Annotated in this window: 37 protein-coding genes, 1 tRNA gene, 2 rRNA genes and 1 pseudogene (1 of these 41 running past the window's edge); 20 read left to right on the forward strand and 21 right to left on the reverse strand. The window is 65.8% G+C overall.

The window, feature by feature from the left end; all coding sequences use genetic code 11:
* Both BCHO_RS09395 and BCHO_RS01090 read right to left on the reverse strand, forming a co-directional pair.
* Positions 1-1,500: ribosomal RNA gene (locus BCHO_RS09395) — 23S ribosomal RNA — on the reverse strand; the annotation flags it as partial.
* 551 nt (positions 1,501-2,051) lie between these two features.
* Positions 2,052-3,594, reverse strand: a 16S ribosomal RNA gene (locus BCHO_RS01090).
* 756 nt (positions 3,595-4,350) lie between these two features.
* Here BCHO_RS01090 and BCHO_RS01095 point away from each other — a divergent pair.
* Positions 4,351-5,850 carry a DHA2 family efflux MFS transporter permease subunit gene (locus tag BCHO_RS01095; protein ID WP_051354817.1) on the forward strand — a complete coding sequence of 500 codons (1,500 nt, stop codon included), beginning with the start codon at positions 4,351-4,353 and terminating at the stop codon, positions 5,848-5,850.
* Between the two features lie 200 nt (positions 5,851-6,050).
* A complete protein-coding gene (locus BCHO_RS01105; RefSeq protein WP_024540206.1) occupies positions 6,051-6,812 on the forward strand; it encodes an SIR2 family NAD-dependent protein deacylase in 762 nt (253 codons plus the stop codon).
* An 89-nt stretch (positions 6,813-6,901) separates the two neighbouring features.
* Here the strand turns inward: BCHO_RS01105 and BCHO_RS01110 are convergent, their stop codons facing one another.
* From BCHO_RS01110 to BCHO_RS01145, 8 genes are all read right to left on the reverse strand, one after another.
* Positions 6,902-7,378, reverse strand: coding sequence for a DUF3021 domain-containing protein (locus BCHO_RS01110; RefSeq protein ID WP_024540205.1), 477 nt, complete (start codon positions 7,376-7,378; stop codon positions 6,902-6,904).
* Positions 7,379-7,446: 68 nt separating this feature from the next.
* Positions 7,447-7,920, reverse strand: a complete 474-nt coding sequence (locus BCHO_RS08690) for a LytTR family DNA-binding domain-containing protein (protein ID WP_024540204.1) — start codon at positions 7,918-7,920, stop codon at positions 7,447-7,449.
* 267 nt (positions 7,921-8,187) lie between these two features.
* A complete protein-coding gene (ilvA, locus tag BCHO_RS01120; RefSeq protein ID WP_024540203.1) occupies positions 8,188-9,453 on the reverse strand; it encodes a threonine ammonia-lyase in 1,266 nt (421 codons plus the stop codon).
* 400 nt (positions 9,454-9,853) lie between these two features.
* On the reverse strand, positions 9,854-11,707 hold the full coding sequence (locus BCHO_RS01125) for a glycoside hydrolase family 13 protein (RefSeq protein WP_024540202.1): 1,854 nt from the start codon (positions 11,705-11,707) through the stop codon (positions 9,854-9,856).
* 66 nt (positions 11,708-11,773) lie between these two features.
* The gene (locus tag BCHO_RS01130) at positions 11,774-13,600 is read right to left on the reverse strand and encodes a Sip1-related alpha-galactosidase (protein WP_160271596.1); all 1,827 of its coding nucleotides are present in this window, start codon (positions 13,598-13,600) and stop codon (positions 11,774-11,776) included.
* A gap of 375 nt (positions 13,601-13,975) precedes the next feature.
* The gene (locus BCHO_RS01135) at positions 13,976-14,863 is read right to left on the reverse strand and encodes a carbohydrate ABC transporter permease (RefSeq protein WP_024540200.1); all 888 of its coding nucleotides are present in this window, start codon (positions 14,861-14,863) and stop codon (positions 13,976-13,978) included.
* Between the two features lie 4 nt (positions 14,864-14,867).
* On the reverse strand, positions 14,868-15,821 hold the full coding sequence (locus BCHO_RS01140; RefSeq protein WP_051354818.1) for a carbohydrate ABC transporter permease: 954 nt from the start codon (positions 15,819-15,821) through the stop codon (positions 14,868-14,870).
* A 73-nt stretch (positions 15,822-15,894) separates the two neighbouring features.
* Positions 15,895-17,190 carry an ABC transporter substrate-binding protein gene (locus BCHO_RS01145; RefSeq protein WP_033491502.1) on the reverse strand — a complete coding sequence of 432 codons (1,296 nt, stop codon included), beginning with the start codon at positions 17,188-17,190 and terminating at the stop codon, positions 15,895-15,897.
* 155 nt (positions 17,191-17,345) lie between these two features.
* Here BCHO_RS01145 and BCHO_RS01150 point away from each other — a divergent pair, with 155 nt between their 5' ends.
* Positions 17,346-18,548, forward strand: coding sequence for an ROK family protein (locus BCHO_RS01150; protein WP_024540197.1), 1,203 nt, complete (start codon positions 17,346-17,348; stop codon positions 18,546-18,548).
* Here the strand turns inward: BCHO_RS01150 and BCHO_RS01155 are convergent, their stop codons facing one another.
* Both BCHO_RS01155 and tadA read right to left on the reverse strand, forming a co-directional pair.
* The gene (locus tag BCHO_RS01155; RefSeq protein ID WP_024540196.1) at positions 18,549-20,789 is read right to left on the reverse strand and encodes an alpha-galactosidase; all 2,241 of its coding nucleotides are present in this window, start codon (positions 20,787-20,789) and stop codon (positions 18,549-18,551) included.
* 157 nt (positions 20,790-20,946) lie between these two features.
* Positions 20,947-21,423, reverse strand: a complete 477-nt coding sequence (gene tadA / locus BCHO_RS01160) for a tRNA adenosine(34) deaminase TadA (RefSeq protein ID WP_237743002.1) — start codon at positions 21,421-21,423, stop codon at positions 20,947-20,949.
* Between the two features lie 189 nt (positions 21,424-21,612).
* Here tadA and BCHO_RS01165 point away from each other — a divergent pair, with 189 nt between their 5' ends.
* On the forward strand, positions 21,613-23,685 hold the full coding sequence (locus tag BCHO_RS01165; protein ID WP_024540194.1) for a Na+/H+ antiporter: 2,073 nt from the start codon (positions 21,613-21,615) through the stop codon (positions 23,683-23,685).
* 101 nt (positions 23,686-23,786) lie between these two features.
* On the opposite strand, the gene BCHO_RS01170 is transcribed toward BCHO_RS01165, so the two are convergent.
* The gene (locus tag BCHO_RS01170) at positions 23,787-25,508 is read right to left on the reverse strand and encodes a hypothetical protein (protein ID WP_024540193.1); all 1,722 of its coding nucleotides are present in this window, start codon (positions 25,506-25,508) and stop codon (positions 23,787-23,789) included.
* Positions 25,509-25,612: 104 nt separating this feature from the next.
* Positions 25,613-26,194, reverse strand: a complete 582-nt coding sequence (dcd, locus tag BCHO_RS01175) for a dCTP deaminase (RefSeq protein WP_024540192.1) — start codon at positions 26,192-26,194, stop codon at positions 25,613-25,615.
* Positions 26,195-26,373: 179 nt separating this feature from the next.
* Between dcd and BCHO_RS01180 the strand changes: the two genes are divergently transcribed.
* Positions 26,374-27,126, forward strand: a complete 753-nt coding sequence (locus BCHO_RS01180; protein ID WP_024540191.1) for an alpha/beta hydrolase — start codon at positions 26,374-26,376, stop codon at positions 27,124-27,126.
* Positions 27,127-27,270: 144 nt separating this feature from the next.
* Here BCHO_RS01180 and BCHO_RS01185 read toward each other — a convergent pair whose 3' ends face one another.
* Positions 27,271-30,261, reverse strand: coding sequence for a cation-translocating P-type ATPase (locus BCHO_RS01185; protein ID WP_024540190.1), 2,991 nt, complete (start codon positions 30,259-30,261; stop codon positions 27,271-27,273).
* Positions 30,262-30,531: 270 nt separating this feature from the next.
* On the opposite strand from BCHO_RS01185, the gene rlmB reads away from it, so the two are divergent.
* On the forward strand, positions 30,532-31,521 hold the full coding sequence (gene rlmB / locus BCHO_RS01190; protein ID WP_024540189.1) for a 23S rRNA (guanosine(2251)-2'-O)-methyltransferase RlmB: 990 nt from the start codon (positions 30,532-30,534) through the stop codon (positions 31,519-31,521).
* Between the two features lie 117 nt (positions 31,522-31,638).
* Here rlmB and BCHO_RS01195 read toward each other — a convergent pair whose 3' ends face one another.
* A complete protein-coding gene (locus BCHO_RS01195) occupies positions 31,639-33,066 on the reverse strand; it encodes a DUF4032 domain-containing protein (protein WP_024540188.1) in 1,428 nt (475 codons plus the stop codon).
* Positions 33,067-33,194: 128 nt separating this feature from the next.
* Positions 33,195-34,331: an ABC transporter ATP-binding protein gene (locus BCHO_RS01200; RefSeq protein ID WP_024540187.1), complete on the reverse strand. Its 1,137-nt coding sequence runs from the start codon at positions 34,329-34,331 to the stop codon at positions 33,195-33,197.
* A gap of 343 nt (positions 34,332-34,674) precedes the next feature.
* Here BCHO_RS01200 and BCHO_RS01205 point away from each other — a divergent pair, with 343 nt between their 5' ends.
* From BCHO_RS01205 to BCHO_RS01245, 9 genes and pseudogenes are all read left to right on the forward strand, one after another.
* Positions 34,675-35,712, forward strand: a complete 1,038-nt coding sequence (locus BCHO_RS01205; RefSeq protein WP_024540186.1) for a potassium channel family protein — start codon at positions 34,675-34,677, stop codon at positions 35,710-35,712.
* 38 nt (positions 35,713-35,750) lie between these two features.
* A pseudogene (locus BCHO_RS09460) lies at positions 35,751-36,591 on the forward strand (serine/threonine-protein kinase); the annotation flags it as partial.
* Between the two features lie 271 nt (positions 36,592-36,862).
* Complete coding sequence (locus BCHO_RS09465) at positions 36,863-37,882, forward strand: hypothetical protein (RefSeq protein WP_237743004.1); 1,020 nt, start codon at positions 36,863-36,865, stop codon at positions 37,880-37,882.
* 104 nt (positions 37,883-37,986) lie between these two features.
* The gene (locus tag BCHO_RS01220) at positions 37,987-38,949 is read left to right on the forward strand and encodes a DsbA family protein (RefSeq protein ID WP_024540184.1); all 963 of its coding nucleotides are present in this window, start codon (positions 37,987-37,989) and stop codon (positions 38,947-38,949) included.
* Positions 38,950-39,083: 134 nt separating this feature from the next.
* Positions 39,084-39,157, forward strand: a tRNA-Thr gene (locus tag BCHO_RS01225).
* Between the two features lie 554 nt (positions 39,158-39,711).
* Positions 39,712-41,262, forward strand: coding sequence for an aggregation-promoting factor C-terminal-like domain-containing protein (locus BCHO_RS01230; RefSeq protein ID WP_024540183.1), 1,551 nt, complete (start codon positions 39,712-39,714; stop codon positions 41,260-41,262).
* 133 nt (positions 41,263-41,395) lie between these two features.
* Positions 41,396-42,400 (forward strand): 16S rRNA (adenine(1518)-N(6)/adenine(1519)-N(6))-dimethyltransferase RsmA, encoded by a 1,005-nt coding sequence (rsmA, locus tag BCHO_RS01235; RefSeq protein ID WP_024540182.1) that lies wholly within the window; start codon positions 41,396-41,398, stop codon positions 42,398-42,400.
* A complete protein-coding gene (locus tag BCHO_RS01240) occupies positions 42,397-43,290 on the forward strand; it encodes a 4-(cytidine 5'-diphospho)-2-C-methyl-D-erythritol kinase (RefSeq protein ID WP_024540181.1) in 894 nt (297 codons plus the stop codon). The genes rsmA and BCHO_RS01240 overlap by 4 nt, the downstream gene beginning before the upstream one ends.
* Before the next feature lie 106 nt (positions 43,291-43,396).
* Complete coding sequence (locus BCHO_RS01245) at positions 43,397-44,023, forward strand: LytR C-terminal domain-containing protein (RefSeq protein ID WP_024540180.1); 627 nt, start codon at positions 43,397-43,399, stop codon at positions 44,021-44,023.
* A gap of 177 nt (positions 44,024-44,200) precedes the next feature.
* On the opposite strand, the gene BCHO_RS01250 is transcribed toward BCHO_RS01245, so the two are convergent.
* Complete coding sequence (locus BCHO_RS01250) at positions 44,201-45,625, reverse strand: CCA tRNA nucleotidyltransferase (protein ID WP_024540179.1); 1,425 nt, start codon at positions 45,623-45,625, stop codon at positions 44,201-44,203.
* Between the two features lie 126 nt (positions 45,626-45,751).
* On the opposite strand from BCHO_RS01250, the gene BCHO_RS01255 reads away from it, so the two are divergent.
* From BCHO_RS01255 to trxB, 4 genes are all read left to right on the forward strand, one after another.
* Positions 45,752-46,417, forward strand: coding sequence for an NUDIX hydrolase (locus BCHO_RS01255; protein WP_024540178.1), 666 nt, complete (start codon positions 45,752-45,754; stop codon positions 46,415-46,417).
* Position 46,418: 1 nt separating this feature from the next.
* Positions 46,419-48,668 carry a DUF6049 family protein gene (locus BCHO_RS01260; protein ID WP_024540177.1) on the forward strand — a complete coding sequence of 750 codons (2,250 nt, stop codon included), beginning with the start codon at positions 46,419-46,421 and terminating at the stop codon, positions 48,666-48,668.
* Complete coding sequence (locus BCHO_RS01265) at positions 48,665-52,600, forward strand: murein biosynthesis integral membrane protein MurJ (protein ID WP_024540176.1); 3,936 nt, start codon at positions 48,665-48,667, stop codon at positions 52,598-52,600. The genes BCHO_RS01260 and BCHO_RS01265 overlap by 4 nt, the downstream gene beginning before the upstream one ends.
* 133 nt (positions 52,601-52,733) lie before the next feature.
* Positions 52,734-53,684, forward strand: coding sequence for a thioredoxin-disulfide reductase (trxB, locus tag BCHO_RS01270; protein WP_024540175.1), 951 nt, complete (start codon positions 52,734-52,736; stop codon positions 53,682-53,684).
* Between the two features lie 127 nt (positions 53,685-53,811).
* Here trxB and BCHO_RS01275 read toward each other — a convergent pair whose 3' ends face one another.
* The 3 genes from BCHO_RS01275 to rsmG all read right to left on the reverse strand — a co-directional run bounded on the left by BCHO_RS01275 (position 53,812) and on the right by rsmG (position 57,152).
* Positions 53,812-55,173, reverse strand: a complete 1,362-nt coding sequence (locus BCHO_RS01275; RefSeq protein ID WP_029675195.1) for a ParB/RepB/Spo0J family partition protein — start codon at positions 55,171-55,173, stop codon at positions 53,812-53,814.
* Position 55,174: 1 nt separating this feature from the next.
* The gene (locus BCHO_RS01280; protein ID WP_029675194.1) at positions 55,175-56,119 is read right to left on the reverse strand and encodes a ParA family protein; all 945 of its coding nucleotides are present in this window, start codon (positions 56,117-56,119) and stop codon (positions 55,175-55,177) included.
* A 259-nt stretch (positions 56,120-56,378) separates the two neighbouring features.
* Positions 56,379-57,152: a 16S rRNA (guanine(527)-N(7))-methyltransferase RsmG gene (rsmG, locus tag BCHO_RS01285; RefSeq protein WP_029675192.1), complete on the reverse strand. Its 774-nt coding sequence runs from the start codon at positions 57,150-57,152 to the stop codon at positions 56,379-56,381.
* Positions 57,153-57,577: 425 nt separating this feature from the next.
* On the opposite strand from rsmG, the gene BCHO_RS01290 reads away from it, so the two are divergent.
* Positions 57,578-57,671 carry the start of a hypothetical protein gene (locus BCHO_RS01290; RefSeq protein WP_024540172.1) on the forward strand. Its footprint extends 293 nt past the window's final position, so only the first 94 of its 387 coding nucleotides appear in the window; the start codon lies at positions 57,578-57,580; its stop codon lies beyond the right edge, outside the window.

The following is a 57,671-nucleotide window of genomic DNA, read 5'->3' on the forward strand; positions in this document are numbered from 1 at the left end:
GGACCGCTGATCGGTCATGCGGCCGGTACGGGAATATCGACCCGTTCATCCATTCGACTACGCCTGTCGGCCTCGCCTTAGGACCCGACTCACCCAGGGACGACGAACGTGGCCCTGGAACCCTTGGTCATCCAGCGGCAGGGATCCTCACCCTGCTCTCGCTACTCATGTCTGCATTCTCACTCCCCTGAAGTCCACCACACGGTTCCCCGGCGGCTTCGACCCTCAAGGGACGCTCTCCTACCACGCCAGACAAGCTGGCGTCCGCGTCTTCGGTGGCGTGCTTGAGCCCCGCTACATTGTCGGCGCGGAACCACTAGACCAGTGAGCTGTTACGCACTCTTTCAAGGATGGCTGCTTCTGAGCCAACCTCCTGGCTGTCTATGCGACTCCACATCCTTTCCCACTTAGCACGCGCTTGGGGACCTTAGACGACGGTCTGGGCTGTCTCCCTCTCGACGACGGAGCTTATCCCCCGCCGACTCACCGCCGGCATACACGCGACAGGTATTCGGAGTTTGGTTGCTGTTGGTACCCGGTACGGGCCCGCAAGCATCCAGTAGCTCTACCCCCTGCGCGCAATCAACCGACGCTGCACCTAAATGCATTTCGGAGAGAACCAGCTATCACGGAATTTGATTGGCCTTTCACCCCTAACCCCAGGTCATCCCCTCAGTTTTCAACCTAAGTGGGTGCGGTCCTCCACGCGGTCTTACCCACGCTTCAACCTGCCCAGGGCTAGATCATCCCGCTTCGGGTCCAGGACACGCGACTGAAAAAACGCCTTTTCAGACTCGCTTTCGCTACGCATACGCCACACGGCTTATGCTCGCCACATGCCACTGACTCGCAGACTCATTTTTCGATAGGCACGCCGTCACCCGGACGAATCCAGGCTCCGACGGTTCGTAGGCGCACGGTTTCAGGAACTCTTTCACTCCCCTCCCGGGGTGCTTTTCACCTTTCCCTCACGGTACTCGTCCACTATCGGTCAGACAGCTATACTCAGGCTTACCCAACGGTCTGGGCGGATTCACACGGGATTCCACGAGGCCCGCGCTACTCGGGAGACGCGATCGCCAGACCATGCGCGTTCGGCTACGGGGCCATCACCCTCTACGGCCCGGTATCCAACCCGGTTCGCCTCACACACGGTTTTATCACTGACGCCCGGCACGTCGGCACCGGGACACACGCTCCCACGACACCGAAGCCGCAACCCCCGACGGGTATCACACGACCACGGTTTAGCCATCATCCGCTTTCGCTCGCCACTACTCACGGAGTATCCTCTCCTGCAGGTACTGAGATGTTTCACTTCCCTGCGTACCCCCCGCACAACATGCGGTGCCAGCCCATGACGGCTGGCGGGTTGCCCCATTCGGAAACCCTCGGATCAAAGCCATGTCGGCGGCTCCCCGAGGACTATCGCGGCCCCACGCGTCCTTCATCGGTACTGTCTGCCAAGGCATCCACCACTGCGCCCTTCACAACAACCCGACCACCAGCCCCAACAGGGACCCATGGGCGGCCATCGCGAACACACAACGAAAAACACAAAACTGTGTCCAACTGGAACACTCGACTATCAGATCATCACACACATCAACCACACCCCACAACAGGGCATGGCCGACACGAAACAAACGAACGAACACACACACCCCACAACAGGGATGCGTCCAGGCCGCACCAGCCACAACGGACCGATGCGCCTCGGTTCATTCACAGTACGAACACCAACCACACCCAAACGGATGCGGCCGTTGCTCGCGTCCACTCTCCAGTTCTCAAACCACCACCACACCACAAGCCCGCACGACACGACGAACACGCCGCACCGGACCCATGGGCGCGGAACACCCACCCCACACAAGGGGCGTGGCGGTCCGGGGACCCAACAGCATGCACCGCACCACCACCGACCCACAGGGCCGGCAACAGATCCTTGATCTCTTCCACACCAGCAGGGACGACCCCCACCCCCACAAGGGCGGGAAACACATCGTCCCGAAACGGACGCCACACGGGCGCCCCACAGAACTCCGTAGAAAGGAGGTGATCCAGCCGCACCTTCCGGTACGGCTACCTTGTTACGACTTAGTCCCAATCACGAGCCTCACCTTAGACGGCTCCCCCCGCGAAAAACGGTTGGGCCACCGGCTTCGGGTGCTGCCCACTTTCATGACTTGACGGGCGGTGTGTACAAGGCCCGGGAACGCATTCACCGCGGCGTTGCTGATCCGCGATTACTAGCGACTCCGCCTTCACGCAGTCGAGTTGCAGACTGCGATCCGAACTGAGACCGGTTTTCAGCGATCCGCCCCATGTCACCATGTCGCATCGCGTTGTACCGGCCATTGTAGCATGCGTGAAGCCCTGGACGTAAGGGGCATGATGATCTGACGTCATCCCCACCTTCCTCCGAGTTGACCCCGGCGGTCCCGCATGAGTTCCCGGCATAACCCGCTGGCAACATGCGGCGAGGGTTGCGCTCGTTGCGGGACTTAACCCAACATCTCACGACACGAGCTGACGACGACCATGCACCACCTGTGAACCCGCCCCGAAGGGAAACCCCGTTTCCGGGATCGTCAGGCACATGTCAAGCCCAGGTAAGGTTCTTCGCGTTGCATCGAATTAATCCGCATGCTCCGCCGCTTGTGCGGGCCCCCGTCAATTTCTTTGAGTTTTAGCCTTGCGGCCGTACTCCCCAGGCGGGATGCTTAACGCGTTAGCTCCGACACGGAACCCGTGGAAAGGGCCCCACATCCAGCATCCACCGTTTACGGCGTGGACTACCAGGGTATCTAATCCTGTTCGCTCCCCACGCTTTCGCTCCTCAGCGTCAGTAACGGCCCAGAGACCTGCCTTCGCCATTGGTGTTCTTCCCGATATCTACACATTCCACCGTTACACCGGGAATTCCAGTCTCCCCTACCGCACTCAAGCCCGCCCGTACCCGGCGCGGATCCACCGTTAAGCGATGGACTTTCACACCGGACGCGACGAACCGCCTACGAGCCCTTTACGCCCAATAAATCCGGATAACGCTTGCACCCTACGTATTACCGCGGCTGCTGGCACGTAGTTAGCCGGTGCTTATTCGAACAATCCACTCAACGGGCCCGAAGACCCGCCTTGCCCTTGAACAAAAGCGGTTTACAACCCGAAGGCCTCCATCCCGCACGCGGCGTCGCTGCATCAGGCTTGCGCCCATTGTGCAATATTCCCCACTGCTGCCTCCCGTAGGAGTCTGGGCCGTATCTCAGTCCCAATGTGGCCGGTCACCCTCTCAGGCCGGCTACCCGTCAACGCCTTGGTGGGCCGTCACCCCGCCAACAAGCTGATAGGACGCGACCCCATCCCATGCCGCAAAAGCATTTCCCACACCCCCATGCGAAGGTGCGGAGCATCCGGCATTACCACCCGTTTCCAGGAGCTATTCCGGTGCATGGGGCAGGTTGGTCACGCATTACTCACCCGTTCGCCACTCTCACCAGCCAAGCAAAGCCCGGCCGGATCCCGTTCGACTTGCATGTGTTAAGCACGCCGCCAGCGTTCATCCTGAGCCAGAATCGAACCCTCCACAAAAAACCTTCATGAAGAGCCAAACGGCCCCAAAAGAAAAAGACGGACCATCCAATAAGGAAGGACGGTCACACAAAAACCCCGACACCCATCAAACCCCCTCGGGTACCACACGGGCGGGCATCGGACTGGCAATCAAAGACCACCACACAACCAACAAAGGCCATGTGATGAAGTAGTACAGTACACACTATTGAGTTCTCAAACCACCACACACGGCCGACGAACCCCTCCGGACCCAGTCCAGAAGCTCACCAACCGGCAGCAAGATGAATAACTTACACGAACCCCAACCAAAACGCAAACCCACCCCACACCAACCACCCCAAAACCCTTGCAAACACACACAACCAACGGCGTGTCGAAAACACCCCAAAACCACCCCACACCACACCCAACCACACCCACAACACCACCACCAACCAACCAAAAACACCCACCACCCGGCGTGTCGAAAACACCAACCACCGATAAATGACCTCCATCGATCAGCATCGCCATGACGACCCGGCATCAATGCGCTGCCGGCCGCATATACGCGCATCACCTATCCGTGCGGATTTTGTGACGAAGACACACGAATGATCGATGCCATGCAGCCGTCGATTATCATTGTCCGCTGGTGCGTTTCCGCCGCTGTTCATGCAGGCGGACGCCCAACGCCATCTCCGGCGAGACGGGGGACGGCTGTTCGCATTGTCCGGTGCATCGCACTGTAGTCAGGCCGCAGCTTCGCGATGCCTGTACGAAAAGAGATGCATGTCCACCTCGAAATCCACGGCCTGCCAGTCCATGCGCGACGATCAGACCGACATCAACGCCAACGCTGCCGCCGTCACGGTGACGCCGCGGCGACGCATGCTCATCCTCATCAACATCATCCTGTGCTGCATCGCATCGTCGCTGCTGTCGACGGCGCTGAGCACGGCGCTGCCGCCGATTATCAGCGAATTCGGCATCGCGGTGGGCACCGGCCAATGGATCACGAGCATCTACTCACTCGTCATGGCCGTCATGATCCCGATGACCGCGTTCCTCGCGAAGCGCGTCCCGACGAAACCGTTCTACATCGGCGTCATCGGCGTCTTCCTGTTCGGCACGACGCTGTGCATGTGCGCGCCGAACATCCAGACGCTGCTGCTCGGCCGCGCGCTGCAGGCCATCGGCGGCGGCGCGATCACGACGGTCGGCCAGATCGTACTGTTCACGATCTTCCCGATTGCACAGCGCGGCACGATCATGGGCTGGTACGGCCTCGCGCTGAGCGCTGCGCCGGTCGTCGCGCCGACATTGGGCGGCATCCTTGCCGACACGACCGGCTGGCGTTCGATCTTCGCGCTCACCGGCGCGGGCATGCTGCTGGCGCTCGTCTTCGCCGCGGCCGTCTTCGCGAACGTGCTGCCGACGAGCCGCATCCGCCTCGATATGCCGTCGTTCCTGCTGACGGCGATCGCGTTCGGCGGCGTCACCTACGGCATCGGCACGCTCACCGGCGGCTTCGACCGCGTCGGATGCGCGGCGCTCGTGCTCGGCGTCATCGGCGCCGTGCTCTTCGTACGCCGGCAGCTGCGCCTTGAGACGCCGTTCCTCGATGTGCATGTATTCCAAAGCTACCGCTTCCGCATCGGCGTCATCGCCGCCTGCCTGCTGTATCTGGTGATGATCGGACCGATGACGACGATTCCGCTGGCAGTGCAGGACGGCATGGGCTTCGTAGCGACCGTCTCCGGGCTCATGCTGCTGCCGGGATCGCTCTGCAGCATCGTCATGAATCCGATCGGCGGCGCATTGTTCGACCGCATCGGTGCGCGCCGCATCGCCATCGTCGGCTCCGCGCTCACGTTGGCGTCGATGGTCGCGCTCGTGTTCATGCAGTCGACGACGTCGCTCGCCATGTTCGCGGGCATCAACGCCGTGCGCACGATCGGCATCTCGCTCGTGCTGATGCCGCTGCTCACCTGGTCGGTCAGCGAACTCGACGAATCGAAGACGGCGGACGGCACGTCGCTGTTCAACGCGATGGCGCAGATGATGGGCGCCGTAAGCACCGCCGTATTCGCGGGCATCATGGGCAACCGCGGCATGACCGGATTCAATCTGTCGAGCGCGTTCGGCGCACTGTGCGCACTCGTGTTGCTCATCGTCGCCGTCGTCTTCATCAGGAATCGCCGCGCCGACGCCGCAGCGACGGCGGACGAGATCAGCGACGACGCCATCGACGCCGCGCAGCCGGTCGAACAGCTCGAAGTCGCCTCCTGATACGTCGATCGGCGGTCGTACAGGGCGACCACAGCGCAGCGGGGAGGTGCGCGCGGCCTATGCGAAGCCGCGCGCACCTCCCCGCTGCGCATAGACGGCGCCCGGAACGCCGTCGTTCATGGTAAGCCTGTAGACGACGGCGACGGACGCGCGGCGCATGCGGCGGCCGTCGGCAGCTGACACAGGAACAGGAGCGCGACATGGCGAAGAAGAAGATCATGGTGTTCACCGGAGCGGGCATCTCCACATCGGCGGGAATCCCCGATTTCCGAGGCCCCGACGGCGTGTGGACGAAGCATCCCGACCAGATGCAGGTGTACGACATCGACGCCTTCCTCAGCGACAAGGAGGCGCGCGAATACTCGTGGCGGTGGCAGAAGGAATCGCCGGTATGGAACGCGAAACCCGGCGCGGCGCACTATGCGCTCGTCGACCTCGAAAAAGCGGGACTGCTCAGCCTTATCGCGACGCAGAACTTCGACGCGCTGCATGAGAAGGCCGGCAACAGCCCGGACAAGATCGTGAATCTGCACGGCACGATCGGCACATCGCACTGCCTCAAATGCCATGCGCGCTACGACACGGCGGACATCATGGCGCGGCTCGACGAGGAGCCGGATCCGCACTGCCACCGCAGGCTGCCATACAGCGGCAACATGCCCTGCAACGGACTGCTGAAGACGGACGTCGTCTACTTCGGCGAGATGCTGCCGGAAGGCGCGATGGAACGATCGATCCGCGCCGCACAGCAGGCGGATGAACTGTGGGTCGTCGGCTCGACGCTTGAAGTCTTCCCGGCGGCGAGCATCGTGCCGGCGGCCGCGCAGGCGGGCACGCCGATCACGATCATGAACATGGGACGCACGCAGTACGATTCGCTCGCCGACCGTCTCATCCACGACGACATCGCCGTCGCATTGCCGAAGCTCGTCGAGGAGACGATCGCCGCAAATCAGCAGTGAGCGCATCTGCGCATCCGCACATGCGTCGTCGGCGATGACGATGTCATCGGCGCGCCTGCGCACAGACCGCGCATCGCGCCGCGCGCGACTCACTGACGGCTGCGGCGCCGCTTGAGCTGCGCGTTCATACGGCGGACATCGGAGCGGAACACGACGCCGCAGATTGCCGAGATGATCGCCGTGAACACGAGAATGAACACGACGACGCTGACGACCGCCCACAGGCCGTATTGACGCGGGATCCAGCCGATCCACCAGGCGATCAGCATGTAGACGACGGTGCCCGGTGCAAGCGCGATGAGCATCTGCGCCCATTTCGCGAGGCGGTCGCTGAGCCAGACGACGGCCGGCGCGCCGTATGCGACGCCTATGACGAGCATCGCGACGAATTGCTTGACGAGCAGCGCGCCGGTCTCGCCGCCGATGATGAGCCCCGTGATCGCCGCGAAGGTCATCGCGATGAATGCGGCGATGCCGATGCCGACCGCTGTGTACTTCGCCATCGCCTTGCCGACGACGGCGGTGTTCGTGCCGTTATTGGTGCTGTTGTTCGTGGTCGTGGTCATGTCAGCCTCCTTCAGACTGCGTTTGCCGCTGCGGTCACTACGACTGCCATCGTTTGTTTCACGCATCCTCACATGCCGAGCGCAGTCTTGAATGCGCCGACGTAGCGTCGCGAGATCCATTCGACGGTGCCGTCGGACATCCGCACGCCGTATGCGCCGCCGAAGCCGGGCTCGATGCGGTCGATCTTGTTGAGATTGACGATCGCGGATTTGCTGATGCGCACGAAGTCGGCGCCCAGCTGCCGTTCGAGTTCGTAGAGACGGCTGTTCGTCCGCAACGCGCCTTTCGCCGTCACGAGCTGCACGGCGCCGTTGTCCGCACGCGCGACGTAGACGTCCGCGATCGGCACGACGACGGCGCCGCCGCCGCGCCTGCCGACAATGGCGCCACGCAGGCCGCCGTCATGTTCGACGATCGTGGCGTCGTCGCCGATCGAGGCGAGCAGTCGCACCGCCTCGTCGAGCGCGTCGCTCGGCATGCGCGCCGTGACACGCGCCTCCTCGTGCGCGACGGTCGGATTCATCGACAACTCGACTCGCATGGCTTCGTTCCTCCTCGGTATCCGTTCGGATGCGTTACCGCCACCGTACCCGCGGCGCGCATCGGAAACTCCGGCGTTCCGGCAAGCGGTAGGTTTCACGCGACAAGCGGCGGCGAATCGGCGATGGCCGACGATGACGAAGGGCCGGATGCGGGAGAAAATCCCCGCATCCGGCCCTTCGTCGGCAATGCAATCGGTTGCCCGCATCACGGATGTTGCACGTGGAACACCGTGTGGAACATCAGCGTGGGACGTCGCCTGCCGCGCTCAGTAGATGCGCTTCGGCGTGTAGCCGGCGTCGCGCATCATCTGCATCACCTGCTCGATGTGCTCCGGCCCGTTCGTCTCGACGGTGACGCCAAGCGCGACCGAATTCGTGTAGTGGCCGTTCGCCTTGAACTGGTCGTGGTCGAGCGCGATGACGTTCGCGCGCGCCTTCGCGAGAATCGTCGCGACCTTGACGAGCTGTCCCGGCGTATCCGGCAGTTCGACTTCGAAGTTCATGATGCGGCCGCGCGCGATCATGCCCTTCTGGATGACGGCGCCGATCGTGACGGTGTCGATGTTGCCGCCGGACATGATCGGGACGACGACATGCTCGCCTTCCGCCTCGGCGAACTTGCGCGAACGCAGGTTGAGGTGTTCGAGCGCGGCGAGCGAGACGGCGCCGGCCGCCTCGACGACCATTTTGTGCTTTTCGAGCATGAGCAGGATCATCTCGTTGATGTCACGCTCGGAGACCTCGATGAGATCGTCGAGGAACTCGTTGAGCAACGCGAAGGTCAGATCGCCCGGACGGCGCACGGCGACGCCCTCGGCCGACGTGACGACCTTGTCGGCGGCGACGACACGGCCGGCCTCGAGCGACTTGCGCCACGCGGGCGACCCCTCGGGGATGGCGCCGATGACGCGCACATCGGGGCGGAAGGTCTTGACGGCGAGCGCGACGCCTGCGCCCAGACCGCCGCCGCCGAGCGGCACGACGATGTCGGTCACATCGGGGACGTCCTCGAGGATCTCCATCGCGATCGTGCCCTGGCCGCACAGCACCTCGTAGTCGTCGAAGGGCGGCACATAGGTCATGCCCTCATTCTGGCTCAGCTCGATCGCATAGGCGGCGGCCTCGTCGAAGACCTCGCCGTGCAGCACGACGTCGGCGTCGTAGGCCTTCGTCGCGTCCACCTTGAGCGGCGGCGTGATCTCCGGCATCAGGATCGTCGCCTTCGCGCCGCGTTCACGCGCCGCATAGGCGACGCCCTGCGCGTGGTTGCCGGCCGAGGCGGTGACGATGCCGCGGGCGAGCTCGTCGTCGGTGAGCGAGGCGATCTTGTTGTAAGCGCCGCGAATCTTGAACGAACCGGTCACCTGCAGGTTCTCCGGCTTGAGCAGAATCGTATGGCCGGTCATTTCGGACAGCACCGGGGAGGCGATGATCTGCGTATGCTTCGCAGTCCCCTCAAGTCGTTCGGCGGCCAGCTTCAGTTCGGCGGCATGGTCATGCCGCATCGCTTGCAACACATCTTTTTGTTCCATAAGCCGTTATTGTAGGGTTCCATGCGCGTTCCGCGGCCACCGCGTCCGCCTAGTGGCCGCATGGTTGAGACGGATACGGCGCCAGCGGCCGCACCGACGGTTCCGGCGCGGCCGCTGGCGACCATCACCGTGTCATATCGCATCCGTCACGGTCGCCAAGGAGCGGCATTGCGACCATCACGGGCGCAAGTCGCGCGCGGAACGGTCACTGGGACCTCCCATTGCGAACGTGAGAGGCGCAACATGCGCGTAGACCGTTCGCTACGGAAGGCCGTAGCGAACGCGACGGGGGCGAATCGCACCACACGGTCTCGGATACGGGAGGCATCTCATATGCTTGAGGGACGGCCCAGTTGGGCCGTCCCTCAAGCGTCATAGGGTCATAGGGTCGTCGACGCCGTCACAACTGCACGACGATGCCTTCCCACGCGGAGAGCTCCCCGCCCGAGAGCGCCTTCGCGCTGTGGATCGCATCGATTGTACTCAGCACGATGTCCTCTTCACGCACGCCGTGCTCGCGGCGTTCGAGCAGACGCGTCACCGATGCGGGCAGCACCGCATGCTTGCCGCTCAGGTTGAGCACGACGAGCATGCGTTCCGGCTGGCCGCCTTCGCCGTCCGTACGTTCCAGTGTGCGCGTGAACGCGTAGACCCTCTCGTCATCGTCGTCGACGAGCTCCCATTCGCCGGCCGCGACGAGCGCGCTGTTGTGGCGCATGTTGACGAGCTTCTTGTAGAACGTGTACACCGAGTCGGGATCGTCGAACTGCGCGGCCGCATTGATCTCGACATGGTTCGGGTTCACCGACAGCCACGGTTCGCCCTTCGCGTCCGCCGCCATGAATCCCGCGTACTTCGAGCCGTCCCACTGCATCGGCGTGCGCGCGTTGTCACGGCCGAAGAGCGCGAGTGCCTCCATCATCGATTCCGCGGACTGCACTTTCGCAGTCTCCACACGCTGGCGGTAGGCGTTGATCGATTCGAGGTCGCGGTACTGGTCGAGCTTCGTGAAATGCGCGCCGGTCATGCCGAGCTCCTCGCCCTGGTAGATGTACGGGGTGCCGCGGTGCAGATGGATGAGCATGCCGAAGGCCTTCGCGGAGCGTGCGCGCATCTCCTCGCTCGTGTCGTCGCCCCAGCGGGTGACGACACGCGGCTGGTCGTGGTTGCAGGTGAACAGGCTCGCCCAGCCGCGGTCATGCACGGCCTCCTGCTGTGCCTTGAGCTGTTCGCGCAGGTGACGCACGTCGAATTTGACGATGTCCCACTTCGAGTCGCCCTGGTCGATGCCGACGTGGTCGAAGAGGAACAGCATGTCGAGTTCCTTGTTCGCCGGGTCGGTGATGAATTCGTTGCGCACGGCGTCGACGCCCGGCGCTTCGCCGACGTTCATGTAGCCGCCGCGCTTTTCGAAGACCTCGCGGCGCATCTCCTTGAGGAACTCGTCGATGCGCGGACCGTCGGAGCAGAACGGGTACGGCGACGAGTATCCTTCCTCGCCCGCCGGGTAGTCGTCGATCGTGCTGCCGGGTTCGCCGGGCAGGCGACCGTTGGCGTCGACAACCTTCGAGATCTGCGTGATGACGTCCATGCGGAAGCCGTCGATGCCGCGGTCCATCCACCAGTTCATCATGTCGTACACGGCTTTGCGCACGGCCGGGTTCTCCCAGTTGAGATCCGGCTGCTTCTTCGAATACTGGTGCAGGAAGTATTCGCCGCGCTGTTCGTCGTACTGCCATGCGGAGCCGCCGAAGTACGAGCCCCACTGGTTGGGTTCGGCACCCGGCTCGCCGGGCTTCTTGCCTTCGCGCGCGGGACGCCACCAATACCAGTCCGCCTTGTCCGAGTTCGGGTCGCGCGACTCCTGGAACCATGCGTGCTCGTCGGAGGTGTGGTTGACGACGAGGTCCATGATCACCTTGATGCCGCGGGCATGCGCTTGTTCGAGCAGCTCGTCCATGTCCTCCATCGTGCCGAAGAGCGGGTCGATCGCCTGATAGTCGGAGATGTCGTAGCCGTTGTCGTCCTGCGGCGACTGGTAGACGGGGCTCAGCCAGATGACGTCGACGCCGAGGTCGGCGATGTAATCGAGACGACTCGCGATGCCTTTGAGATCGCCGATGCCGTCGCCGTTGGAGTCCTGGAAGCTGCGCGGATAGATCTGGTAGACGACGGCGTTCGCCCACCATGGGTTCGGCGTGGCGCCGTTCGTGCGCACATCGTCCGGAAGCGTGGAACGGTTGAGAGTGGTCATGGGTGCGGCTCCTTTGCGTGGCTGATACAACGATTCGCTGGTCACACCAGCGTATGCGCCGGCGAATTAGTTTCCCACCGCGCATTCGCTGTGGGCGTGTGGGAAACTAATTCCGCCACGCTCGATGGCGAACACCGCGTATTCGCCATAGGACAGCTCGACGTCCAACGTCTCATGGGCGTCAAGCGGCACATGTGCGCCGCTCTCAAGATCGTGCACGTCGCATGCCGCGTCGCCGGCGGCGATGTGCGCGGTCTGCGCGGCATCCTTGTTGAGTCCGACGAAGAGCACGACGTCGTCGCCGTGGAACGTGTTGCCGATGCCGAGCGGGACGTCGCCGTGCACCGGATCGTGCAGCAGACTCGCCTCGATCGGCATGCCGACGCCGTCGGGATGGGTCAGCGCGCCGTCGACATCGAGGAACGGACGCAGCGTCTGCGGATCGGTTGCGCCGAGCGCGTCGGAACAGTAGATCGGCCCTCCGCTGATCCACCGCAGCCATGCATGCACACGCGCGTCGGGATGCTTCGTCCAGAACATGTCCCAGTCGCAATGGTAGAGACACCCCATCAGCAGCGAGCAGTAGGCGTTCTCGATCGCATGCTCGGGCAGTGACTCGGGGATGCGCGGGAAGAAGTCGTCGCTCGTGCGCACGATCGGCGATGTCGGACGGCTCCAGTAGTTCTCGGGCGCCATGCCCATGCAGTTGATGAGCGCGGAATCGAACACCTCGGCGGCGATCTGGTCGAGCACTTCGTGCCGCTTGCGCAGCGCGGCGAAGGATTCGACGCCGCGCGTGAGCACCGACATCGTGCTCTGCGCATCCACTTTGACGAAATCGATGCCGTCATGAGCGAGCGCTTCATCCCAACGCCGCCAGAATCGTTCGCCGCCGGAACGCGTTGGGCACGCGAGCGCGTCCTGTGACAGCTGCGACGATGGCACAGCCATGCCGTCCGGCAGCGTCTCGAACATGTATCCGCACGCGCGCAATTCCGCGGCATCGGAATCGACGCCTCCCCAATAGCCGTGGAAGGCCTGCCATACGCCGACATGGCGCACGCCGTACTCCCGTTTGAGCACGTCGACGGTATACGCAAGGCCGTGGGGGAAACGGACGGGGTCGGCGTCGAAACCAGTCAGCTTATTGTCAGCCGTTCGGGACCAGCCGTCATCGATGAGCACCCAGGAAATCGGCACCCGCAGGCGCCGGAACTCCTCCATCTTGGCGACAATGCCCTCCTCACTCACCTGCTGGCCGAGCGAATCCCAGGTGCACCAACCGAGGCCGCGCAACATCTCGGGGAACGGACGCCCGTCCCGCATCGCGATGCCGTTGGCCCGCGCCGCGCGCCGTACGCATCGTTCGACGAGCATGTACGGGTCGTCGCCATATGCATACAGCAGCGTCAGCCCCTCCACGGTCGTACGCCCCGCCTGATTCGTCGACACGTCGATCGCCACGCCGTCCGCGCGTCCTTCGATACCGCGGATATCGGCACGGCATGCGCGATCGCTCACCGCGAGCAGCAGATGCCACCGACTGTCCGCGGCACGCCACAGCAGCATCTGCGTGCGCTGCGGCACCTCCGCGAAGCCGCTCACCCATGTCGGACGCATCCACCATTCCTTGTGCTGATACAGGCACAGCATCGGCGATCCCGGCATCGGCAGCGCGCACGTCACCGTGAGCGCACATGGCGCGCGGAACGTCGGATGGTCGAGAATCGGATTGCCGACGGGCAGCTGCGCATGCACGGCGACGGCGACGAGATCGGCGTCATCGCGTACATCGACCGATTCGGGCGGCAGCGTGCGCGCGGCGCATTCCCCCGCAGGTCCGCATTCCGTGTGTGCGATCACCGACGTGACCTCCAGCAGTCGTCTCGTCATATGCATGCTCCTTCCCGCGCCGATGTCGAATCGTACGATGATTACAGCACACATCCCCCCCGACATCGCCTCTTCGTGCAGTCCGCATCATGCATATCCTCTCCGTCTGCACTCGCATTACTCGGATGTTCATACGAAAAGGCGAGTTATGCGAATGCGCGGATGGGCTGCGACTGCGCGCGGGAGCGCATCGGCACATATGCGCACATATGCCGGCGACCATGCGCGCATATACGCGCAATCTTGATCAGAATCTCCCATCCTCATCGCCCATATGCACCCTCCGCCAATACGACGGCCGCATATCTCGATTGTTCGCAAATACAATCGAGATATGCGGCCGAACATCGCGCGACGAACGCAACGTGCACGCGGCTACTTCACGGCGCCGCGCATGACGCCGCCGACGACCCACTTCTGGGCGAAGATGTAGACGACGAGCACCGGGGCCATCGCCATCAGATAGCTCGCGAAGGCCTGCGGGTAGTTCGTCGCGAACTGTGAACTGAACACATACTGCGCAAGCGGGATCGTCTGGTTGCTCTGGTCGGTGAGGATGATGAGCGGCAGCAGGAAGTCGTTCCACGCCCACAGCGCCGTCATGATCGCGATCGTCGCGTTGATCGGCCCCATCAGCGGGAAGATGATCTTCCAGAAAATGCGCCATGTGCCGGCGCCGTCGATGCGCGCGGCCTCCTCGAGTGAGATCGGGATCGAACGGATGAAGCCGGTCGCGATGAACAGGTTCGTGCCGAGGCCGAGGATGACGTAGAGGATGATCAGACCGGCCTGGTTGTCGAGATGCCACGAGCCCATCTGCTTGGCGAGCGGCAGCATGACGACCGGGAACGGCACGAACATCGCGGCGATGAAGAAGTAATAGAGGATGCGGAAGAACCGCTTGTCCATGTTGCGCGCGATCGCATAGGCGACGAAGGTGTTCGTCACGAGCGTGAGCGAGACGGCGAGCACGGTGATGATCGCCGAATTGAGCGCGGCGCGCGGATAGTCGACCTTCGCCGATGCGGCGGCGAAGTTGCCCCACTGCCAGCTCGACGGCAGGCTGAAGGTGCCCGCCTCGGCCGGCGTCTTCAGCGCGGTGACGACGGTGAAGTACAACGGCACGAGAATCGTCAGGCTGAACACGGCGACGACGGCGGTGAGCCACCAATTGATGCGCCGGTCCTTGCGGAACTTCGTCGGCGCCGCGCCGGCGGTGGGCTGTGCGGATGATGTGGACGTGATGGTGGTTGCGGTGGTCATGATCTCACACCTTCTCCTTGCTGCTGAAGAACTTGAGCTGAATGAACGCGATGATCGCGAGGACGATGAAGAACAGCACGGCGTTGGCCGTCTGATAGGCGTATTCGCCGCCGGTGAGGCCGCCCTTCCAGATGAGGTAGGTCACCGTCTCCGTCTTCGAGTTCGGGCCGCCGTCGGTGAGCGCGACGACCTGGTCGAAGGTGCCAAGCGCGTTCTTCATCGTGAGCACGAGATTGATCGTGAAGAACGGTCCGATCAGCGGGAACGTGATCTTCCAGAACTTCTGCCACGCGTTGACGCCGTCGATCGCGGCGGCCTCGTAGACCTGGGTGTCCACGGTCTGCAGACCGGCGAGGTAGATGAGCACCGAATAGGCGACGCCCTGCCACACGGCGAGGAAGACGATCGGGATCCATGCGTAGCGTTCGCTCGTCAGCAGCGATTCGCTCAGCCATCCGATGCCGAGCGCCTTGCCGAGCGCGGGCAGCGGCTGCATGAAGATGTACTTGAACACGTAGCCGATGACGAGCACCGCCAACGTGTACGGGATGAAGTAGATCGCGCGGAAGCCGTTCTTCCATGCGATCTTGCCGTTGAGCGCGACCGAAAGGAACAGAGCGATCACGTTGATGAGCACGGTGATCGCGATCGCGATCAGGAACGTGAACAGATAGGCGTGTCCGACGCGCTCGTCATGGAACAGCGCCGCATAGTTTTTGAATCCGATCCAGTCGTAGTCGCCGTAGCCCTGCGAGTTCGTGAACGAGTACAGCACGCCCTGGATGAACGGCACGTAGAGGAACACGGCGAAGATCACCGCGGCCGGCACGGCCATCCAATAGTAGGCGTGGTCCACCTTGCGGTTGGAGAACGCGGACGCCTTCTTCTTGCGCGGCGCTTTGTTCGCGGGTCTGCGGGAGTGATGGGTGTCGATGTCGTTCGCAAGCACGTCCTCCATCGCGCGCGCCTGCTGACCGGCGTTGGTCAACGAAGTCATGTTCTGGTCTTCCTTTCCTTGCGTCCTTGCTATCTCATTCGCGGAAGTCGCGGGCCTGCACCTTGTCCCACTCGTTCTGCATCGAATCGACGAACTGGTTGACGTTGCCGCTCAGAATCGCGGACTGCAGATAGCCGCCGATGTTGATCGACGACGGGATGTAGTGATCGCAGAAATCAGCCACGCGATTGCTTTCGAAGAATGGGCGCACCGTTTCGAGCGCGGGATTGCCGAAATAGGTCTCCTTGAGCGGCGTGATCGCGGACTGCGCGTCGGCGTAGTCTTCGAGCTGTTTCTTGCTCATCAGGAAACGGATGAAGCGCATCGCCTGTTCCTTATGCTTGCTGTTCGCGCCCATCGTGAGGATCACGTCGTCACCGGCGGTGAGGATCTGCTCGGCGGCATCGTTGGTGGCGGGCATCTGCGCGAAGCCCAGATCGATGTCCTTGTCGATCATCGTGATCTGCGGGATCGCGTAGGTGCCGAGCGGGATGATGGCCGCGGCGCCCTTCGCGAAGTTCTGCGTGCCCTGCTGGTAAGTGACGCCCTTCTCGCCGTCCGCATAGGTGAACAGCTCGATCTCCTTGGCGACCGGCTCCGTCCAGATCTGCTTGAACGTCGTCGTGCCGTTCTGCAGATCGGTGTATTCGCGCTCGGGGACGAGCGTTCCGGCGAGCGATGCGAGCGGCGCCTGCGTCGTCCACGCATCGGCGAGCGTTGCCTGCACCGGATCGATGCCGGCGTCGCGGAACGTCTGCAGCATCGACGTGAACTCGTCCCATGTCTTCGGCGGATTGTCCGGGTCGAGCCCGACTTTGCGGAACAGGTCCTTGTTGTAGATGTAGCCGGACGCGTTGCCGGCGAACGGCAGCCCATACAGCCGCTTCTTCGCGGGATCCTTCGTCTGCACGAGGTTCTTCGCGATGTCCACCATGCCTTCGTTGAGTTCGTCGACGATCGGATCGTCGGTGAAGTCATGGAAGACGCCGCTCGCCGCGAAGGTGCCGAAGCTGTAGTCGCCGTTGAAGGTGATGACGTCCGGGACGCGGTCCTTGACGAAGCGCGTGCGCAGATCGGTCTGCGCGTTCGCGGAATTGTTGATGTTGATGTGGATGTCCGGATTATCCCGTTCGAATTCCTCGGCCGCCTGCTTGAACCAGTCCGCGGCCTCGGCTTTGAACTGGAAGAAATCGAGCGTGACCTGTCCGCTGGCGCCGGCCGCGCCGCAACCGGCCGTTCCCAGACCGACGGCGACCGCGCACACCGCGGCGCCGATTCCTCTCCAGAGCCGTCGCAGCGTCGATGGCCCGCCGTTTGTCGCGAATGTCATCATGACTCCCTCGTCCGTTGTTCCTGTTTCCTCATCCGGCCAGCCGCTCCATCACGCCCGCCGGTGGTCCTCAGTGTATGGAATCGCGGTTTTCATTCCCACCGCCCCGCGCGTCCGGAAACGGCGCAAGAAAAACGGCGTATATTTATATACCCATGGAAACAAATTCTGATCGGCTCGATTTCCCGCACTGGTTCAGTAAGTCGGAGACCACGCACGACGTCGCGCGCGGCATCATGCAATACGGACCGATAGCGCGCACGCCGCTCGCGCAGATCTTCAACCTGTCGCAGGGCGCGCTTTCGCGCATCACGAGCGACCTCATCTACGACGGCGTCATCGAGGAGCTGCCCGCGGGCGTCGCGCAGAGCGGCACGCTGCCGCAGGGGTTCACGGCGCATGACACGAGCGGCCGGCGCGGACGTCCGCAGACGGCGCTGCGCATCCGCGAGCACGAGCACACCTTCATCGGCGTCAACATCCACGACGGCGCGATCACCGTCTCCGAGGTCAACACGATGTGCCGACCGATCGGCGCCGACCTGACCGAGGACATCGACGACCGCTCCCCCGATGCGATCGTCGCGCAGATCGCGCGCATGGTGCATACGGCCACCGCCTCCGATATGCCGGCGCCGACGGCGATCGGGCTGTCGCTCGGCGGCCATATCGAAGACGACCGCGTCGTGACCTTCGCGCCGTTCCTATATTGGGATTCCGCCGTCGATCTGGGCGCGCTCGTACAGCATGCGACCGGCATCCCGACGATGGTGTTCAACGACCTCGACTCGACCCTGCTGTACGAATGCTGGTTCGGCGACGCGATCGGCATCCCACGCTTCGCCATCATCACGATGGGCGCCGGCGTCGGCTATTCGCTGTCCGACCATGGCAATCCGATCGACAATCCGGACAAGAGCTACGGCCTGGCCGGCCATGTGCTCATCGACCCGGAGGGGCCGCGCTGCTCGTCCGGGCATGTGGGCTGCTCGCAGTGCCTGACCTCCGATTCGATCGCCGAGGAGTATTCGGGCATCGTCGGCCGGGAGACGACCTTCGAGGAGTTCGCGCACGACCTCGAGATGAACCGGCCGCAGGCGCGCCGCCTCGGCGAACGCACCTGCTTCCGCCTCGGCGTGCTCGTCGCGACCGTCGCGAACCTCGCGATGCCGTCGCAGGTGCTCATCAGCGGCGAAAGCTCGTTCATCGCGAAGAAGAACCGCGAGTTCATCCGCAAGGGCATCGACGTCTACCGGCACAGCCAGGCCGCGCCGGTGTCCTTCACGATCCCCGACTTCAGCTGGCGGCTGTGGTCGGACGCGGCGGCCGCGCGAGCGATCGCCGCGTTCATCAGCTGATCAGACGCGCGTCGCGGAGAACAGCACGGCGTTCGCCGGATGAATCGACGGCGGGCGCAGACCGAAGGCGGCGAGCGCCGCGCCGTTCATGACGACGCCGTCGGCGTTCCACCAGCCGAGCGCGCTCTGTCCGTTGCCGATCTGCGTGAACGGCTCGCCGCTGTCGATGTCGCAGTCGAGCGGCCGGATCAGATAGTCGGCGTCCGGATCGAGTCCGGGCAGCCGCACCGGCGCCGCCGGATAGGTCTGCGATGTCGTCAGCTGTGTGAAGCGGTAGACGGCGCGCGCCCCGTCGGCGCTGACGACGCCGTCGACGCGTACGGCCGGGTCGGCGGCGTCGCCGTGCACGACGACGCCGTGCATGAAGTCGTCGCGGTGCCGCTTGTACGCATCCACCCAGACGCCGAGTTCATCGAGCGCCGCCTGCGGCTCCTTGAGCAGGTTCCATTCGATGCCGAGATGGCCGAAGAACGCCATCGCCATGCGCATCCGCTGGCTGGTCGCGCGGTGCGTCGAATGGGCGGGGCTCGCGCCCACATGCTCGCCGATCATCTCCGGTGGCACGAGCAGCGACGTGTAGCGCTGGATGTCGGCGCGTTCGACCGGGTCGACGCAGTCGGATGCCCAGATGCGGTCGGCGAGCGAGAGGATCGCGAGGTCAACACGGCCGCCGCCGGACGAACAGCTTTCGATCTCGAGTTCCGGATGGGCGTCCTTGAGGTCGTGGAAGATGCGGTAGACGGCGAGCGTCTGCCCGTGGACGGCCGGGCGTCCGGTGCGTGGCGAGACCGCTTCGGTCACGTATTTGTTATGGTCCCATTTGATGTAGTCGATGCCGAGTTCGTCGACGAGCGCGTCCATGCATCCGTACACGTAGGCGTAGGCGTCCGGGTTCGTCAGGTCGACGACCTGCTGGTTGCGTCCCTGCATCGGCAGGCGATGCGCGGTGGGGCGCAGCACCCAGTCGGGATGCTCGCGGTACATCCGCGAATCCGGGTTCACCATCTCCGGCTCGAACCACAGGCCGAATTCCATGCCCTTGGCGTGCACGTAGTCGGCGAGCGCCTTGAGCGAACGTTCGCCGTCGGGCCACACGTCCTGCGCGATCTGCCAGTCGCCGAGGCCGGCCGTGTCGTCGCGGCGGCCGCCGAACCATCCGTCGTCGACGACGAAGCGTTCGACGCCGCTGACGGCGGCCTTGTCGGCGAGCGCCTTCAACGTGTCGAAGTCGTGCTGGAAATAGACGGCCTCCCAAGTGTTGAGGATGACCGGGCGCGGCTTGTCGGCGACGCCGTGCGCGGCGCGCCAGCGGGCGTGCGTCACGCGCAGCTCGTCGTGGAAGCGCGAGGCGACCTCGTTGAGCCCTTCCCCGTAGGAGCCGTAAAGCCACGGCGTCGTGTAGCCGGCGTCGCCCGCACGATCACCGCCGTGCGCGGGCAACGTCACTTCGCCGCCGGCGAGCACCTCGCCGCCGCCGATCAGGCCGGTCGTGTACGGCAGGCGTTCGGCGGCCATCAATGAGTTGCCGCTCCAGGCGACATGCACCGAGTAGACGTCGCCTTCGGCGAAGCCGAATCCGGGGCGGCCGGCGTTGAGCAGCAGCGACGCGTCGAAATCGGGACGGCCGACCATGCTCGCCTTCTGGAAGCGTCCGATCGTGAACGGCTGGCGCTGCGGCGAACGTTCGCGCAGATGATGGCCGGTCGTCGTCAGCAGCTCGGTCATGTCGGCGGGTACCGGGAACGCGAGTTCGACGGCGCCGATCGCGAGCGCCTCGACGCGCATGTTCGTCACCGTCAGCCGCTGGCGCACGAGGCCGCTGTCGCGCAGCTCGCAGCGCCAGACGATGCGCACGCCCTGCTCGCCGTCCTCGGCGGCGACGTCGACGCCGTCATCGTCGATGCTCACATCAGTGACGGCGAATCGGCAATACAGTTCGACGCCGTCGGCGCGCACGACGAAACGCGGCGCGCCCGTCCATGCCTCGGACTGCGTCGGCAGCACGCTCGGCCACGCCGTCTCGTCGAGCGCACCGGAGACGCGCTGCGGGCGCAGCGCGTCGACGCAGGCGACGAGCGTGGACGGGTCGGACAACGGGCGTCCCCAATGCACGATGCGCGGCAACGCGTCGCCGACGATCACGAACGCGAAGGCCGCGCGCGCGTCACGCTGTTCGAGATAGACGACATGCACCGCCTCGTCGCGGCTCGTCGTTCCGTGGAAATCCCTGATCGTAGGCATCGTATGCCCGTCCTTTCATCCGGGCCGCGCATGCGTCATCGCCGCGGCCGATATACGATGCCGATCATCCTAAAGGTTCGCGCATTCCTTGACAGACGTCGGCGTGTTCGCGCAGAAGGCAAGAAAATCAGCCACCGAAGACGATGCGGAGGCCGGATCACGCACGCCGCGCCCGGAAGAAGTCGGCGAGCCGCTCCGCGCACATCTCCTCGCGCACGCCGCCGACGACCTCGGGCACATGGCCCACATGGGGGTCGCGCGGAATGTCCCATACCGAGCCGCAGGCACCGAGCTTCGCATCCCAGGCGCCGAAGACGATGCGGCCGATATGCGTCTGCAGGCACGCGCCCGCGCACATCGGGCACGGTTCGAGCGTGACGATCAATGTGCAGTCCGCCAGATTCCAGTCGTCGCGTTCGTCGGCCGCCTGACGCATCGCGAGGATCTCGGCATGGGCGAGCGGGTCGGCGTCCCGCTCGCGCATATTGCGGCCGATGCCGACGATTTCGCCGTTCGTGTCGACGATGATCGCGCCGACCGGCACATCGCCGTGCGCCGCCGCCTCGTCGGCGAGCGCGAGCGCATCCTCCATCCATCCGCGCATCGCCGCGCGGTCCATCGGCATCAGCGGCATCAGCGGCTCCTTACGTCGTTCAGCCGCGCCTCATCCGGACGCGTCTCGTTGTCTCCAGCCATCATACGATGCGCCACATGCCGGTAACGCGCCGCTTGCTATGCTGAAAGCCCATCCCCTCATGCGCGACATACGGCTCAGCCGTGCGTGGGGCCCAACAATGAACGACGAGGACGAGGAGGACCGACTGTGGCGGTTTTCGAACTGATTCTGAGCATTGTCGCCGCCGTGCTGCTCTCCTCATTCCTGAGTCGTTTCATCCCGCGCATCTCGACGCCGCTCGTGCAGATCGCACTTGGCGTGCTCATGGCGCAGCTGCCCTTCGTGCCGGACACCAGACTCGACCCGGAACTGTTCATGGTGCTGTTCATCGCGCCGCTGCTCTATCTCGAGGCGCATGAGATCAACAAAAGCCAGCTGCTCAAATCATTGAAGCTGTCATTGTCGCTCGCCGTCGGCCTGGCGATCGCGATCATGGTCGTCGTCGGATTCACCGTGCATGCGATCTGGCCGATGTTCACGCTCGCCGCGGCGCTCGCGCTCGGCGCCGCGCTCGGCCCGACCGACGCCGTCGCCGTCAGCTCGTTGAGCCATGAGGCCTCGTTGTCGCAACGTCAGGTCGGCGTCCTCAAAGGCGAATCGCTGTTCAACGACGCCTCCGGCATCGTCGGCTTCCAGTTTGCGATCACGGCGGCCGTCACCGGCCAGTTCCGCGTGACCGAGGCGGTCGGCGAGGTCGTCGTCTCCTTCTTCGGCGGCGCGTTGTTCGGCCTCGTCGTCGGGCTGCTCGCCAACTGGCTGTTCGAGACCTCGCGCCAGCTCGGCTGGGAGACGACGACGTCGCGCATCCTGCTCGAGCTGTTCCTGCCGTTCCTGCTGTATCTGGGCGCCGGGGCCGTGCACGTCTCCGGCATCCTCGCCGTCGTCGCCGCCGGGCTGATGATGCGCTTCGACCGCACCGGCATCGGCCCGAACGTCGCGCGCACGAATATCGTCGCGTCAAGCGTCTGGTCGGTGCTCTCGTTCTCGCTCAACGGCGCCGTGTTCATCCTGCTCGGTCTGCTGCTGCCCGGCGCGATGCGCGCAAGCTGGGACAATCCGGCGATCAGCAACTGGACGCTGCTGACGATCATCCTGTGCGTCTCCGCCGTCATCGTCGGGCTGCGTTTCCTGTGGGTGTCCGCGATGCTGCGCCTCGCACACGCCGAGGATTCGCGCAAACGCCGCCATATGACGCCGGAGCGTTGGCGTTCGGCGGCCGTCATGACCTTCGGCGGCGCGAAAGGCACGATCACGCTGTCGCTGATGTTCACGATCCCGTACACGCTCGCGGACGGCGAATGGTTCCCGATGCGCGACGAGCTCATCTTCATCGCCGGCGGCGTCATCATCGTCACATTGCTGCTCGCAAACTTCATGCTGCCGATCATCGCGCCGAACAAGGCGGCGGACGATTCCCGCGAGATCACCGAGGCGTCGATCGAGGTGCTGCGCCGCACCGTCGAGGAGCTCGCCGAACTGACGACCGACGAGAACCGCGCGCCCGTCATGGCCGTCATCAACTCGTACACGCAACGCATCACGCGGCTGAAGAAACGGCTCGGCGAGACGAACGCGGACGCGCGCGCCGAGCTGCAGCTGGCCGCGCTCGACTGGGAGAAGGACTACGTCAAACGTCGGCTCGCCGAAACGCGCATCGACCCGACACTCGACACGCACGAGCGCGACATCCGCGTCGAGGCCTGCGAGCGCCTGCTCGACCAGATCATGACGACGCTGCGCCACACGCACACCGAACACGATTCGTCGCATGTGCTGTGGCAGATCAAGGGACGTGTGCATTCGCTGCAGCGGCACACCGTCATCGTCTCGCGGCGCGCGGCGAACAAGATCCGCCGCAGCACGCCGATGTTCAGCGAGGACGAGGTGTACGGCAGCATGCGCGACCTGCAGACCGACGCGATCGACCATGTCATCGACCGCCTGTACGAGGAGATGACGAGCACGACCTACGACACCGAAATCGTATCGGGGCTGCTGCTCGACTACCGCCGCGCCGAGGCATCGCTCAAATCGCGGCCGAACATGCGCAACTCGGCGTCGCTGTCGACGCTGATCGACGCCGTCAAGCGCGAAAGCTTCGGCATCGAGCTCGGCGTCATCCAGGACATGCTCGAGAACGGCGACATCACGCGCGCGCAGGCGAAGCAGCTGCGCAAGAACGTCTATGTGATGAGCGTCGCCGCCGACGCGAACTTCTGAGTTCGTCCTCACACACACGGAGGGCGGCGCCGACCACGATGGTCGGCGCCGCCCTCCGTGTGTTTCCGAGCCATCGGATGCCCGATGAGGGACGCCGGCGGCTACTGCAGCGCGCCGCCGGTCGCGTCGCCGGGCAACGTCTGCGTGCCGTCGCCACCGGTCGACGGGACAGCCGGGACGGTCGTCGTACCGGTCGTGTCGCCACCGGTCGTCGTACCGGTCGTGTCGCCACCGGCGACGCCGCCGTTGACGGTGCCGTTGACCCCCGGCTGCTGCGCGCCGTTCGCCGCGTTCTGCTGTTCCTGCTGGCGCTGCGCCTCGGCGGCGGCCGCGTTCGCCGCCGTCAGCGCGTCCTCGGAGGCGCGCACCGTGTCACCGGCCGCGCGCAGCGCGTCGCGCGCCTTGTCGGCGGCCTCCTGCGTGAGGCCGGAATCGGCGACCGTCTTCCTCGCATCGTCGATTGCCGACTGCAGCGCCTCGCGCGTCGCCTCGTCGGCGACAAGGCCGGCCGATTCGTCGTACAGCGTCTGTGCCTCGTCGATCGCCGACTGCAGGTCCTTCCTGACGCCATCCGACTTCGTGCGCGCGTCCTTCGACGCGTTGAGTGCGGATGCGGCGTCCTTGAGCGACTTCGTCGCGTCCTCGATTTGCGTGGCCTGCGCGTCGAGTTTGCGCGCCGCCTGTTCGAGCGCGGGCTGCGCGAGCGACGCCGCGCACATCTGGTCGACGCCCTGCGTGTCCTTCTGCAGCGCCGTCGCCTGCTGCAATGCATCGGCGAACTTCGTGACCGTCGACTCGTCGGCGACGGCGTCCTGCGACGTCGACGCGAGGGAGCCGTCCGCCTTCACCTCCTTGTCGAGCGTCGCCGACACCGTCTGGACGAGCTGCTGCGAGCGCCGGCAGGAGGCGAGCGCGGCGTCCTTCGCGTCGGCCGACTTGCCGCGCTGCCACATCACGATGCCGACGACGACGAGCGCGACGACGACGAGCGCGGCGACGACGGCGACGATGACCTTCGTGTTGCGGCTGCTGCCGCCGTCGCGGCCATGATGGCCGTTACCCGGTTCGTCCGGCACATCGCCGTCGCCGTCGTCCTCATCGGCGACCTCCTCGAGCGGTTCGAAGGAGGCCGGCGCGCCCTCGGTATTCGTCTCGATGACGGTGTTCGTGTAGGAAGACGCGGTCCGTCCGAGCACGTGCGTGCCTCCATCGGCGGCATCGTCCATGCCGGCGCGCGGATTGATCGGCGGCAACGTCGCCGTCGTCGCGCCGTCCTGCGCCATCTGCTGCGTGTGAGTGTTGACCGATGTGGACGTCGGCGCCGGCGGGAACAGTTCGGTCTGTTCGTCGTCGGCCGCAGCGGCGCTGCCTTCGGCGGCGCCCCACACCGGCACGTTGAAGTCGTCGGAGGCCGCATCCGCGTTCAGCGGCGCCACGCCGGACGCCGGCATCGCCTGCGTCGGCGCCTCGGTGTTCGAGTTCGCAAACGTGAAGGTCGGCATCGCGCGCGTCCCGGCCGGCGCCGTAGTCGTCGGCACGGCCGGCTGCGGTGACGCGGAGGCGGTGTGCGCGGCCGAAGTCGCAGCCGGCGAAGTCGTCGCGGTCGGCATCGGCGAAGTCGGCGACTGCGCGGACGCGGCGGATGCGGCGTCTCGCGGATGCGGCGTCTCGCGCTTCGGCGTCGGCGCGTCGTCGAAGGACGGGAACCGCAGCGCGGCGCTGTCGATGCGTTCGTCGATCGGCTGCAGGCTGTGGTCGATGTCGCCAGCGGGGTCGCTCGGGAACTGCAGATCGGAATTGGAAGGATTGGGATTGTTCGCCATTGGCCGTCAGCCTCTCTTCATCTCATGCGGACGCGCAGGCGGCGCGGGCGTGTCCGCAGCACATAACGGGAACGCCGCGACGGGCACGTTCGGGGCACCGACCACTAGTCGGTGATCTGCGCGCGGTAGAAGTTCACATAGGAACGCGACGGCGTCGGGCCGCGCTGTCCCTGATAGTGGGAGCCAGCCACCGCCGAGCCGTAGGGATGCTCAGCCGGGGAGCTCAGCTGGAAGAAGCACATCTGCCCGATCTTCATGCCCGGCCACAGCTTCACCGGCAGCGTCGAGACGTTGGACAGCTCGAGCGTGATATGGCCTTCAAAGCCGGGGTCGATGAAGCCGGCCGTCGAATGCGTCAGGATGCCGAGACGGCCGAGCGAGCTCTTGCCTTCGAGCCGCGCGGCGAGCGTCGCGTCGAGCTTGACATACTCCCACGTCGAGCCGAGCGCGAACTCGCCCGGATGCAGGATCCACGGCTCGTCCGGTCTGACCTCGAACTGCTCGGTGAGCTCGCCCTGGTTCTCGGCCGGATCCACGTAGGTGTACGCATGGTTGTTGAACAGACGGAAGAAACGATCGAGACGCACGTCGATCGATGCGGGCTGCACCATTTCAGGCGTCCACGGATCGAGCGAGATATGGCCCTCGGCCTGTGCGGCGAGGATATCGCGATCGGACAGCAGCATCTTAGGGGCATCTCCTTCGTGACGGATCGGTTTCCATGCCGTGGCGCGCGCATCGGCATGCTCGATTCAGTGTAATTGCGCACGCCGACGCATCCGCGCTCCTCCCCCGCCTCGACGCCGGCGGCTGATTCCCGCGCGCAGACGCACGCCCGCGCATATGATGCGCGTATATTGGCGGTATGACTGATGCATCCGAAGACCATGGCGCCCTCATCGGCCGCCCGTCGACGGTCGTTCCCGGCCGTTTCGGCGAACCGCTCACCGTCACCGCCGCGTGCACATCGCGCGACGGCGCCACCGCCGCCGGCGGCCGTCCGCTGTTCCTGTGCCTGCACGGCTGGGGCTCCAACGAGGACGACCTGGCCGACATGATGCGCTATGTGGCGCCGTACAACGATTACGTCTCGCTGCGCGCGCCGCTCGTGCTGCAGGAGGCCTCGTTCATGCAGCCGGGCGCGTACTCGTGGCTGCATGACGCGATCCCGGTCGGCGAGGACCTCGACCGCGACGCATTCGCGGCGGCCACGGCGATCGAAGACTGGGTGATGGCGAACGTCGCCGCCGAACGTGACGTCGTGCCGATCGGCTTCTCGCAGGGCGGCATGCTGGCGATCCAGCTGCTGCGTGTGCATCCGGAACGCTACCGTGCGGCGATCAGTCTGTCCGGATTCCTCGCGCCCGGCACGATCGACGCCGCCCATCCCGCCGATGAACGCCTGCTCGAACTCAACATCCCGACCTTCTACGGCTACGGCTCGGCGGACACCGTGCTGCCGAAGTACGACATCTACGAGACGCTCGCATGGCTCGAGGAGTACACGTGGCTCACCGCGCACGAATACCGCGGCCTCGACCATGCGGTGAGCCTGCCCGAATTCGTCGACCTGCGCCAGTGGCTGCTCGACCACGACATCTCATCGGGCATCATCTGAGCGTCCGGCGCCCGCGCAACGCCCGCATGCATCGCGACGCCGCAATGCAAACAATGAGATGAGAGGGAGGGCGCCGACCTGATCAGGTCGGCGCCCTCCCTCTCATCGTTGCGCCGTCGCCATCAGGCGACGGTCAGCCGAGCGTCACTTCTTCGCGCGCATACGCAGGAAGATCTTGCGGATCTCCGAGGCGAGCAGCACGAAGAACGCGAGACCGATGCATTCGAGCCATGCCATCGGCGGCAGCGGTGTCGTGCCGAAGGCCGTGTTGAGGAACGGCACGTAGATGACAAACAGCTGCAGCACGACGGACAGGCCGATCGCGCCCCACAGCCACTTGTTCGAGAACAGGCCGACGAAGGCGCTCTGCAGATGCGAACGCGACGCGAGCGCGTTGAACAGCTGCGCGAACACGAGAATCGTGAAGCCCATCGTACGCGCCTCGACCATCTGCGCGTCGTGGCCCATCGCGCTCACCGAACGGTCGGTGAACAGGCCGCCGGACAGATGCATGTCCATGCCGATGAGCGTGACGGCCGCCATGATGATGCCGATGTAGACGATGTCGCCCCACATCGCGCCGTCGATGACGCGGTCGGTGAGCTTGCGCGGCTTGCGATCCATGACGTCCTCGGTCATCGGGTCGACGCCCATCGCGAGCGCCGGGGCCGCGTCGGTCAGCAGGTTGATCCACAGCAGCTGCGTCGCGAGCAGCGGCACGGTGACGCCGACCGAGGCCGGGTTCTTGATGCCGAGCCAGCCGGCGAACACGACGCCGAAGAAGACGGTGAAGACCTCGCCGACGTTCGAGCTGAGCAGGTAGCGCAGGAACTTGCGGATGTTGTCGAAAATGCCGCGGCCTTCGCGCACGGCGGCGACGATCGTCGAGAAGTTGTCGTCGGCGAGGATCATCTTCGCCGACTGCTTCGTCACCTCGGTGCCGGTGATGCCCATCGCGACGCCGATGTCCGCGGCCTTGACGGCCGGGGCGTCGTTGACGCCGTCGCCGGTCATCGCGACGATGTTGCCCTGACGCTGCAGCGATTCGACGATCTTGAGCTTGTGCTCCGGCGCGACGCGCGCGTAGACGGAGACCTCGGAAGTCGCCTTGTCGAGCTGCGGCTCGTCCATCGCGTCGAGTTCGTCGCCGGTGAGCGCCTTGCCGTCCTTGGCGATGATGCCGAGGTCGGAGGCGATGCGGGCGGCCGTGAGCGGATGGTCGCCGGTGATCATGACGGTGCGGATGCCGGCGCGGTGCGCTTCGGAGACGGCGTCGCGCACCTCGGTGCGCGGCGGGTCAATGATGCCGACCATGCCGTTCCAGATCAGGTGTGCCTCGATGACGTCGGCCTGTTCGGAGATATCGGGGATCTCGCCGGTCGAGTTCGTGCGGATGCCGGGGATCTGCGCGAGCGAATCGGTGTCGAGCGGGCGGTACGCCTCGCCGAGCGTGCGGTACGCCTCACGCGAGAGCCGTTCGACGGTCGCGAGGATGTCCTGGCGGTCGCCTTCGGTGAGCTTGCGCACGGCGCCGTTGACGTAGATGCGGTCGCAGTAGCTCAGCAGCACGTCCGGCGCGCCCTTCGCGAAGACGGTGAGCTTGCCGGCGTCGGTCGCGTTGCGCGCGATGACGGACATGCGCTTGCGCTCCGACGTGAACGGGATTTCGGCGACGCGCTGGAAGTGCTCGTACTTCTTGTCCGCATGCGTCTTGCGCGCGGCCACGACGAGCGAAACCTCGGTCGGATCGCCGACGACCTCCCACGTGCCGGGCTTGTCGCCCTCACGCAGCTCGCCATCGTTCGCGAGCAGACCGGCGCCGAGCGTGGCGAGCACTTCGTTCGCGATGTCCTCGGGGACGGCGGCGCCGTCGAGCGAGACCATGTCGCCTTCGGGCGCGTAGCCGCTGCCGGTCAGTTCGACCTCGCCCGACGGCACGACGATGCGTTCGACGGTCATCTCATTGCGGGTGAGCGTACCGGTCTTGTCCGAGCAGATGACGGACGCGGAGCCGAGCGTCTCGACCGAATGCAGCTTCTTGACGATCGCGTGGTGCGCGGCCATGCGCTGCACGCCGAGCGCGAGCACGACGGTGAGGATCGCGGCGAGGCCCTCCGGCACGGCCGCGACGGCGAGCGAAACGGCGAGCAGCAGCGAGTCGATGACGTCATGGACGCTGTGGAAGCCTTCGAGGATCGCGAGCGCGAGCAGCACGACGACGGCGATGATGCACACGGCGATGCCGAGGATCTTCGAAACGTGGTTCATCTCCTTCTGCAGCGGCGTCGCCTCGTCGTCGGTCGACTGCAGCAGGTCGGCGATCTTGCCGACCTGCGTGTTCATGCCGGTGCCGGTCACGATCGCGCGGCCGGTGCCCTGCGTGACGGATGTACCGTTGAAGACCATGTTCGCACGGTCTCCGAGCGCCTTCGCCGTTTCGAGCGTCGCCGGCCTCTTGCTCACCGGGACGGATTCGCCGGTCAGCGACGCCTCGGCGATGCGCAGGCTCGCGGCGGCGAGCAGACGTCCGTCGGCGGGCACCGTGTCGCCTTCGCCGAGCACGAGGATGTCGCCGGGGACGATGTCGGTCGTGTTGATGCGTTCGACGCGGCCGTCACGTAGCACGTTCGACGTCGGCGCCGTCATCTCGGACAACGCGTTGACGGCCTCCTCGGCCTTCGCCTCCTGCATGTAGCCGAGGATCGCGTTGACGATGAGGATCAGCACGATGACGATGGCGTCGAAGGGCAGCACCTCGCCGCCTTCGGCGCCCGGCGCCGCGTTGACCTTCTCGATGATCCAGGCGACGAGCGAGATCGCCGTCGCGGCGAGCAGCAGATAGACGAGCGGATCCTGGAACTGCTGCAGGAACTTCTTCCATTTCGGCACCGGCGGCGCGCTCGCCAGCTCGTTGGGGCCGAACTTCTCGAGCCTTCGCTTGGCTTCGGCGGCGCTCAGGCCGGTGCGCGGATCGACGTCGAGCGCCGTGGCGACGCGGTCGGCGTCGACGAGCGACGGGTCGACGTCGTGCAGCAACGCCTCCTGAGCCTTCACCTCCCGGCTCTCCTGGGCGTCCTCGGGCTCCACATGGGACTCGTTGGACAGCGCGGATGGATCAATGATGCGATCATCCATAGGTTGTTTCTCCTCGGTCAGCCGCGGAGTAGTCAGCCAGACGCGGCTCCCCGGCCCGATATGGGTGGACCGGGAAACGGGCGCCGGACTGCGCGGTTATTTCCGGCGCCACGTTGGCATGGCGCCTCATACGTCTGCCATTATTCCATAGCGCCGGTCAATATGCGGTCGTTCGCGCCGAACTGCGCACAATCTGCGAAAACGCGAGGCGGGGGCGCGACGGGTTCGCGCAGGGCGCGTTTGGCGCGGGGCGCTGCCATAATTGTGCCCATGGTTACGAAGAAAGGCCCGACCAAAGGGTCGGGCGGCAAGCACCGCAACGCGCTGCGCGGCAAGGGCCCGACGCCCAAGGCCGAGGACCGCGTCTATCACAAGGCATACAAGGCGAAGAAGGAGGCGCAGAAGCGCCAGCGTTCCGATCCGCGTCTGGCCGCACGCCGCCGCGCCGCCAGGTTCGCGAACGATTCCGACGATCTGGTCATCGGCCGCAACGCCGTCCTCGAGGCGCTGCGCGTCGGCGTGCCGGCGAGCACGCTGTACGTGGCCGCGCGCATCGAGCCGGACGACCGCACGCGCGAGATCATCCGTCTCGCCGGCCAGCATGGCCTCAACCTGCTCGAGGCGGACCGTCTCGAGATGGACCGGATCGCGCGTTCCGACCATCATCAGGGCGTCATCATGAAGGCGCAGCCCTTCCAGTATTCGTCGCTCATCGAGCTCGCCGAACGCGCCGAGCGCAAGGCGCGCGCGATGGAAGCCGCGAATTCGAAGGCCGCGCGTCTCGCCGCGCGTCCGCTGTTCATCGCGCTCGACGGTATCACCGATCCGCAGAACCTCGGCGCCGTCATCCGCTCGGCGGCCGCCTTCGGCGCGAACGGCGTCATCCTGCCGGAGCGCCGCTCGGCGTCGGTGAACGCGACCGCGTGGAAGGTGTCGGCGGGCGCCGCCGCGCATATGCCGGTCGCGCGCGTCGTCAATCTGACGAAGGCGATCGAGGCGCTCAAGGAGCGCGGCTACTACAGCGTCGGCCTCGACGGCGGCGGCAGCAAGCTCGTCGGCGAGACCGGCTTCGAGACCGATCCGCTCGTCATCGTGCTCGGTTCGGAAGGCAAAGGCCTGAGCAGGCTCACGCGCGAGGCCTGCGACTGCATCGCGAGCATCCCGATGACGAACGCCGTCGAATCGCTCAACGCGTCCGTCGCCGCCGGCATCGCGATGTACGCGGCCGACCGCGCGCGCCGCGAGGCCGCCGAAAGCTGAGCACCCGCGCGCGCCGTGGCGCGCGTATACGCATATGGATATGGCTGTGCCCGGGGTCGTGACGACCCCGGGCACAGCCATATCCATATGCATCCGCCGTGCGGCGGCGAAACGCGCTCAGTGCGCCCAGACGGCGGCGTCCTGGTCGAGCTCCGGATTGTAGTCGTCGTCCTCGTCGTGATGCGCGGTCACATCGTCGTAGGTGGATTCGTCGTCGATGACGCCGGAGTCGGCTTCGGCGTTGAGGTCGTCGACGGTCTTCGCGTCCATCATCTGCTTGGGCAGGATGTTCTGCACATAGCTCTGCACGGCGTCGGCCATCGGCACGTCGTGGCCGGCCTTCTCCGCCATGAACCAGCGGTGGTCGAGCACTTCGTGGAAGAACTGCGCGGGTTCGATCTGCGAACGGTATTCCGGCGGGATCATGCGCACCGTCGGTTCGAAGACCTCGCGCATCCAGTCGGTCGCGACGATCTCGAGGTCCTCGCCGTCGCGCCACGTCGACGCACGGTAGGCGTCGAGGTCGTTGAGCAGACGACGTGCCTGGTTCTCCTGCACGTCGAGACCGGTCAGACGCAGCAGCCTGCGGTTCGCATAGCCGGCGTCGACGACGCGCGGGCGCACGAGCACGCGTTTGCCGTCCTCGGTCGTCGTCACCTCGAGTTCGTCGACGTCGAAGCCGAGCTCGTTGAGCCGGTTGACGCGCTTCTCGATCTTCCACATCTCGTTCGGGTTGAACTTGTCGGTGTCGGTCAATGCGCTCCACAGCGAGTGATAGCGGTCGACGAGACGGTTGCCGACCTCGATCTCGTCGACATCCGGCGGCAGCAGCTCACCGGAGCTCAGATCCATCAGTTCGCCGATGATGTTCGTACGCGCCAGATCGATGTCGTATTCGCGCTGCCCCTGCGTCAGCTCGACCTGCAGGTCGCCGGTCTCGGCGTCGATGAGGAACGCGGAGAACGCGTCGGCGTCCTTGAGGAACAGGACGTTCGACAACGACACGTCGCCCCAGTAGAAGCCGGCGAGGTGCAGACGCACCATGAGCACGGCGAGCGCGTCGATGAGCCGCTCCGCCGTGTCCGGACGCAATGCGCGCGCGAACAGTGCGCGGTACGGCAGCGAGAAGCGCAGATGCTTCGTCACGAGGATCGCCTCGAGCGGATTGCCGTGCTCGTCATGGCGTCCGGTCACGACGGCGATCGGCTGCACGGTCGGCAGGTTCAGCTTCTGCAGCTGGCGCAGCAGCTCGTATTCGCGTTCCGCGACGTTGCTCGTGATCTCCTTCATCGCGTAGACCGCGTCGCCGACGCGCACGAAGCGCACGATGTGTCGGGAGATGCCTCGCGGCAGGTTGACGAGGATATCCTTCGGCCAAGTGGACAGCGGCTGCTCCCACGGCAATGTGAACATCTTCGGGTCGGCGCTCGCCGACGTGATCTTGAGCGACGCCGGTTCATCGGAGGGCGTGGCCGGGTCCTCGGCCTTCACGCTCGTCGCCTTCAACGCGCGCGGATCCAGCTGCGGATTGTCATTGAAGCTCATAGTCGCCACTTTACCTCATAGCCATGTGCGGTTTTCTCCGACAGGATACGCCCGAGATACGAAGGAACCCCGCAGATGGTGCGGGGTTCCTTCACAACGCTCAGGTCAGCACTTGCGTGCGGCCGGCATCAGTTGATGCGCAGTTCGGTCGACGGGGCGAAGAGATGCATCTTGGCCGGGTTGACCTTGATCTTGACGACGTCGCCAACCTTCGGCAGCACGCGCGGGTTCACGCGGATCGTCGTGAGCTTGTTCTGGTCGGACATCATCGACGTGTGCTCGTCCTTCTGGGCGATCGCGTCATCGGTGAGGATGTTGCCGTAGATGTAGCCGTCGGAGCCGAGATCCTCGACATTGACGACCTTGAGCGAGAACGCGTTCGTGTCGTCCGGGCCGGCGAGCGAGGCGTCCTCCGGGCGGAAGCCGACGACGATCTCGTTGTTGTCCTCCGGCGTGAGCTTGTCGAGCGCCTCCTTCGGCAGGTCCATCGTGTCCTGTCCGATCTTCGCCTTGCCGTTGACGACCGGGTGCGTGTTGATGTTCATCGACGGCGAGCCGATGAAGCCGGCGACGAAGACGTTGGCCGGGCGGTCGTACAGCTCGGTCGGCGCGCCGACCTGCTGCAGGATGCCGAGCTTGATGACGGCGATGCGGTCGCCCATCGTCAGCGCCTCGGTCTGATCGTGCGTGACGTACAGCGTCGTGACGCCGAGCTGGCGCTGCAGCGCCGCGATCTGCGTACGGGTCTGCACACGCAGCTTCGCGTCGAGGTTCGACAGCGGCTCATCCATCAGGAAGACCTTCGGCTCACGGACGATTGCACGGCCCATCGCGACGCGCTGACGCTGACCACCGGAAAGCGCCTTCGGCTTGCGATCGAGGAACTCGGTGAGGTCGAGGATCTCGGCGGCCTTCTCGACGCGCTTGCGAATCTCCTCCTTCGGCGTGCCTGCGATCTTCAGCGCGAAGCCCATGTTGTCGGCGACGGTCATGTGCGGATACAGCGCGTAGTTCTGGAACACCATCGCGATGTCGCGATCCTTCGGCTGCATCGTGGTGACGTCCTTGCCACCGATCAGGATGCGGCCCTTGTTGACTTCCTCGAGACCCGCGAGCATGCGCAGCGTCGTCGACTTGCCGCAGCCGGAAGGACCGACGAGGACGAGGAACTCGCCGTCCTTGATATCGAGATTGAGATCATCCACCGACGGCTTGTCGTTGCCCGGGTAGATTCGCGTGACGTGGTCGAAAATGACTTCTGCCATTATTCATCCTTTCATCGGCAGGTACGTGCCGAACGATCCGTTGTGAGGGGATTACTTGTGGCGTGTCCACCTGCAGCCGTCGACTTCGACACGGCAACAGACTTCTACGTTCGCCCGACGAGGATCGCTCCTCGCCAAGCTGCTCCACACTATACACGGTCCTCTCAACTTATCAATTCCTCAGGCGTGCCGCACGTGTCGTTTCCTCCGCGCCCCGCGCCAACATCGTCGGTCGCGCGGGCGGCGACGCCCGCCCCAACGATACCAGCCGTGTTCGTCCTGCGCGACATTCGCCCTGCCGCGCGCCGCGCCATAGGCGCGCCCCTCCGTACAATCAAGCGGTATGACGCTTGAGAAATGGGAACGCATCTCCAACATACCGCTGTTCGCGCTGTCGGCCGTGTTCCTGTTCGCGTATTCATGGCAGATCCTCGCGCAGACGCATCTGACCGCCTGCTTCATCGCGATCAACGTCGTCTGGATCACCTACGGCATCGACTACCTCGTCTCCTTCATCCTCGCCGAGCACAAGTGGCTCTGGTTCCGCAGGAACATCCTGCTGCTGCTGACGCTCGCACTGCCGATCTTCCGCCCGCTGCGGCTGCTGCGCCTCATCCCGATGCTGCATATCTTCAACCGCTCCGCCGGCGCGGCGACGCGCGGCCGCATCACGATCTACGCGACGAGCGCGATATCGCTGCTCATCTACGTCGCCGCGCTCGCCGAATACTCGGCCGAGCATCTGGCCCCCGGCGCGACGATCACGACGTTCCCGCTGTCGCTGTGGTGGGCCTTCGTCACGGTGACGACGGTCGGCTACGGCGACGTCTACCCGGTCACGCTCACCGGCCGCTTCATCGCCATCGCGCTGATGCTCACCGGCATCGCATTGATCGGCATCGTCAGCGCGATGATCTCGTCGTGGATCATCGATCAGGTCAACGGCGGCGCGCGCAACATCACGAAGGACGACGCGCCGACGACGGGCACGCGCGCGCAGTCCGACAACGACTACAACTCCGCCGACATCCGTCTGATGCGCGCCGAGATCCTGCGGCTCACCGACACGGTCGGCCAGCTCAACCACGAGCTGCAGCGCACGCACCGTCTGACGAAGCGCGCGCATCGGCGCGTCCAGGAGCACCACGGCAACGTGTTCCTCGACGAGGACGGCCGGCTGCGCCGCGGAACGTCGGGCGACGCCGTCGACATCGACACGATGACGACGACGACATCGACGCCGACCGATGGCGACCGCGCGCAGGCCGCGCCGCACGACGCCGGACGCGGCGTCCATGGGCAGCGCAGGGCGCCGCATCACGCCGGCGACGCGCCGCAGACGCACGCCGACGGCGCGGCGAATCCGGCCCACCGGCAATAATTGCCCATCGACACAGTAACGAACCTACGATAGTGACCATGAGTGATCTGCACGCTTTGAACCTCCAGCCCGGAGACATCGTCGGCGGCTACACGCTCGACGCGCGCCTCGGCGCCGGCGCGATGGGGTCGGTGTGGCGCGTGACGGACGGCGGCGGCACCAGCTACGCGATGAAGATACTGAGGGATTCGCTCAACGACGAAGCCGTCGACGAGGAGGGACGCCGCGCGCAGACGACGGCACGCGAACGGCTGCGCCGCGAGGCGATGGCGCTCAAACGCATCAAGGATCCGGGCGTGTGCAGCATCGTCGACATGGAACTCGACGATTCGCTCGCGTTCATCGTCACCGAACTCATCGAAGGCGACAATCTGCGTCAGGACGTCGCGCAGAACGGCCGCTACACCGGCAGCGACCTCGAACGGCTCGCCGAGAAGCTCATCGCCGCCATGCACGCCGTGCACGCGGCCGGCATCGTGCACCGCGACATCAAACCGACGAACGTCATGGTCTCGGTCACCGGGCCGATCCTCGTCGACTTCGGCATCGCGATGGGCGAAGGCGAAAGCCATGTGACGAGCACCGGCCTCGTCATGGGCACGCCGGGATTCATCGCCCCCGAGATCATCGAAGGGCAGGAGGCGAACGAGGCGACCGACTGGTGGTCGACGGCCTCGGTGCTCGCCTTCGCGGCGACCGGCGCGCCGGTCTTCGGCACGCAGCCGATGCTCGCCGTGCTGCAGCGCGAGGCGGCCGGCAACGCGAATCTGCAGGGTCTGCCACCGCGCACGTTGCAGGCGTTCCGTTCGGCGCTCTCGCCGCATCCCGAGGAGCGATGCACGCCCGACGAACTGCTCGACGCGATATCGGCGGACGCGTGGGAGGCGGAATCGCATCTCCCTTTTGAGGCAGCCGCCCCGGCCACCGGAGCGACCTTCAGGAAGAACGAAAGCGTCCACAACCCGCGCAGCCTGTGGCGTGCGCAATCGATGCCGACGGCGTCGATCCTGTTCCCCGGCGGCCGCCGCGCGCGGCCGCGCAGGAGGATGCCGGTGCGCGATCCGGCGCCGGCATGCGGAGCGCCGCGCCGCTCGATCCGCCGCGTCCGCCGACGGCGACGCGGCCGCTCGAAGCCGCCACGACGCCGCTCGTGCAGCCGATGACGATGCCCGCCGGAACGGCTGCGACGCGTGTGCTGCCGACCGATGCCGATGCAGCCGACGTCGAAGCGACACAGGTCATCGGACCGATCGAACAGCCGACGGTCGCGCTCACCGCGGCGCCGGACATGGCGGCGCAGGATGCGCAGCCGCAATCCGCGGGACCCGGGCAGGAGGCCACGCAGGTGCTGCGCTCGGCGACGTCGGCGCCATCGTGGCGGACCGTGCAGACGCAGCAGGGCGCGCAGACGGACGCACGGCCGCAATCGGACATGCAGCCGCCGGAACAGGCCTATGTACAACCGACCTTCGCGCAGACGCCGCAGGACGCGGCGCCGGCGAATCCGACGCCACGCTATATGTCGCGCGGACGGCTCGCCTGCCTGCTGCTGCTCGTGCCGTTCGCCGTGTTCGCCGCGAGCATGCCGGTCGTCGCGCTCATTGTCGCGTCGATGACGCTGTGGGTATTGATGGCGGTCGGCTACAACGCGGACGCGCAGAACACGCGCATCCGCCGCCGTCAGGGCGAGCGCCGCGGCAGCGACATGGCGCTCCGTGCGATCTCGTTCCCGTGGCATCTGCTCAAATCAGTCCTGTTCATCATCCCGACGATCCTCGCGCTGTGGCTCGCCGACGCCCTCGTCACCGCGCTCGCGACGCTCGTCTGCGCGCTGCCGCGCTACGAGACGGCGCTGCCGATCTTCGGCGGCTCGCTGACGGTCGCCGCGCCGGACGCGGCGCCGGCGTCGATGACCGGCGCGGCCTGCGCGATCGCCTTCGCGGCCGGCTGGCTGTTCGTCGTGCTCGGCCCGCGGTCGTCGCCGATACGGCTCGGCGCCGGGCATCTGCTCGGCCTGACGCAGCGTGAACGCGAACGTGTGCAGCTGCCGGCGCAGCAGAACCGTCGGCAGTGGGTGTGGCTCGCGATCGCGATTGCCGGCACCTGCGCGGCCGCGATCAACGTCGAGGTGTCGCCGGCCGTCGCATGGTGGCCGCTGCTGCCGTGGTAGCGGCCGCGCGCCGCAATGTGCGCGCTTCGTGATGGATGCGTGCAAACGATGGATTTTGGCGGCACGGCAACCTACACTCGAGACAGATTCAGGAAAGGACCACGATGGCTCAGAACAACCCATCCAAGCGCGAGCGCCGGCGCGAGGCCGAGGCCGCCGCGCAGCAGGCGCAGGCGGCGAAGGCGGCGAAGGAACGCAAGCAGCAGACGATCATCGGCGCCATCGTGGCGGCCGTGCTCGTCGTGCTCATCGTCATCGCCGGCATCGCCGTCTACCGCAGCACGCATCCGGCGACGAACAACGCGTCGTCGACGACGACCGAGGAGGCGAAGGACGCGAAGACGACGCTCGCGACGTCGCCGTCGAAGCCGTCGGTCGCCGATGACCAGGGCGGCATCCTCATCTCGGCGAACGGCTACGACAAGCCGGTCGCCGACGTGCCGACCGTCGGCATCTACATGGACTTCATGTGCCCGGGCTGTGGCAGCCTCAACCAGAACCTCGACAAGGACCTCGTGAAGATGGCGGACGCAGGCCAGATCAACCTCGATCTGCACTTCATGTCCTTCATGGACCGCTTCTCGAGCGATCAGTACTCGACGCGCACGGCGAACGCGGCGCTGTACATCGCCGACCATGATCCGGACCCGGACCATCTGCTCAGGTTCATGTCCAATCTCTACGCCGCCGACTTCCAGCCGGACGAGTCGAACTACGTGCCGATCAGCGACGAGAAGATCGCCGAGCGCGCCGTCGACGCCGGCGTGGACAAGGATGTGGCCAACAAGGCGATCACGCGCCAGTACGACGACTATCTTGACGCCGTCAACACCTACACGCCGACACGCGAGGAACTGTGGAGCACGAGCGGCTCGATGAAGGGCTCGATGTCGACGCCGACGGTGACGATCAACGGCCGCTACTGGGACATCCACGACGCGAAGGTCACGTCGAAGGACTCGCTCACCGACGCGCTATGCGACGCGATCGGTCTCAAGCCGGCGGACATCGGCGTCAAGGGCGCCCTGCCGTCGATCGGCGCGAAGGGCAAGGCGCTCATCCCGTGACGGCATGCCGAACGCACATGACGTGAAGATGCCGTGTGCGTTCGGCGTTCGGCGCGTCCCGCATCTTGACCGTTCCAGATGAACTGCTATGCTGTTCACAGTTGGCGCGCGATGCGCACCGGTCAACAGCGTCAGCCTCCTTAGCTCAGATGGCCAGAGCGGCCGCCTTGTAAGCGGCAGGTCGTCGGTTCGATCCCGACAGGAGGCTCGATTTGCATTGAGGACGAAGAATCCATATACTCATATTGTGTATGAGAAGTTTGGCCTCATGCAAAGGAATACTTACCTCCGAGTAAGCAAATCCTGAAGGCTCCCCCAACCATAGCCTTCAGGTGCGGGTGAAGCATCCCCCCAACCAGCTTCGCTCGCGGGGGCGAGAACATCCCCTTCTCTCTCGCCCCCACCCCTTCCAACGGAAACCCCGCGTCCATTGGTCGCGGGGTTTCCTGTTTCTCCGTTCCTTCGCCTCCGATGGGCAGGCCTTCCGCGGGACGGGTCATCGACGGCATCGACGGAACGGGACGCAAACCGGACCCTCCGCGGGACGAACCATCGAGCCGGCCGACGGAACGGGACGCAAACCAAGCATGGATGCGCGAAGCCGGGTGGAATCGGGAACTCGCAGACGACCGGAACGGAGCGGCGCGCGCAGCGCGACGATGGACATCAGCACGGACACCGCGGGCGAAAATGGCGGCGCGCGTCAGTACAATCGTGACAGGACTACAACGTGCAGGAAAGCAGGAAAAGAAAAGGGGAACTATGCCCAAGCGATGGTCACCGAGACGTACCGTGACGTTGCGCCGCATCCGCGTCATGACCTGCGCCGTTGCGCTCGTACTGGCGTCGTGCCTCACGTTCGCGTTCACGGCGCGCAAGTCGGTCGCGCTCGACGTCAATGGTGACACACGCTACCTGACGACGTATGCGACGACGGTGAGCGGGCTGCTGCGCGAGCAGGGCGTCGACGTCAAGACGCACGACCTCGTCAAGAACACCGGCGACGGCACACTCGTCGACAACGACGTCGTCACCGTGAAGAGCGCCTACCAGACGACGATCACGATCGACGGACAGCAGATGCCGTTCTGGACGGTCGCGGACAGCGCCGAGCAGCTGCTCGACTTCTTCGAGCAGAACGAGGTCGCCGCGTCGCGCATCACCGTCGACATCAAGAACGTCTACAACCAGCTCACCGGCGGCATGGTCATCAACGCCGACGGCCCGGTCACGGTGATCGCGGACGGCAAGACGTCGATCGCGCCGAACGGCAAGCTGCCGGCGGCGTCGATCCTCGATTCGAAGGGCATCACGCTCGGCAAGGACGACCGCGTCAGCGTGCAGAAGGACGGCGGCAAGACGATCCTGCGCGTGCAGCGCGTGACCTACGGCGACAAGACGGAGACCGTCGTCATCCCGTACACGACGCGCACCGTGCTCGACGGCACGCTCGACCCCGGCGCGCGACGCGTCGACATGGCCGGTGAGAACGGCGAGAAGAAGATCACCTACCGCGTCACCTACGTCGACGGCGTGCCGGTGGACACGACGCAGACGAAGGAGGTCGTGACGAAGACGGCGCTCGACGAGGTCGTCGCCGTCGGTCCGGAGAAGGTCGAGGTTCCCGACGACGATGCTGGTAACGGCGACGCGGATGCCGACGAAGGCACCGGAGAGAACGGCGGCGATACCGCCGGCGACGCCGCGGATACGACGGGACAGCAGCCGGGCAGCGAGCCCACGCAGCAGCCGTCGGCGCAGCCGAGCGCCGAACCGACACAGCAGCCGCAGCCGACGCAACAGCCGAGCGCCGAACCGACACAGCAGCCGACGCAGACGCCGACGCAACAGCCGCAGCCGACCCAGAAACCGCAGCCCACCCAGCAGCCGACGCAACAGCCGCAGCCTAAGCCGACGCAGACGCAGAAGCCTAAGCCGACGCAGAAGCCCACACAGCAACCGACGCAGCCGAGCACACCGGCCGAAGACTGCCGCCTGTGCCGCCCGTCGGCGTCCGCCGCGCAGGCCTATGCCGCCGGCGCCGCCGCGCAGTACGGCTGGACCGGCCAGAACTGGACCGATCTGGTGAAACTGTGGAACCGCGAATCCGGCTGGCGCTGGAACGCCGAGAACCCGTATTCGGGCGCCTACGGCATCCCGCAGTCGCTGCCCGGCAACAAGATGGCCGCCTTCGGCACGAACTGGCGCAACGACGCCGCCGTGCAGATCGACTGGGGCCTGAGCTACATCGCCGGCCGCTACGGCTCGCCTATGAAGGCCTGGGAGCATTCCGAACGGGTCGGCTGGTACTAAACCGCCGTGCGACGACGCCGAGACGCCGGCCGCGTCTGCAGCCACCGGCGACCACCCGCAGCCATTCATAGTCATTCATAGTCATCCATCAGCAACGACGATTCCGATTCCGAAGGAAAGACGACATATCCGCATGAGCGCATACGACGACGAACCCCGCGCGGCCGAGACCGCCGCGCCAGCCACATCGACGGCTTCCGCCGATTCCGCAACCAAGGCGGCCGCAACGACAGCCGCCGCCGCAACATCAGCGGCCGCGGCGTCCGGCGGCGGCCATCTGCTCGGCGCCGCCGACATCCGCCGCATCGCCGCCGACGCCGGCATCAGCCCGACGAAGAAGTTCGGCCAGAACTTCGTCATCGACCCGGGCACGGTGCGCCGCATCGTGCGCGAAGCCGGCGTCGGAGCCGACGACCATGTGCTCGAGGTCGGCCCCGGCCTCGGTTCGCTCACGCTCGCAATCCTCGAAACCGGCGCGCGGATGACGGCGGTCGAGATCGACCCGCCGGTCGCGCAGCGGCTGCCGCACACGATCGCCGAGTTCATGCCGGACGCCGCCGACCGCCTGCGCGTCGTGCGCGCCGACGCGCTGACGCTCACGCCGCGCAATCTTCCCGACTTCGACGACGACGCATCGTTCACGCTCGTCGCCAATCTTCCGTACAACGTCGCGACGCCGATCCTGCTCACGCTGCTCGAACGGTTCGACAATCTCGGCTCGTTCCTCGTCATGGTGCAGAAGGAGGTCGCCGACCGTCTGTCCGCGCAGCCGGGATCGAAGATCTACGGCACGCCGAGCGTGAAGCTCGCCTGGTACGGTATCGCGAAATCGGTCGGAACGATCGGCCGCAACGTCTTCTGGCCGGCGCCGAACGTCGACTCCGCGCTCGTGCGCTTCGACCGCCACGCGCCGGGCGAAGGCCCGGCCGCGCACGCGCAGTCGGGGCGCGAGGCCGTGTTCAGACTCATCGACGCCGCCTTCGGGCAGCGCCGCAAGACATTGCATGCGGCGCTGAAGAAGGTCGTGCCGTCAGGCACCTTCGAGCGCGCCGGCATCGACATGACGCGGCGCGGCGAGACGTTGACCGTCGACGAATTCGTGCGCCTCGCCGACGCCGCGAAGGAGCTCGAGGCATGAGCGGCGCGATCGTGAGCGTCGACTGCCCGGCGAAGACGAACCTGACGTTGCACGTCGGCGCACGCCATGGGGCATGGGGTGGCCGCCACGCGCTCGACACGATGTACTGCGCCGTCGGCGTCTACGACACCGTCACACTCGAGCAGCGCGAGGACGGCGCCGGATGCTCGCTCGAGATCTCCGGGCAGTATCTGGGCGACCTCGCCGCGTCGAGCAGCGACATGCTGCGCAACCATGCGATGCTCGCATTGTTCGCGATGGCGCGCGCCTGCGGACGCGAGCCGGACGTGGGCGTGACGATCGAAAAGAACATCCCGGTCGGCGCCGGTCTCGGCGGCGGTTCGGCGGACGCGGCCGGCACGTTGCTCGCACTCAACGAGCTGTGGGATCTGCATTGGCCGCCCGAACGGCTCGCGCCGATCGCGGCGACGCTCGGCGCCGACATGCCGTTCTGCCTCGTCGGCGGATACGCGCACGGTTCCGGCTACGGCGAGATCGTCACGCCGGTGGCGGCCGACGATCCGCGCATCGAGGCGCTGCGCGCCGACGGCTACGACGGCCATGTGCTCGTCGGCGCCTACCGCGCACAGCTGAGCACACCGGAGGTGTATGCGGCGTTCGACGTGCTCGGCGGCGACGGATCGCCGAACGATCTGCAGGCCGCCGCCGTGTCGCTGCACCCGCGATCGGGCGCCGCGATCCGGCTCGCGCAGGACGCCGGCGCCACGCGCGCGTTCATCTCGGGATCGGGCCCGTCGGTATGCGCCTTCGTGCCCGACGACGCCGCCGCACAGGCCGTCGAACGGGCGTGGCTCGACGCGCAGGCCGTCGATCGGCTCTTCGTGGCGCAGGCGCCGGTGACGCCGGTCGTGCATGCGCCGGAACGCTGAAGACCGCCGCCGCGAGCGGCCGTCGCACGGCCGTCACACAGGGCTCGCAGCGTCAGCATAATGGGATAAGGTGAGACCACAGTCACCTCGTGAACAAGGGATAGGTATGGCACAGAACAACGGGGCGCGCGAGGCCCGCAAGGCATACGTACGCAAGCGCCAGTCGATCGTGTTCAGCATCGTCGGCGTCGTGCTCGTCGTCGCGCTCGTCTTCGCGACGCTCGTGTTCTTCCATGTGGGCGGCCTCGGCGAGACCGCGCAGAGCAAGGAGTCGGCGAACTACGGGCGCACCGCGCCGTGCGTGTCGCCAGCGGCCGACGGTTCGACGCCGAAGTATGTGGACAACCGCTCGGTGACGGTGCGCGTGCTCAACGGCACGCAGTTCTCCGGTTTCGCACAGGCCGTCGCCGAGGCGCTCGAGAACCGCGAGTTCGTCGTGCAAGGCGTCGACAACTACGACAGCGCGAAGGTGGAGCGCACATTGATCATCTTCGGCAAGAACGCGATCCCGCAGGCGTACACGCTCGCCAGCAACTTCAACGACGCGCAGATGGTCATGGACGACCGCGCGGACAAGCTCGTCGACGTCGTCCTCGGCGCGACGTTCAAGGATCTCGTCCCCACCGAGGATCTGCCGAAGACCGGCTCCGACATCCCGAACATCGAAGGCTGCAAGGCCCCGGACAAGATGACGTCGCTGCCGAAGGCGCCCGACCACACGCCGGTCGGCTGAACCTCCCGCACAGTACGATTTTGCGAACGCCCCGCACACGATCCGTGTGCGGGGCGTTCGCAAACCGACGTCCTGGCGAACGTTCCGGGTGCGATCCGCGGATGCCGCGGTCGCGAAAGCCGCTTTTCGCGACCATCTCCGGCGCATGCTCCGTCAACGATGGTCGCAAACCGGCCGTCACTGGTCGGCGTTGCGCTCGTCGTACCAGCGGTGCAGCTCGGCGACGGCCACGTCGTGTTCGACCGGGCCGTGGTCGAGACGGTAGTCGAGCATGTGCCGGTACGCGGCGCCGACCTCCGGCCCCGGTTCGATCCCCAGTTCGGCGATGATCTCGTTGCCGTCGAGGTCCGGGCGGATCGCCTTGAGGTCCTCCTGCTCCTTGAGCTCGCGCACGCGCTGCTCCATCTCGTCCATCGCCGTGCTGAACACGAGCGCCTTGCGGCGGTTGCGCGTCGTCACATCGGCGCGTGTCAGCCGATTGAGCCGCTCGTAGAGCGGACCGGCGTCCTTGACGTAGCGGCGCACGGCCGAGTCGGTCCACGGCTCGTCCACATAGCCGTGGAAGCGCAGATGCAGGTCGACGAGGCCGCTGACATCGTCGACGACGTGGTGGTCGAAGCGCAGCGCCTTGAGACGCCTGCGCGTGAGCTTGGCGCCGACGGCGTCGTGATGGCGGAACGTGACCTTGCCGCCGGGTTCGAACCTGCGCGTCTTCGGCTTGCCGATGTCATGCATCAGCGCGGCGAGGCGCAGCACGAGGTCGGGACCGGGCACCGGGCCGTCGGGTCCCGTCTCAAGCGCGACCGCGCGGTCGATGACGATCATCGTGTGCTCGAAGACGTCCTTATGGCGGTGATGCTCGTCGATCTCGAGCTGCAATGCCGGGATCTCCGGGAAGACGATATCGGCGAGCCCGGAGTCGACGAAGGCCTCGATGCCGGCGCGCGGCCGGTCGGACAGCAACAGCTTCGTCAGTTCGTCGCGCACGCGTTCGGCGGAGACGATCTCGAGCCGCGAACCCATGTCGCAGATCGCCTCGGCCGTCTCCGGCTCAATCGAGAATCCGAGCTGCGCGACGAAGCGCACGGCGCGCATCATGCGCAGCGGATCGTCGTCGAAGGACTGCCGCGGGTCGACGGGCGTGCGCAGCACCTTGCGCTGCAGGTCGTTCGCGCCGCCGAAGGGGTCGACGAACTCGAGCTGCGGCACACGCAGCGCCATCGCGTTGACGGTGAAGTCGCGGCGAGACAGGTCGCCTTCGAGAGAGTCGCCGTAGCTGACCTCGGGCTTGCGTGACTCGGGGTCGTAGACGTCCGAACGGTAGGTCGTCACCTCCACCTTGACCTCGGTGCCGTCGGGACGCCGGCGCAGCGCGCCGAGCGTGCCGAACTTGCGTCCCATGTCCCAGAACCCGTCATGGCCCCAGCGTTTGAGGATCGGCTCGAACTCCTCGGGCCGCGCCGACGTGCAGAAGTCAAGATCGTGCGAGGGCCGCTGCAGCAGCAGGTCGCGCACCGGACCCCCGACGAGCGCGAGCTCGTACCCGGCATCGGCAAACATCTCTCCCAGCTCAATGGCCTCCGGCCACACTTCGAAGTTCACAGGCTCCCTTTCGGCCAATCGTCCTCACATGTCGAACATGTCCCATCGGCGTTTCCGCCGGCACATTTCTGCCCTTCAAGCATACCCGTACCCCATCGGCGGCAAAACATGAGTATGGTGGACTACATGACCACACCCGCAGACGTTGCACGCATGCTTGCCAACGCTGCGGCCAACCATGCCCGCAATCTGCTCGAACCGGACGCGCTGATGTACACGTCGCAGACACAGACGCTGCGCATCACGACGGACACGGCGCCGGCGAAACCCGACCCGCATACGCCGACGCCGGCGATGATGCCGCGCCGGCGCACAAGCGACCGCCCGACGACCTTCGCGTCGCTCGACGCCCAGGAGCTGCCGATCGTACGCGAATACTCGGCCGGCGGCCTCGTCTTCGACGAGCGCGGTCGCGTCGCGATCATCGCGCGGCATTCACGCAACGGCCACCTCGAATGGTGCCTGCCGAAGGGGCATATCGAAAAAGGCGAGACGCCCCAGCAGACGGCCGTGCGCGAAGTGCACGAGGAGACCGGCATCCTCGGCGAGGTCGTCGATTCGATCGCCACGATAGACTATTGGTTTACCGGAACCAGCCAACGCGTCCACAAGCTCGTCCACCACTTCGCGCTGCGCCAGATCGGCGGCGAGCTGACGGTGGAAGGCGACCCGGACCATGAGGCCGAGGATGCCATCTGGGTGGACTTCGCCGATCTGGACGATGTGCTCAGTTATCCCAACGAGCGTAAGATAGCTTGGCTGTACGCAAGGAAACTGAACAGGCAGGGCTAACGTGAACCGACGTCACACCAATCCGCACGCCCGGCGTCGCGCTTGGTGCGCGCTGCTGGTGCTGCTCATGGCGATCGCGATGGTGCTCGACGTGCATATCCCCCAGGCGGCCGCCGACGACGGCGATTCAACGACGAGCGACGTGCCCGGCGTCGCGCTGTCGGTCGAATCGCTCACCGCCGTCGTCACGGCGACCTCCGGATTCTCCGCGACGCTCACCGTCGAGAACCGCACGACGCAGCCGGTGTCCGCCGGCGCGATCGACATCATGACGAATCCCGACTACAACTTCGTCTCGCGCACCGATGTGCAGGAATGGGCGGACGGTACCGCGCAGATCGACACGACGCACGAGCTCGCGCACGCCGATGTCGCGGCGATTCCGGCCGGCGGCCGCGTCGCCGTGCACGCCGTCCTCTCCGCCCACGATCCCGCCCTCGCCGCGCTGACGACGTGGGGTCCACGCCCGCTGCGCATCCTCTACACGGCACAGTCGGACGGCGACGCGCAGCCCGTGCACGCATCGCTCAACAGCTACATCACGCGATCGCAGGACGGCGCGGCCAGCGTGCGCACGCCGTCGATCGGCATCAGCATCGTCATGCCGCTCACCTCGCACGACTGGTCCGCCGACGACAAGGCACGCCAACGACTCATCACTTCGGACACGCGCGACCTGTCCGCGCAATCCATCGCGACGCTCGACGAGAACGAATGCAAGGCGCTGCATGACAAGGACCGCCTGAGCACGAAATATCCGCAGCTGCAGGTCGTCGCCGATCCGGCCGTGCTCGAAACGCTCGGCACGCCACATCTGACGGCGCTGATGCAGCCCGCCCGATTCGACATCACCTCCTATGCACGCGTCGGCGATCCGCAGGCCTACGCGCGCGCCGGCGTCGGCAAGAGCAAGTGGAGCGCCGCGAGCGGCCTCGCGCAGCTGCGCGGCGCGCTCGGCGACATGTCGGCGAGCGCGCCGGCGATCGCATGGCAGGGCGCCGACAGCTGGACGATGGACGCGCTCGATGCGGCGCGCGGGGCCGGCTATGACACGGTGATCGCGACCGGCGACTTCAACATCGCCGACGATGCGACGGCGCAGACGCTCGTCTACCGCGCGCCGACCAAGCACGGCGACGTCACCGTGCTCGCCGCGCAGCCGACACTCACGTCGCTCGCGAACGCGCACGCCACGTCGCAGCATGCGCGCGCCGAACGCACCGACGCGGGGCGCATCGCGCGCTTCATCGCACAGAGCGCGTTCTATCAGATGGAGCAGCCGTACGCGCAGCGCACGCTGCTCGTCTGCTTCGGCGAGGACTCCTCGCCGAAGCAGGTCGAGATGCTGATGGATGCGCTCGGCGACGCGAGCTGGATCGATCTGACGTCGCTCGCCGATCTCACCGCCCACGACGCGCTCATCGACCCCGGACTGATGCCGCAGCTCATCGGCGAGAACGTCGGCCTGTCCGCCGGCCATGCCGCATCGGTCCGCGAGACGCTCATGCAGCTCGGCGCGAGCCGCAGCGACCTGAAGCGGCTCGGCTCGTCGATCCTCGGCGGCGACGCGCAGCAGTCGGGTGACAAGCCGAACGACGCCAGCGACAGCAACGACGACGCGTCGCAGGCGCCCTCCCCGTCGGCGACGGCGGACGCGACCGTCGACGCGCAGTCGGAATCATCGGGATCGTCGGAGGGCGGCGGCTCCCGGCTGACCGAGTCCGCCTACGCGCGCCGGCTGCTCGACGCCCATGACACGCTCGCATTGTTCGCGCTGCAAGGCGACACCGCGCTGTGCACGTCGATGCGCAAGGCGGCGGCCGCATTCTCCGACGCGGCGCTCGGCGCGATCACGCTGAGCCCGTCCGGCAACGTCAGCGTACTATCGGAGACGGCGTCGATGCCGGTCACGGTGAGCAACGGCCTGCCGTATCCGATCTCAGTGCGCATCTCGTCGCGCACCGACTCGATTGAAATCATCACGGCGCGCATGACGCCGATCACGGCGCCGGCGCGCGGCGAGGCGCAGACGTCAATCTCGATCCGCGTGACGACCTCCGGCACGGCGGTCGCGCGCGAACAGCTCGTCGACAGGGACGGCGAGCCCTTCGGCGCCATGCAGCAGACGTCGATCACCAGTTCGCTGCAGATCAGCGACAAGAGTGGTCTCGCCATCATCATCTTCGCCGTCGCGCTCGGCCTGCTCGGCCTGTGGCGGCAGTTCCACCGCAAGAAGGATCCCGACGAATGAGTTCTTCCGTAGGCCGCAATTCGCTCATCATGGCTTCCGGCACGGCGGCGTCACGCATCACCGGCCAGATCCGCACGATCCTGCTCGCAGCGGCGATCGGCACGACCGGTCTGGCGGCGAACGCCTACCAGGCCGGCTCGATGATCCCGCAGGTCATCTACACGCTCGTCTCCGGCGGCATCTTCAACGCCGTCCTCGTGCCGCATATCGTGCGCACGCTGCACAGCGACAACGCCGAGGAGCAGCTCAACAAAATCGTCACTTTCGCCGTCACATTGCTGTTCGGCGTCACGGTGCTGATGGGCGTGCTCACGCCGTGGATCACGCGGCTGTACGTCAGCGGCAGCCCCGAGCTGATCAGCCTGACCTGCGCGTTCACGCTCTGGTGCACGCCGCAGATCTTCTTCTACGGCCTGTATACGGTGCTCGGGCAGATCCTCGCCGTCAAGAACAAGTTCGGCGCCTACGCGTGGAGTTCGGTCGGCGCGAACCTGATCAGCTGTCTCGGCTTCATCCTGTTCATCGCGATCTACGGCAACCATGCGCAGTCGTCGGCCGGCGCATGGACGACGCCGAAGATCGCGCTGACGGCCGGCATGTGGACGCTCGGTGTCATGTTCCAGGCGCTGATTTTGTTCGTGCCGCTGCTGCGCGCCGGTTTCCGCTTCCGGTTCCGCTTCGGCGTGCGCGGCATCGGCCTGCGCACGATGGGCCCGATCGCCGCGTGGAGCATGGGCATCGTCGGCATCGACCAGATCGCCAACATCGTCATCACGCGCATCCTGACGAGCGCGCCGGGACTCGCCGAACGCACGATGCATATCAGCGAGTTCGACGTCGCCGGCAACGCGACCTACCAGAACGCGTACACGATCTACATCCTGCCGTATTCGCTCATCGCCGTCTCCGTCGCCACGGCGATCTTCCCGCAGATCTCGTCGGCGATCGCCGACCGTGACATCGCGCGCGCCCGCGACGACCTGAGTGGCGCGCTGCGCACGGTCGGCGCGATCATGTTCCTGTTCACGGCCTTCTTCCTCGTCATGCCGCTCGCGATCACACGTGCGCTGCTGCCGACCGTCTCCGTCAGCCAGGCGATCCTCATCTGCGGCCCGTTGATGGGCCTGTGCGTCTGCCTGCCGCTTGCAAGCGCGTATCTGATCATCCAACGCACGTTCTACGCCTTCGAAGACGGCCGTTCCCCGTTCATCTTCATGCTGATCATGTACGCGCTGCAACTGTCGTCGTGCCTGCTGTGCACGCGCCTGCTGCCGCCGACCGACTGGGCGGCCGCCGTCGGCCTGTGCGCGTCGGGGAGCTATCTGCTGTCCTTCATCCCGCTCGTGCATATGCTGCGCAAGCGTTTCAACGGCTCGCTCGACGGCCGCCGCATCGCGCTCACCTATGGCAAGGCCTTCGCGGCGATGATCGTAAGCGTCGTCATCGGCTTCGCATTGCAACGGCCGATCTACCATCTGCTGCACGTCGACGATCCGTCGAGCGGCGGCATCGTCGGCTGGCTGCAGTCGGTCGGCGCCGCGGCGCTGCTGTTCGTCGTCATCGTCGTCGTCTATCTGGGCGTGCTGTGGGTGCTGCGCTGCGAGGAGCTGACGGCCGGCGTCGCCTCGCTGCGGGCGCGACTGTCGCACCGTGCGCCCGCCGCCGCGGACGCGACGGCCGATGCCGCCGAACATGCGGTCGACGCCGACGTCGACGACAGCACACGCGTCATCCCCGAGCTGATCCGCATCGCGCCGGCTGTGCCGATCGACGAGCTCGCGCAGCTCGATCCGCCGGTGCCCGCGGAGCTCGCCGAACCGCCGATTGCGCTGGCCGCCGACGAGCCGCGCACGCCGGCGCCGACGACCACCGCGGACAGTAGAATGACGATGCACACATCCGCAAGGCCTTACGAATCAGGGGTGACCATGAAGCCTCATCTGGGAGATACGATTCTCAACCGATACACGCTCGTATCGCCGTTGCGTGAAGAGGCCGGACTGCAGGTGTGGAAGTCGAACGACCGCGTCCTGTCGCGCGACTGCCAGCTGTTCATCGTCAACAACCGCGCCGTCCTGGCGAGCACGAACGCGCTCGCCGGCACGCTCGCCGCGTTCCGCGACCCGCGCTTCACGCAGGTCATCCAGCTGCAGCACGACGGCGACATCGCCGTCATCCTCACGAGGCTCGACTGTGGCGTCTCGATCAGCGAATACATGCGCGACGACGGCGCCGGCGCACCTCCACTCAGCTACGAGGCGATGCGCACGATCATCGGCGAGACGATGGACGCGGTCCGCTTCCTGCAGCGCGACCGCCTGACGCATCGCGCACTGTCGACCGACACGGTGCGCCTGACGCGCAACGGCGTCCAGCTCGCCGACACCCCGGTGAGCGCCGCGCTCGCCGACACGGCGAACACGCCGGCCTCGTACAACGACGAGCGCCGCGCGATCCGTCAGATCGCCGGCGTCCTCTACGGCATGCTCACGCGCACGCCGTCGACGATGCATCCGCGTTTCTCGCTCGACAAGCTGCCGCAGGACGCGCCTATCGAGTTCCGCCTCATCGTCAAGCGCGGCCTCGAGCTGAACGAGGGCGCCAAGCCGACGGTGCCGCTCGTGACGATGGCCGAGATGGACGCGCTGCTCGGCGCGCGCAAGCCGCTGCATGCGCTGACGCGCCACGATCTGCGGCTGACCGGCGCCGACGGCGAATGCTCGATCGTGCGTGCGATGATCCAGCCGGCGCTGCCCGGCGACATCCTGCCGATCCCCGATTCGATGGTCTCATCGCAGACGATGCCGTCGATGATGTTCCCGGCGCAGCAGCTCGATCCGGAATCGCTCGCCGAACTCGAGGAGGAGACCGAGGAGGCGAAGGAGCAGGAGGCCTCCGACACGGCGGCCGGCCGTTCGTTCAAAGCGTTGTGGAACAAGAGCAAGGCGATCATGGGCGGCACCGACGACACGGCCGCGAAGATTCCGGAGATCTCGCCGAACAACGAGACCGAGATGTTCACCGCCTTCGACCCGAACGCCGTCCAGGAGACGCCGATGACGCCGTCGCGCATGACGGTGCCGCTCGATGTGTCCTCGATGCGCGACGGCACGATCGACACGTCGTCGTCGACGTCGTCGACCGGCCATCTGCCGGCGATCGACGAGCACGGCAACGTCATCCCCGACGGTTCGCAGTCGCAGCGCGAACTGCGCAAGGAACGCGAGGACATCGACGCGACCTACGTCATGGGCGCGCCGGCGCTGCCGCCGAGCTTCGCGCCGCAGGAGCGTCCGAAGACGCAGCCGGCGCCGAACTACACCGAACCGAAGCCGAAGAAGAAGGGCAAGACGCGCGCCGCGATCATCGTCGGCATCATCGCCATCCTCGTCGCGCTCGGCTTCGCCGTGCACAGCATCGCGACGAGCGGATCGCTGTTCGGATTCGGCAAGCAGGACACGACGTACTGGCCGTCCGACGGCAGCTTCGGCGACGTCCCCTTCGGCAAGCGCAACGGCGACGATGTGAAGACGCCGGAGTCCGGCGAACGCCAGACCGAGACGCCGAAGCCGACGCAGAAACCGTCGAAGGCGCCGAACAACACCGCGTATCCGACGGACCGGGGGCAGTTCCTCGACCGTCCGGCCGGTCAGCAGGGCTACGGCTACTATCTGCATCTGACGAACAAGGAGAACGTCGACCGTCTCGTCGTCAAGATCCAGTCGTCCGGCGGCAAGGGCGTCGTCTATGCGAACGCGACGGCCGACAATCCGACCGGCGGCGAGAAGATGGCCGAGTTCACCTTCGCCGAGGGCGGCACGACCGAGGTCAAGTTCTCGAAGCCGATCGAGACGCAGGACATCGTCATGTGGGTGCCGCTCGACAGCCTGCCCGGCAACCAGCTGTACATCGATTCTGTACAGGCCTTCTGAGTCACAGCGCACCGATCGTCCATGGCGCCCGTGGGACTGCAACGTCCCACGGGCGCCCTTGTGTTTTCCGTGTCCAGGTGCCGCCGAGAGCGATACGTCGAAATAATCGGCGGGTCGCATCTATTGTGAAGGCATGAGTGAAATTCGCGACGTCATCATCATCGGTTCGGGTCCCGCCGGCTACACGGCGGCCATCTATCTGGGACGGGCCGGCCTGAAGCCCCTCGTCATCGCGGGCGCGCTCACGCCGGGCGGCCAGCTCGTCAACACGACGGAGGTCGAGAACTTCCCCGGCTTCCCAGACGGCGTGCTCGGCCCCGATCTGATGGAGGCGATGCAGCGTCAGGCGGAGCGTTTCGACGCCGAACTCGTCTACGACGACGTCGAATCGGTCGAACTCGACGAGACGATCAAGACGGTGCGCTGCAACGGCGGCGACGTCTACCGCGCACGCGCCGTCATCGTGGCCACCGGCTCGTACTACCGCCATCTCGATGTGCCCGGCGAGGAGGAGTACGCCGGCAAGGGCGTCTCGTACTGCGCGACCTGCGACGGCTTCTTCTTCCGCGGCAAGCCGATCGTCGTCGTCGGAGGAGGCGACTCGGCGATGGAGGAGGCCGGTTTCCTGAGCCGTTTCGGTTCGTCGGTGACATTGCTGCACCGGCGCGACCAGTTCCGCGCGTCGCGGATCATGATCGACCGCACGATGGAGAATCCGGCGATCGACGTGATGACGAACACCGTCGTCGCGAGCATCAACGGCGACGGCAAGGCCGTCACGTCGGTCACCGTGCGCGACGTGAACACCGGCGAGGAGCGTGAACTCGACGCGAACGGCGTGTTCATCGCGGCCGGTCAGATCCCACAGACCGCGTTCCTCGGCGGCGCATTGACGCTCGACGACCACGGCTACATCGTCGTCGCCGGCGCGGGCACAAGCACGAACGTGCCCGGCGTCTTCGCGGCCGGCGACTGCGCCGACCCGGTCTACCAGCAGGCGATCAGCGCCGCCGGCACCGGCTGCCGCGCGGCGATCGACGTGCAGACCTACCTCGAATCGCTCGCCGAGGAGGCCGACGCCTGAGCCGTCAGGGCGACTGCCGAGCAATGCGACGTACAAGAGGGCCGTGCGAACCGACAATCGGTTCGCACGGCCCTCGTACGTATGGGCTCTGTGCCATTGGCCGTCGGCGGTCGGCCGGCGGCGCCCGTCACTGCGGGTCGAGCAGTCCGATGATGCGTTCCATCTCCTCGGGCGACGAGAACACGATCTCGATGCGGCCGTGCTTTTCCGAGCCCTTGATCGAGACCTTCGTGCCGTAGCGCTGCTCGAGGCTGACCTGGATCGGCGAACCGGCCCACGGATTATGCTTGTTCGCCTTCGGTTTCTTCGGATGGTCGCTCGCCTGCATCGAGACGATCTCCTCGACGCTGCGCACGCTCAGGCCCTCGTCGACGATGCGCTTGGCAAGCGCCTCCATCGACTCGGCGTCCGGCAGGCCGAGCAACGCGCGCGCATGGCCGGCCGAGATCTTGCCGGAGGCGACGGTCTTCTGCACGCTCGCCGGCAGGTTCATCAGGCGCAGCGTGTTCGCGATCTGCGGGCGCGACTTCGAGACGGAGCGCGCGAGCTGCATCTGCGTGAGGCCGAACTCGTCGATCATCTGCTGGTAGGCGGCCGCCTCCTCGAGCGGGTTGAGCGCGACGCGGTGCAGGTTCTCGAGCAGTGCGTCGCGCAGCATGTAGTCGTCGGCCGTCGTCTTGACGATCGCCGGGATCGTCTTGAGTCCGGCGAGCTGCGAAGCGCGCCAACGGCGCTCCCCCATGATCAGTTCGTATTCGCTGTCCATCTGGTCGGCGAAACGGTCGCCCGTCTGCTGCTTCGGCCGCGCGTGCGCGGCGCGGATCTGCTCGACCGGGCGCTTGCGCACGACGATCGGCTGCAGCACGCCGACCTCCTTGATCGATTCGGACAGCTCGCGCAGTTCGTCGTCGTCGAAGACGGTCCGCGGCTGATGCAGGTTCGGACCGATCTGTGTGACCTCGAGTTCGACGAGATAGCCGCCTTCGACCGGTTTGAGGCCGTTCTCGTCCTCTTGCGGCTGCGTCTTGGCGTCGGTCTTCGCGACGATCGGCGTGCCGTCGAAGAACATGTCGCTCGGATGCGCCATGTCGCCGATCGCCGGCATCGCCGCGCGCTTCGACGACGTCTTCGTCGACTGTGCGGACGACGACGTATCAGCGTCGTTCTGCGCGATCGGACGGTGTTCGGCGGCCTCCGGCTGCAGCGTCATCGGCGCCGCGAGCTTCGAGACGGTGTCGCCGTGGCGCGTCATTGCACCCATCGACGGAATCGTCGAGCTCAGCGGCGAGATCGGCGCGGACGACTGGTCGCCGGCGGCCGGCTGCTGCTGCGCCGGCTTCTTCGCGGCCGGCTTTCCTTCGGTCGGCTTCTTCGCCGCCGGCTTCGGCTGCGGCTTCGCCGCTGGCGTCACCGGCCTTGCAGGCTGTTCGCCGGGCAGCGAGGGGAACAGCGCACCGAGTCCTCGGCCCAAACGTGATTTCGATGCCATGTCACTCCTCGTTTCTTCTCGATGCGATGGTCTCCAGCACTACGGCCGACCGGTTGTTGATTTCGAGCGCGGCCTCGCGGTAGGCGATCGCGCCCATGCCGCGCGGGTCGTAGGTGACGACGGTCTGCGCGAAGCTCGGCGCCTCCGAGATCTTGACGGTGCGCGGGATCGTCGTGTCGAGCACGATGCTCGGGTAGTGGCTCTTCACTTCCTCGTACACCTCGCGGCTGAGCAGCGTACGGCGGTCGAACATCGTCACGAGCATCGTCGAGACGAGCAGCTCGGGGTTGAAGTTCGACTGGACGAGGCCGATCGTGTTGATGAGCTGCCCGAGGCCTTCGAGCGCGTAGTATTCGGCCTGGATCGGGATCAGCATCTCGGAGACCGCGCACATCGCGTTGATGACGAGCAGGCCGAGGCTCGGCGGGCAGTCGACGAGCACGTAGTCGTAGTGCACGTCGCTGTCGGCGAGGAAGTCGTCGAGCGCGTGGCGCATCAGGTTGTTGCGGTCGGGCATGTCGGCGAGCTCGAGGTCGGCGCCGCTCAGGTCGATCGACGCGGGCACGACGTGCAGCGTCTCATAGTCGGGGCAGGTCTGCATGACGTCGGCGATCGTCGCGCGCCCTTCGATGACGTCGTAGACCGACGGATCTCCGGAGTTGTGCTTCGCGCCGAGCGCCGTCGACGCGTTGCCCTGCGGATCCATGTCGACGACGAGCACGTTCATGCCCGTCTGCGCGAACGCGGCGGCCACGTTGACTGCCGTGCTCGTCTTGCCGACGCCGCCCTTCTGATTGGCGACGGCGATGCGGCGCGTGCGCGCCGGTCGTTTGAATTCCGCGGCGTTGATGCGTTCGTAGCGCGTGGATTCGTCGGCGATCTGCGAGCCGACGCCGGAGTCGCTGCCTTTGAAAATGCGCGCCAGCGTCTCCGTTGTGCTTTCCATGCCGGGGATATTCCCTTGATCTGTCACGAGGACTGTCCTCCTAGTTGAGTCGCAGTGTCTTCAAGTCTGTGTAGCCGTATGGACAGGGCACACGCCCCGCTCCATTGTGGATAACCGGTGGATGATTGTGGATAACTCTTTCGCCGCCCACACCGTCTCCACTGTGGAAACCGTTGATTCTCAAGCTATCAGTGGTAATCAAGTTATCCACATCAGCATTGTGGATAACTTTTCCGAACCGACGAGAGATGTGGATAACCTACCGCTTCGCCGCCTTCTTGCCGGCCGCCTTCTTATTGATGACAACGACGCGCGTATCCTCGAGGCCTTCGGCGACCGGCGCCGTCACGACGCGCGGGCGCACGCCGCCGTATTGGGCGATCACCTTGCGCGCCTTGTCGATTTCCGCCTGGGCGGAACGTCCCTTGAGCGCGATGAGCTCGCCACCGGGCTCGACGAGCGGCAGCGTCCAGCCGGCGAGCTTCGTCAGCGGCGCGACGGCGCGGCAGGTCACGGCCGCGAACGGATGCCGAATCGTCTCGTACACCTCTTCGGGGACGACGACGGAAGCCTTGACATGGCGCTTCGCCGCCGGCCGCCGTTCGTCGAGCGCGGCGATCGCCTCTTCGGCGCGCGCCCGCACGACGGTCACGTTCCGCACCCCCATCGCCTCGACGCATTCGGCAAGCCATTCGCAGCGCCGTTCCATCGGCTCGATGAGCGTGAATACGCAATCGGGCAGCATCGCGGCGGCCACGAGCCCCGGGAAACCGCCGCCACTGCCGATGTCGGCGACGGTCTTGAACTGTCGCCCCTCGGTCGCCTCACGGATGAACGGCACAACCGCCGCCGAATTGAGCAGATGCCGCTCCCATAGGATGTCCACGTCGCGCGGGCCGATGAGCCCCCTCGGCTCACCTTCCTGCGCGAGTTTCCCGTGAAACACACGCATCGCATCCAGCGCGTCGCCGAAGGTCGCCTCAAGCACCGGGGAATCGGCAAGCTGTTCGTCGGTATGGATCTCGTCACTCATAACGCACCATCCTATACCGTTTTCACCGGCAACATCGCCGCCATGGCGCACTTTTCTCACGTGAAACACCACGATATCACCACGTGAAACAACTCTCCGACCGACTGCGCAGCGCCGCATATATGACATCACGCCAGCGTGGCGTCCGGCGACACGTCGCAATGGTCGAAATTATCCGGACAGCCACATCGACCTCGCACAGCATCGCCAGTCGCATATAAGGCAGCGCCGCCTCATCCGCACAGTTTCGCCGGCCAGTGGCGGAAAGCCGATCGAGGGAACAATCCTCGCCATTATACTCAGCGTTATGTCAGCCCAAATCGACGGCATGCGTTCGGCCAAACGCCGGACACCGGGCATGGGACGGCGTCGGAGCAGGCCGCGGCGGACTCTTCGAGCGCGTCAACGTCGATCGGTGCGATGGATTGACCCCACCGGCCTCGGTTCTGGAATATGGAAAGAATACGGACACGGGGCTCGGCGGCGCCAGTCCGCCACGCTGCTTCCCCCACGCGAATG

It is taken from the genome of Bifidobacterium choerinum (genome assembly GCF_000741135.1).
In the GTDB taxonomy this organism is placed as follows: domain Bacteria; phylum Actinomycetota; class Actinomycetes; order Actinomycetales; family Bifidobacteriaceae; genus Bifidobacterium; species Bifidobacterium choerinum.

Bases quoted from the DNA above. Each gene is read 5' to 3' on its own strand.
- rlmB (WP_024540189.1), top strand. From the start codon at position 30,532: ATGGTTACGAAGAAAGGCCCGACCAAAGGGTCGGGCGGCAAGCACCGC.
- BCHO_RS01135 (WP_024540200.1), bottom strand. From the start codon at position 14,863: ATGACCACCGCAACCACCATCACGTCCACATCATCCGCACAGCCCACC.
- BCHO_RS01180 (WP_024540191.1), top strand. From the start codon at position 26,374: ATGACTGATGCATCCGAAGACCATGGCGCCCTCATCGGCCGCCCGTCG.
- BCHO_RS01170 (WP_024540193.1), bottom strand. From the start codon at position 25,508: ATGGCGAACAATCCCAATCCTTCCAATTCCGATCTGCAGTTCCCGAGC.
- BCHO_RS01255 (WP_024540178.1), top strand. From the start codon at position 45,752: ATGACCACACCCGCAGACGTTGCACGCATGCTTGCCAACGCTGCGGCC.
- BCHO_RS01140 (WP_051354818.1), bottom strand. From the start codon at position 15,821: ATGGAGGACGTGCTTGCGAACGACATCGACACCCATCACTCCCGCAGA.
- BCHO_RS01125 (WP_024540202.1), bottom strand. From the start codon at position 11,707: ATGACCACTCTCAACCGTTCCACGCTTCCGGACGATGTGCGCACGAAC.
- BCHO_RS01130 (WP_160271596.1), bottom strand. From the start codon at position 13,600: ATGACGAGACGACTGCTGGAGGTCACGTCGGTGATCGCACACACGGAA.
- BCHO_RS01220 (WP_024540184.1), top strand. From the start codon at position 37,987: ATGGCTCAGAACAACCCATCCAAGCGCGAGCGCCGGCGCGAGGCCGAG.
- BCHO_RS08690 (WP_024540204.1), bottom strand. From the start codon at position 7,920: ATGCGAGTCGAGTTGTCGATGAATCCGACCGTCGCGCACGAGGAGGCG.
- BCHO_RS01155 (WP_024540196.1), bottom strand. From the start codon at position 20,789: ATGCCTACGATCAGGGATTTCCACGGAACGACGAGCCGCGACGAGGCG.
- rsmG (WP_029675192.1), bottom strand. From the start codon at position 57,152: ATGAGTGACGAGATCCATACCGACGAACAGCTTGCCGATTCCCCGGTG.
- BCHO_RS01200 (WP_024540187.1), bottom strand. From the start codon at position 34,331: ATGGCAGAAGTCATTTTCGACCACGTCACGCGAATCTACCCGGGCAAC.
- BCHO_RS01245 (WP_024540180.1), top strand. From the start codon at position 43,397: ATGGCACAGAACAACGGGGCGCGCGAGGCCCGCAAGGCATACGTACGC.
- BCHO_RS01185 (WP_024540190.1), bottom strand. From the start codon at position 30,261: ATGGATGATCGCATCATTGATCCATCCGCGCTGTCCAACGAGTCCCAT.
- BCHO_RS01105 (WP_024540206.1), top strand. From the start codon at position 6,051: ATGGCGAAGAAGAAGATCATGGTGTTCACCGGAGCGGGCATCTCCACA.
- BCHO_RS01230 (WP_024540183.1), top strand. From the start codon at position 39,712: ATGCCCAAGCGATGGTCACCGAGACGTACCGTGACGTTGCGCCGCATC.
- BCHO_RS01110 (WP_024540205.1), bottom strand. From the start codon at position 7,378: ATGACCACGACCACGAACAACAGCACCAATAACGGCACGAACACCGCC.
- BCHO_RS01240 (WP_024540181.1), top strand. From the start codon at position 42,397: ATGAGCGGCGCGATCGTGAGCGTCGACTGCCCGGCGAAGACGAACCTG.
- tadA (WP_237743002.1), bottom strand. From the start codon at position 21,423: ATGCCGCTGATGCCGATGGACCGCGCGGCGATGCGCGGATGGATGGAG.
- BCHO_RS01265 (WP_024540176.1), top strand. From the start codon at position 48,665: ATGAGTTCTTCCGTAGGCCGCAATTCGCTCATCATGGCTTCCGGCACG.
- BCHO_RS01280 (WP_029675194.1), bottom strand. From the start codon at position 56,119: ATGGAAAGCACAACGGAGACGCTGGCGCGCATTTTCAAAGGCAGCGAC.
- BCHO_RS01275 (WP_029675195.1), bottom strand. From the start codon at position 55,173: ATGGCATCGAAATCACGTTTGGGCCGAGGACTCGGTGCGCTGTTCCCC.
- ilvA (WP_024540203.1), bottom strand. From the start codon at position 9,453: ATGGAACAAAAAGATGTGTTGCAAGCGATGCGGCATGACCATGCCGCC.
- BCHO_RS01150 (WP_024540197.1), top strand. From the start codon at position 17,346: ATGGAAACAAATTCTGATCGGCTCGATTTCCCGCACTGGTTCAGTAAG.
- rsmA (WP_024540182.1), top strand. From the start codon at position 41,396: ATGAGCGCATACGACGACGAACCCCGCGCGGCCGAGACCGCCGCGCCA.
- trxB (WP_024540175.1), top strand. From the start codon at position 52,734: ATGAGTGAAATTCGCGACGTCATCATCATCGGTTCGGGTCCCGCCGGC.
- BCHO_RS01205 (WP_024540186.1), top strand. From the start codon at position 34,675: ATGACGCTTGAGAAATGGGAACGCATCTCCAACATACCGCTGTTCGCG.
- dcd (WP_024540192.1), bottom strand. From the start codon at position 26,194: ATGCTGCTGTCCGATCGCGATATCCTCGCCGCACAGGCCGAGGGCCAT.
- BCHO_RS01195 (WP_024540188.1), bottom strand. From the start codon at position 33,066: ATGAGCTTCAATGACAATCCGCAGCTGGATCCGCGCGCGTTGAAGGCG.
- BCHO_RS01145 (WP_033491502.1), bottom strand. From the start codon at position 17,190: ATGACATTCGCGACAAACGGCGGGCCATCGACGCTGCGACGGCTCTGG.
- BCHO_RS01095 (WP_051354817.1), top strand. From the start codon at position 4,351: ATGTCCACCTCGAAATCCACGGCCTGCCAGTCCATGCGCGACGATCAG.